Annotated in this window: 52 protein-coding genes, 1 other RNA gene and 2 riboswitches; of the genes, 37 read left to right on the top strand and 16 right to left on the bottom strand. The window is 49.0% G+C overall.

The annotated features are described in order from the left end of the window. Nucleotides 1–150: 150 nt before the first annotated feature. From QZQ46_RS06295 to rpmH, 10 genes are all read right to left on the bottom strand, one after another. Nucleotides 151–1,398 (bottom strand): OFA family MFS transporter, encoded by a 1,248-nt coding sequence (locus QZQ46_RS06295; RefSeq protein ID WP_296828030.1) that lies wholly within the window; start codon nt 1,396–1,398, stop codon nt 151–153. Nucleotides 1,399–1,483: 85 nt separating this feature from the next. Beyond that, a riboswitch (ZMP/ZTP riboswitch) is annotated at nt 1,484–1,569 on the bottom strand. A gap of 47 nt (nt 1,570–1,616) precedes the next feature. Beyond that, nucleotides 1,617–2,654 carry a D-alanyl-D-alanine carboxypeptidase family protein gene (locus QZQ46_RS06300; RefSeq protein WP_296828033.1) on the bottom strand — a complete coding sequence of 346 codons (1,038 nt, stop codon included), beginning with the start codon at nt 2,652–2,654 and terminating at the stop codon, nt 1,617–1,619. 19 nt (nt 2,655–2,673) lie between these two features. Continuing rightward, entirely contained in the window at nt 2,674–3,384 is a 711-nt protein-coding gene (rsmG, locus tag QZQ46_RS06305; protein ID WP_296828036.1) for a 16S rRNA (guanine(527)-N(7))-methyltransferase RsmG, read from the bottom strand. Nucleotide 3,385: 1 nt separating this feature from the next. Next, nucleotides 3,386–5,260, bottom strand: coding sequence for a tRNA uridine-5-carboxymethylaminomethyl(34) synthesis enzyme MnmG (mnmG, locus tag QZQ46_RS06310; protein WP_296828038.1), 1,875 nt, complete (start codon nt 5,258–5,260; stop codon nt 3,386–3,388). Nucleotides 5,261–5,272: 12 nt separating this feature from the next. After that, a complete protein-coding gene (gene mnmE / locus QZQ46_RS06315) occupies nt 5,273–6,649 on the bottom strand; it encodes a tRNA uridine-5-carboxymethylaminomethyl(34) synthesis GTPase MnmE (RefSeq protein WP_296828121.1) in 1,377 nt (458 codons plus the stop codon). Between the two features lie 73 nt (nt 6,650–6,722). After that, nucleotides 6,723–7,532 carry an RNA-binding cell elongation regulator Jag/EloR gene (gene jag, locus QZQ46_RS06320; RefSeq protein ID WP_296828040.1) on the bottom strand — a complete coding sequence of 270 codons (810 nt, stop codon included), beginning with the start codon at nt 7,530–7,532 and terminating at the stop codon, nt 6,723–6,725. After that, a complete protein-coding gene (locus QZQ46_RS06325; protein WP_296828042.1) occupies nt 7,529–8,158 on the bottom strand; it encodes a YidC/Oxa1 family membrane protein insertase in 630 nt (209 codons plus the stop codon). Before QZQ46_RS06325 ends, jag begins: the two co-directional genes overlap by 4 nt. A gap of 90 nt (nt 8,159–8,248) precedes the next feature. After that, nucleotides 8,249–8,458, bottom strand: a complete 210-nt coding sequence (yidD, locus tag QZQ46_RS06330; RefSeq protein WP_071822302.1) for a membrane protein insertion efficiency factor YidD — start codon at nt 8,456–8,458, stop codon at nt 8,249–8,251. A 6-nt stretch (nt 8,459–8,464) separates the two neighbouring features. Continuing rightward, nucleotides 8,465–8,818 carry a ribonuclease P protein component gene (rnpA, locus tag QZQ46_RS06335; RefSeq protein ID WP_044503417.1) on the bottom strand — a complete coding sequence of 118 codons (354 nt, stop codon included), beginning with the start codon at nt 8,816–8,818 and terminating at the stop codon, nt 8,465–8,467. Nucleotides 8,819–8,893: 75 nt separating this feature from the next. Then, nucleotides 8,894–9,028 carry a 50S ribosomal protein L34 gene (gene rpmH, locus QZQ46_RS06340; protein WP_071822304.1) on the bottom strand — a complete coding sequence of 45 codons (135 nt, stop codon included), beginning with the start codon at nt 9,026–9,028 and terminating at the stop codon, nt 8,894–8,896. 373 nt (nt 9,029–9,401) lie between these two features. Here rpmH and dnaA point away from each other — a divergent pair, with 373 nt between their 5' ends. The 10 genes from dnaA to QZQ46_RS06390 all read left to right on the top strand — a co-directional run bounded on the left by dnaA (nt 9,402) and on the right by QZQ46_RS06390 (nt 20,127). Beyond that, on the top strand, nt 9,402–10,919 hold the full coding sequence (dnaA, locus tag QZQ46_RS06345; RefSeq protein ID WP_296828044.1) for a chromosomal replication initiator protein DnaA: 1,518 nt from the start codon (nt 9,402–9,404) through the stop codon (nt 10,917–10,919). Between the two features lie 225 nt (nt 10,920–11,144). Then, the gene (dnaN, locus tag QZQ46_RS06350) at nt 11,145–12,260 is read left to right on the top strand and encodes a DNA polymerase III subunit beta (RefSeq protein WP_296828047.1); all 1,116 of its coding nucleotides are present in this window, start codon (nt 11,145–11,147) and stop codon (nt 12,258–12,260) included. Beyond that, nucleotides 12,260–12,475 carry an RNA-binding S4 domain-containing protein gene (locus QZQ46_RS06355; protein WP_296828049.1) on the top strand — a complete coding sequence of 72 codons (216 nt, stop codon included), beginning with the start codon at nt 12,260–12,262 and terminating at the stop codon, nt 12,473–12,475. The genes dnaN and QZQ46_RS06355 overlap by 1 nt, the downstream gene beginning before the upstream one ends. Before the next feature lie 2 nt (nt 12,476–12,477). Then, nucleotides 12,478–13,590 carry a DNA replication/repair protein RecF gene (gene recF, locus QZQ46_RS06360; protein ID WP_296828051.1) on the top strand — a complete coding sequence of 371 codons (1,113 nt, stop codon included), beginning with the start codon at nt 12,478–12,480 and terminating at the stop codon, nt 13,588–13,590. Then, entirely contained in the window at nt 13,571–14,476 is a 906-nt protein-coding gene (locus QZQ46_RS06365; RefSeq protein ID WP_296828053.1) for a DUF721 domain-containing protein, read from the top strand. Before recF ends, QZQ46_RS06365 begins: the two co-directional genes overlap by 20 nt. Continuing rightward, on the top strand, nt 14,454–14,714 hold the full coding sequence (locus tag QZQ46_RS06370) for a hypothetical protein (protein WP_296828055.1): 261 nt from the start codon (nt 14,454–14,456) through the stop codon (nt 14,712–14,714). The genes QZQ46_RS06365 and QZQ46_RS06370 overlap by 23 nt, the downstream gene beginning before the upstream one ends. Before the next feature lie 102 nt (nt 14,715–14,816). Continuing rightward, nucleotides 14,817–16,736 carry a DNA topoisomerase (ATP-hydrolyzing) subunit B gene (gyrB, locus tag QZQ46_RS06375; protein ID WP_296828057.1) on the top strand — a complete coding sequence of 640 codons (1,920 nt, stop codon included), beginning with the start codon at nt 14,817–14,819 and terminating at the stop codon, nt 16,734–16,736. A gap of 12 nt (nt 16,737–16,748) precedes the next feature. Further along, nucleotides 16,749–17,909: a pyridoxal phosphate-dependent aminotransferase gene (locus QZQ46_RS06380; RefSeq protein WP_296828059.1), complete on the top strand. Its 1,161-nt coding sequence runs from the start codon at nt 16,749–16,751 to the stop codon at nt 17,907–17,909. 35 nt (nt 17,910–17,944) lie between these two features. Continuing rightward, a complete protein-coding gene (locus QZQ46_RS06385; RefSeq protein ID WP_296828061.1) occupies nt 17,945–18,736 on the top strand; it encodes a hypothetical protein in 792 nt (263 codons plus the stop codon). A 23-nt stretch (nt 18,737–18,759) separates the two neighbouring features. Next, the gene (locus QZQ46_RS06390) at nt 18,760–20,127 is read left to right on the top strand and encodes a hemolysin family protein (protein WP_296828063.1); all 1,368 of its coding nucleotides are present in this window, start codon (nt 18,760–18,762) and stop codon (nt 20,125–20,127) included. A gap of 89 nt (nt 20,128–20,216) precedes the next feature. Here the strand turns inward: QZQ46_RS06390 and QZQ46_RS06395 are convergent, their stop codons facing one another. After that, nucleotides 20,217–21,176 carry an NAD(P)H-dependent glycerol-3-phosphate dehydrogenase gene (locus QZQ46_RS06395; protein ID WP_296828065.1) on the bottom strand — a complete coding sequence of 320 codons (960 nt, stop codon included), beginning with the start codon at nt 21,174–21,176 and terminating at the stop codon, nt 20,217–20,219. Between the two features lie 276 nt (nt 21,177–21,452). Here QZQ46_RS06395 and QZQ46_RS06400 point away from each other — a divergent pair, with 276 nt between their 5' ends. Further along, nucleotides 21,453–22,646 carry an anaerobic nitric oxide reductase flavorubredoxin gene (locus QZQ46_RS06400; RefSeq protein ID WP_296828067.1) on the top strand — a complete coding sequence of 398 codons (1,194 nt, stop codon included), beginning with the start codon at nt 21,453–21,455 and terminating at the stop codon, nt 22,644–22,646. Between the two features lie 80 nt (nt 22,647–22,726). On the opposite strand, the gene QZQ46_RS06405 is transcribed toward QZQ46_RS06400, so the two are convergent. Further along, entirely contained in the window at nt 22,727–23,728 is a 1,002-nt protein-coding gene (locus tag QZQ46_RS06405) for an isocitrate/isopropylmalate dehydrogenase family protein (protein ID WP_296828069.1), read from the bottom strand. A 3-nt stretch (nt 23,729–23,731) separates the two neighbouring features. Beyond that, a complete protein-coding gene (locus QZQ46_RS06410) occupies nt 23,732–25,075 on the bottom strand; it encodes a citrate synthase (protein ID WP_296828071.1) in 1,344 nt (447 codons plus the stop codon). 320 nt (nt 25,076–25,395) lie between these two features. On the opposite strand from QZQ46_RS06410, the gene QZQ46_RS06415 reads away from it, so the two are divergent. After that, the gene (locus tag QZQ46_RS06415; RefSeq protein WP_296828073.1) at nt 25,396–27,678 is read left to right on the top strand and encodes a hydratase; all 2,283 of its coding nucleotides are present in this window, start codon (nt 25,396–25,398) and stop codon (nt 27,676–27,678) included. Between the two features lie 3 nt (nt 27,679–27,681). On the opposite strand, the gene QZQ46_RS06420 is transcribed toward QZQ46_RS06415, so the two are convergent. Further along, nucleotides 27,682–28,524, bottom strand: a complete 843-nt coding sequence (locus QZQ46_RS06420) for an AraC family transcriptional regulator (protein ID WP_296828074.1) — start codon at nt 28,522–28,524, stop codon at nt 27,682–27,684. 199 nt (nt 28,525–28,723) lie between these two features. Here QZQ46_RS06420 and dapF point away from each other — a divergent pair, with 199 nt between their 5' ends. The 5 genes from dapF (at nt 28,724) to QZQ46_RS06445 (ending at nt 33,728) form a co-directional block, all read left to right on the top strand. Then, the gene (gene dapF, locus QZQ46_RS06425; RefSeq protein WP_296828076.1) at nt 28,724–29,563 is read left to right on the top strand and encodes a diaminopimelate epimerase; all 840 of its coding nucleotides are present in this window, start codon (nt 28,724–28,726) and stop codon (nt 29,561–29,563) included. Between the two features lie 73 nt (nt 29,564–29,636). Then, nucleotides 29,637–30,770: a DNA/RNA nuclease SfsA gene (sfsA, locus tag QZQ46_RS06430; protein WP_296828078.1), complete on the top strand. Its 1,134-nt coding sequence runs from the start codon at nt 29,637–29,639 to the stop codon at nt 30,768–30,770. Nucleotides 30,771–30,870: 100 nt separating this feature from the next. Further along, nucleotides 30,871–31,458 (top strand): hydrolase, encoded by a 588-nt coding sequence (locus QZQ46_RS06435; protein ID WP_296828080.1) that lies wholly within the window; start codon nt 30,871–30,873, stop codon nt 31,456–31,458. Between the two features lie 16 nt (nt 31,459–31,474). Then, nucleotides 31,475–31,897 carry an OmpH family outer membrane protein gene (locus tag QZQ46_RS06440; protein WP_296828082.1) on the top strand — a complete coding sequence of 141 codons (423 nt, stop codon included), beginning with the start codon at nt 31,475–31,477 and terminating at the stop codon, nt 31,895–31,897. Between the two features lie 433 nt (nt 31,898–32,330). Continuing rightward, nucleotides 32,331–33,728, top strand: coding sequence for a GntP family permease (locus QZQ46_RS06445; protein ID WP_296828084.1), 1,398 nt, complete (start codon nt 32,331–32,333; stop codon nt 33,726–33,728). Between the two features lie 50 nt (nt 33,729–33,778). Here the strand turns inward: QZQ46_RS06445 and QZQ46_RS06450 are convergent, their stop codons facing one another. Next, nucleotides 33,779–34,213, bottom strand: coding sequence for a MarR family winged helix-turn-helix transcriptional regulator (locus tag QZQ46_RS06450; RefSeq protein WP_296828085.1), 435 nt, complete (start codon nt 34,211–34,213; stop codon nt 33,779–33,781). 186 nt (nt 34,214–34,399) lie between these two features. Here QZQ46_RS06450 and QZQ46_RS06455 point away from each other — a divergent pair, with 186 nt between their 5' ends. The 17 genes from QZQ46_RS06455 (at nt 34,400) to QZQ46_RS06535 (ending at nt 51,167) form a co-directional block, all read left to right on the top strand. After that, entirely contained in the window at nt 34,400–34,849 is a 450-nt protein-coding gene (locus QZQ46_RS06455) for a GtrA family protein (protein WP_296828087.1), read from the top strand. A 14-nt stretch (nt 34,850–34,863) separates the two neighbouring features. Then, nucleotides 34,864–36,405, top strand: a complete 1,542-nt coding sequence (locus QZQ46_RS06460) for a M20/M25/M40 family metallo-hydrolase (RefSeq protein ID WP_296828089.1) — start codon at nt 34,864–34,866, stop codon at nt 36,403–36,405. A 137-nt stretch (nt 36,406–36,542) separates the two neighbouring features. Then, a complete protein-coding gene (locus QZQ46_RS06465) occupies nt 36,543–37,670 on the top strand; it encodes an OmpA family protein (protein WP_296828091.1) in 1,128 nt (375 codons plus the stop codon). Between the two features lie 92 nt (nt 37,671–37,762). After that, an RNA gene (gene ffs, locus QZQ46_RS06470) (signal recognition particle sRNA large type) lies at nt 37,763–38,006 on the top strand. Between the two features lie 41 nt (nt 38,007–38,047). Continuing rightward, on the top strand, nt 38,048–39,994 hold the full coding sequence (gene dnaX / locus QZQ46_RS06475) for a DNA polymerase III subunit gamma/tau (RefSeq protein WP_296828093.1): 1,947 nt from the start codon (nt 38,048–38,050) through the stop codon (nt 39,992–39,994). 26 nt (nt 39,995–40,020) lie between these two features. Then, a complete protein-coding gene (locus tag QZQ46_RS06480) occupies nt 40,021–40,338 on the top strand; it encodes a YbaB/EbfC family nucleoid-associated protein (protein ID WP_044503334.1) in 318 nt (105 codons plus the stop codon). Next, a complete protein-coding gene (recR, locus tag QZQ46_RS06485) occupies nt 40,338–40,928 on the top strand; it encodes a recombination mediator RecR (RefSeq protein ID WP_296828095.1) in 591 nt (196 codons plus the stop codon). Before QZQ46_RS06480 ends, recR begins: the two co-directional genes overlap by 1 nt. Nucleotides 40,929–40,935: 7 nt before the next feature. Beyond that, complete coding sequence (locus tag QZQ46_RS06490) at nt 40,936–41,181, top strand: pro-sigmaK processing inhibitor BofA family protein (protein ID WP_296828097.1); 246 nt, start codon at nt 40,936–40,938, stop codon at nt 41,179–41,181. Nucleotides 41,182–41,202: 21 nt separating this feature from the next. Next, on the top strand, nt 41,203–42,339 hold the full coding sequence (locus QZQ46_RS06495; RefSeq protein ID WP_296828099.1) for an efflux RND transporter periplasmic adaptor subunit: 1,137 nt from the start codon (nt 41,203–41,205) through the stop codon (nt 42,337–42,339). 21 nt (nt 42,340–42,360) lie between these two features. Beyond that, entirely contained in the window at nt 42,361–43,110 is a 750-nt protein-coding gene (locus QZQ46_RS06500) for an IclR family transcriptional regulator (RefSeq protein WP_296828101.1), read from the top strand. Next, nucleotides 43,107–43,715 carry a DNA-3-methyladenine glycosylase gene (locus QZQ46_RS06505; RefSeq protein ID WP_296828103.1) on the top strand — a complete coding sequence of 203 codons (609 nt, stop codon included), beginning with the start codon at nt 43,107–43,109 and terminating at the stop codon, nt 43,713–43,715. The genes QZQ46_RS06500 and QZQ46_RS06505 overlap by 4 nt, the downstream gene beginning before the upstream one ends. Before the next feature lie 64 nt (nt 43,716–43,779). After that, complete coding sequence (locus QZQ46_RS06510; RefSeq protein WP_366135292.1) at nt 43,780–44,646, top strand: phosphatidylglycerol lysyltransferase domain-containing protein; 867 nt, start codon at nt 43,780–43,782, stop codon at nt 44,644–44,646. A 12-nt stretch (nt 44,647–44,658) separates the two neighbouring features. After that, a complete protein-coding gene (eis, locus tag QZQ46_RS06515; RefSeq protein ID WP_296828107.1) occupies nt 44,659–45,819 on the top strand; it encodes an enhanced intracellular survival protein Eis in 1,161 nt (386 codons plus the stop codon). A 320-nt stretch (nt 45,820–46,139) separates the two neighbouring features. Continuing rightward, the gene (locus tag QZQ46_RS06520; RefSeq protein ID WP_296828109.1) at nt 46,140–47,426 is read left to right on the top strand and encodes a hypothetical protein; all 1,287 of its coding nucleotides are present in this window, start codon (nt 46,140–46,142) and stop codon (nt 47,424–47,426) included. A gap of 129 nt (nt 47,427–47,555) precedes the next feature. Further along, nucleotides 47,556–48,068, top strand: coding sequence for a ferritin (locus QZQ46_RS06525; protein ID WP_296828111.1), 513 nt, complete (start codon nt 47,556–47,558; stop codon nt 48,066–48,068). 31 nt (nt 48,069–48,099) lie between these two features. Continuing rightward, nucleotides 48,100–48,278: riboswitch (cobalamin riboswitch) on the top strand. Nucleotides 48,279–48,453: 175 nt separating this feature from the next. Next, the gene (locus QZQ46_RS06530; RefSeq protein ID WP_296828114.1) at nt 48,454–49,455 is read left to right on the top strand and encodes a sirohydrochlorin cobaltochelatase; all 1,002 of its coding nucleotides are present in this window, start codon (nt 48,454–48,456) and stop codon (nt 49,453–49,455) included. A gap of 128 nt (nt 49,456–49,583) precedes the next feature. After that, a complete protein-coding gene (locus QZQ46_RS06535; protein WP_296828116.1) occupies nt 49,584–51,167 on the top strand; it encodes an acyl CoA:acetate/3-ketoacid CoA transferase in 1,584 nt (527 codons plus the stop codon). A 68-nt stretch (nt 51,168–51,235) separates the two neighbouring features. Here the strand turns inward: QZQ46_RS06535 and QZQ46_RS06540 are convergent, their stop codons facing one another. Further along, nucleotides 51,236–52,696: a hypothetical protein gene (locus tag QZQ46_RS06540; protein ID WP_296828118.1), complete on the bottom strand. Its 1,461-nt coding sequence runs from the start codon at nt 52,694–52,696 to the stop codon at nt 51,236–51,238. A 316-nt stretch (nt 52,697–53,012) separates the two neighbouring features. Here QZQ46_RS06540 and QZQ46_RS06545 point away from each other — a divergent pair, with 316 nt between their 5' ends. The 3 genes from QZQ46_RS06545 to QZQ46_RS06555 all read left to right on the top strand — a co-directional run bounded on the left by QZQ46_RS06545 (nt 53,013) and on the right by QZQ46_RS06555 (nt 55,656). Next, a complete protein-coding gene (locus tag QZQ46_RS06545; protein ID WP_044503321.1) occupies nt 53,013–53,795 on the top strand; it encodes an enoyl-CoA hydratase-related protein in 783 nt (260 codons plus the stop codon). Nucleotides 53,796–53,893: 98 nt separating this feature from the next. Continuing rightward, entirely contained in the window at nt 53,894–55,042 is a 1,149-nt protein-coding gene (locus QZQ46_RS06550; RefSeq protein WP_292280408.1) for an acyl-CoA dehydrogenase, read from the top strand. A 263-nt stretch (nt 55,043–55,305) separates the two neighbouring features. After that, nucleotides 55,306–55,656 carry a desulfoferrodoxin family protein gene (locus QZQ46_RS06555; protein ID WP_044503319.1) on the top strand — a complete coding sequence of 117 codons (351 nt, stop codon included), beginning with the start codon at nt 55,306–55,308 and terminating at the stop codon, nt 55,654–55,656. Nucleotides 55,657–55,873 lie beyond the last annotated feature (217 nt).

Raw genomic sequence — 55,873 nt, forward strand, 5'->3', positions numbered from 1 at the left:
AAATTTACTTACCCCCAGTGTAACTGGGGGTTTTATCATGCCTATTCGGCGCCAAAAGAAAGAAGGGAACTGTCACTAAAGCGACAATTCCCTTCTACAAAAGGAGGACCTTTTAATCAAGGCAATCGATCATTTTTATTAAGAAAGTGCTTACACCCCGGTCGTCCGCGACGGCTGTACGGCCACTTCGATTCCATGACGGGTCTGATATTTCAAGAAACCCATGAGTGCCAAGGCGATGACGAAGGCGCCTACGAAGAAGTACAGGGTTGCGCTGTAGCTGTTAGTCGTTTCCTTGATAATCGATACCAAGAGCGGACCGGCAACGCCGGCAGCACCCCAAGCCGTCAATACACGGCCGTGAATGGCGCTGAGGTACTTCGTCCCAAAGAGGTCGCTGAGGTAGGCCGGCATGCAGGAAAAGCCGCCGCCGTAGCAGGTAATGATCAACAACAGGAGGATCTGGAAGCTGAAGGCACTGGTAACATTAGCCAACTGCCAGAAGGCCAGGATTTCAATAGCGAAGAACAAGACATACGTCGACGAACGGCCGATATAGTCCGAAACCGTAGCCCAGGCAATGCGGCCGGCACCGTTCAAAAGGCCGATGAGGCCGACCATGGAAGCAGCAGCCATAGGAGACATGCCGACGACGTCTTGGGCCATCGGCGAAGCGACGGCCAGAAGGGCGATGCCGCAGGTAATATTCGTAAAGAACAACCACCAGATTGCATAGAACTGCCACGTCTTCATAGCCCCTTTAACGGTAAACTGAGGCTGGGCATCGGCGTATTCGACAGTCGATTTTTTTTCAGCCGATTCGGCTTCCGTTTCTTCCGGCGGAGCCAAATAGAGAGAAGAGGCAGTCATGATGACCATGTAGACGATGCCGAGGATGATGAAGTTAGAAACGAGGCCGAAAGACTGAACCAAAATCTGCATAGCAGGACCGGCAATGAGGCTGGCAAAACCGAAGCCCATGATGGCCAGGCCCGTTGCAAAGCCGCGGTTTTCAGGGAACCATTTGACCAGCGTCGACACCGGCGTAATGTAGCCAGTACCGAGGCCGATGCCGCCGATGACGCCGTAGGATACATAGAGCAGGGGCAGGCTATGCAGCGAAAGAGCGGCTGCCGTGCCGAACATAGCTAAGACAAAGAAGGTCATCGATAAGAGGCCCGATTTGCGGGGGCCGATTTTTTGAACAAAACTTCCCAAGAAACCTGCCGATAAACCGAGGAATAAAATAGCTAACGAAAAAGTCCATGTCGTTTCCTGCAGGCTGAAGCCCATGGCTTCCATGATCGGCTTGGTCAAAACGCTCCAAGCATAGACACTGCCAATACAGATGTGGAGGCCGATAGCCGATAAGGCGATGAGCCAGCGATTTCTTTTCATGATCCATATCTCCTTCCAGGTTGGGAGCCTTGGGGTCTGAAAAAAAAATATACCGACCCCCGGGCCCAAGAATATGTTAGTAGCATACACTTGCCCAGACGGTCGGCATGAAATGACTTCGTACAGTTCACGTGGTTGCTCCACTTGAATCCGTCAGTCCTGTACGAATTTGCTGATGTTATTATACGAATATTGAGTCGTTTTGTCAATATCCCTTTTTAAGCAGCCGGAGAAAAGGGAACGTAATCTTTGCTTTCAGTCTGGGACTGATCGGCATTCTGCTGCGCCGTTCCTGCATTCGAATTTTTTTCCTGTTCCTGCTGAGCGGCCAATTCAGCAGCCTGCTGCTGTTTTTCCTGAATATCCGACAAGGTCTGGCCGGCCGGTGCGTGGCGCAGAATGTAGACGTTTTCTGCCGGTTCCGCATCCTTCAAAGCGGAAAAAGCATAGGTCATCAGTTTCTGTGCATCGCCATAGCGGTCACTGGAATTCATGATGGAAGCGATGACCGTCCGACCGTCGCGGGTTGCCGAAACGACTAGGCACGGTCCGCCGGCATTGGTCGTACCGGTCTTGATGCCGTTAGCACCGGCAAAGCCGCTGGTCAAAAATTCATTTGTCGACGTGCAGTGTTTGAATCCGCCATCCATATAGGGCATGTCGAATTCACTGCGGCTGACCATGGCCTGAAATTCAGGAATCTTCATACCGTAAGCAGCTATGACCGCCATATCGCGGGCCGTCGAATAGTGGTTCGTATCGGGAAGTCCGTGAGGGTTGGCAAAATGGGTATGCGCTGCTCCTAAAGCGGCTGCCTTTTCGTTCATCTTAGCGACAAAATCAGCTTCCGTCGGTGCTACTGTTTCGGCAACAGCCACAGCCGCATCACAGCCGGACACGAGCATCATGCCGGTCATGCCGTTGCTTAAGGTAATCTGATCGCCCGGCTTAATTCCCAGAACCGAAGCATCGCTTTCGATGTCATAAATATCATTGGTAATGTTAAGGGGCTTGTCCATCAGGTTTTGACCTTTCCCGAGCTCAATGCCGAGGATGGCCGTCATAATCTTGGTCGTACTGCCGGGATAAGCCAGATCATCGGCATTTTTCGCATAGAGTTCGTCCCCTGTATCGGCATCCATGACGTAGGCTGCATGAGCCTCGATGTCAGGTTTCTGCAGTTCATCGGCAAAGACAGGCGCTGCCAGGGTCATACAGGCAGCAGCGGCAAGACAGATCATTTTTTTTAAAGACATAATAATTGCACCTCTCCCTTTATAAAGGATTTTTTACAGCCATTTTCGGCTTTCGCGGATATTTTTTAGGACTGTCGCCGACCTTTTGAATGTAGATGACAGCCCGCACCTCATCGAGTCCCGGAAGGTGAACCGGTTTCACTTTCGATACGGCACCACCTAAAATTTTCAAAGCATTTTCAGCTTCCTTCAATTCTTCCTCGTACTGAGCGCCCTTTAAGGAAATGAAATATCCGTCCTGTTTGACATAGGGCAGGGACCATTCGGCCAGGACATTAAGCCTGGCTACGGCCCGGCTGGTCACGACGTCAAAGGCACTGCGATAAGCCGGCTGATGAGCAGCATCTTCAGCTCGCCCGTGGAGAAATTCTGCCGTAAGTCCCAGTTGACCGACCAGTTTCTGCAAAAACGTGAGCCGTTTCTGGAGGGAGTCAAAAAAGGTGACCTTCAAATCGGGCCGATAGATGAGCAGCGGCAGGCCCGGAAAGCCGGCACCGGTCCCTAAATCGAGGACCGATGCACCGACCTTAAAGCAGTCGGCATCATAACAGGAAAGACTGTCGGCCATGTGTTTGACCGCCACTTCTTTCGGCTCCGTAATGGCCGTCAAGTTCATGACTTTATTGGTTTCGATCAGTTCTTCATGAAAGATATCGAATTGGCGGAGCTGTTCTTCCGTAATGGAAAGGCCCATCGCCGTAAGTGCGGCTTTTAGTTCGCTGCCAAACATATCACTTATCCCCCCGGTTGTGTTGTTCCAAGACGATGAGCAGTGCCGTAATATCAGCCGGTGAGACGCCGGAAATACGGCTTGCCTGACCCAGGGACAGCGGCCGGATTTCATCGAGCTTCTGCCGTGCTTCGGCCGATAAGGTATCGATATCGGCATAGACGATATCCTTTGGCATCTTCTTTTTCTCCAAGCGATTCATCTTGTCGACCTGTTCCATCTGCCGGCTGATATAGCCTTCATACTTGATCATGATTTCGATTTCTTCCTCGACGTCTTCCTGTAAGTCCGGCAGGTCAAACACGGTCTGCAGGGATTCATAATTCACGTCGTCGCGGCGGAGGAGATCATAAGCAGTAAGGGCCGTGTGGATAGGCGCCGTACCGAGTGCTTCGAGTTTAGCCAAGTTTTCTTTAGACGGCGTAATCGAAACGGCCTTCAAAGCAGCGATTCCGTCTTCAATAGCCGATTTCTTGGCCGTAAAGGCTTCATATCGGGCATCGTCAACCAAGCCGAGATCGCGTCCCTTCTGAGTGAGACGTAAATCGGCATTATCCTGTCTCAAGATGAGGCGGTATTCACTGCGGCTGGTCATGATGCGGTAAGGTTCATTCGTCCCTTTGGTGACCAAATCGTCGATGAGTACGCCGATATAGGCTTCAGACCGGGTCAGGACAAAGGGATCTTTTTGCTGCACTTTCAAAGCGGCATTGATGCCGGCAATCAGGCCCTGAGCGGCTGCTTCTTCATAGCCGCTGGTACCGTTGGCCTGGCCTGCGGAAAAGAGGCCCGATATTTTTTTCGTTTCCAGCCACGGCGTGAGCTGCGTCGGATCGAGGCAGTCGTATTCAATGGCGTAGCCGGGACGCATGATCTTGACGTCCTGGAGGCCGGGAATCGTTCGCAGGAACGCATACTGAACGTCAGCAGGCATACTGGTGCTCATGCCCTGGACGTACATTTCTTCCGTCGATTCCCCTTCCGGTTCAACGAAAAGCTGATGGCGCTTCTTATCGGCAAAGCGGACGATTTTCGACTCGATGGACGGGCAGTACCGCGGACCGATGCCTTCGATAACGCCGTTGCACATCGGAGCCCGGTCGAGATTGTCGCGAATGATTTTATGCGTTTCTTCATTAGTAAAGGTCAGCCAGCAGCAAGCCTTATTGCGGTTCTTCCGTTCCGACAGGAAGGAAAAGGCGTGGCCGTCTTTATCGCCTTCCTGCTTGGTCATTTCATCGGTACGAAGGGTACGGCGGTCGACGCGGGCCGGCGTGCCGGTCTTAAAGCGCATGAGCTTTATCCCGGCCTGCAAGAGGGATGCCGACAGGTCTTCTGCCGAACGCTGGCCGATAGGGCCGCCGGAATAGGTGCAGTCGCCAATGATGATTTTCCCTTTTAAATAGGTCCCCGTCGCCAAGATGACGCACGGTGCCTGATAGACTTCATCAAGTTCCGTCCGGACACCGGAAACGGCGCCGTTCTCCAGCAACAGGTCGGTAATCATGAGCTGCTTGACATCGAGATTTTCCTGGTTTTCCAGGGTCTTGGTCATAGCCATCTGATACAGTTTTTTATCGGACTGGGCCCGGAGTGAATAAACAGCCGGCCCCTTTCCCGTATTGAGCATCCGCATCTGAATGCAGGTCTTATCAGTATTAATGCCCATTTCGCCGCCCAAGGCATCGATTTCCCGGACGAGATGACTCTTCCCGGGACCGCCGACAGCAGGATTGCAGGGCATGAGGGCAATATTATCTAAATTCAAAGTAGCCATCAGCGTCTTAGCACCTAAGCGGGCACTGGCAAGAGCTGCTTCACAGCCGGCATGGCCGGCGCCGATGACGATGACGTCGTATGTATCGACGATAAACATAGTTCCACCTCTTTATTTTCCCAAACAGAATCGACTGAAGATTTCTTCAACGATATCGTCGTGAACGGTATCTCCTGTAATAGAGCCTAACAGACTCCAGGCTTCCCGCAAATCGACGACGGCAAAGTCGACGGGCATGCCGTCTTCCATGGCCGTGAGAGCCCGTTCCAGAGATTCCCGGCTCTGGCGGACCAACTCGATATGGCGGGTATTGGTGAGCAGAGCGCTGCCGGAATGATTGGTGCGAGGCAAAGCCTCTTCCAACAGCCGTTCTTTTAAAGCCTCAAGGCCTTCACCGGTACTGGCCGAAATAGACAGGACCGGATGGTCATAAGAGGCCAGGTCCCCTTCACTCACGACGGCCGGGAGATCCAACTTATTGAGGACAATCAAGGCATTCTTATCCGCTGTGGACGCTAAGATGCTCTTGTCCTCTTCCGAAAGGGGCCGCGAGCGGTCGATGACGACGACAGTGATATCGGCCTTATCCATATAGGATTTAGCCTTGGTCACACCGATCTGTTCGACCCGGTCGTCAGTCTCCCGAATGCCCGCCGTATCGACCAGGCAGACGGGAACGCCTTTTAAAGAAATCCATTCTTCAAGAACATCCCGCGTCGTTCCCGGTACATCCGTAACGATAGCCCGGTCGCTTTGAAGGAGGCAGTTGAGAAGGCTTGATTTACCGGCATTCGGCGTGCCGGCAATAGCCGCCATGACGCCGTCTCGGATCATCCGGCCTTCCCGTGAAGCGGCCAACATGTCGTCGAGAGCTTCTATTTGAGTCCGAATAGAACCGGCTACGTCAGGGACGGTAATGTCTTCCAAGTCCTCTTCGGGATAATCAATCATGACTTCTAAGCGGGTAATAAAATCGGTCAATTCCTTGCGCATGGCACCGACAGCCTTCGACAGCCTTCCTTCGAGCTGGCTTACGGCACTGGTAAGTCCCTGATCGCTCTTGGCCTGGATGACGTCCATAACGGCTTCAGCCTGAGCTAAATCGATGCGGCCGTTTACAAAAGCCCGCTGCGTAAATTCACCGGGATTCGCCAAGCGGGCCCCGTGGGAAAGGAGCTGAGCCAAAATCTCTTCTAAAGCTTTATAGCCGCCGTGGCATTGGATTTCCAATACATCTTCGGCCGTATATGAATGGGGGCCCTTCATGATGAGCAGCAGCACTTCATCGATAGGCTGACCGTCATCGGACACGATCATGCCGTGCTGAATCGAACGGTCCCGCCGCTCCGCTAAAGGAACACCCGATGAACTCTCAAAAATGGCATCGCCTACAGCATACGCTTTGCTGCCGCTGATACGAATGACGCCGATGCCGCTTTCACCGAGAGGCGTTGCAATGGCCGCAATCGTATCGGCCGTATCATACATCATATAGTACTCCTTCCATAGTCTAAAAGGAGTTGTCAGCGACAACTCCTTTTTCATATCTTCTCTTTATACTCTATCCTTGATAATAAATGACGACGTGGCGATACGGATCTTTGCCTTCGCTTTCTGTCCGTACTTCCGAGTCATTTTGCAGTGTCAAGTGAATGATTTTTCGTTCATAACCGTTCATCGGCTCGAGGACGACGGGTTCACCGTTTTGTTTTACCCGGTTTGCCAGGCGATGAGCCAGCTGCTTCAGCGTTTCTTCACGGCGGTGACGATAATTTTCTACGTCGAGCATGATGAAGTACCGCGAATTTTCACCCTGATTTGTCGTCAAGTTGGTCAAATACTGGAGTGCATCCAGCGTCTGGCCGTGCTTGCCGATGAGAATGCCTAAATTTTTGCCGTGGAGATGAAGAATGATCTTATCGGACTTGATCATCTTTTCGATGACCACTTCGATGCCCATATTCTTCAAAACTTCCAGCAGGAAGGCCTTCCCCTTAGCGGCCGCTTCTTCAGCAGAGAAGGAGTCTTCTTCCGCCTCGCTGACTGTCGTTGCAGGAGCGATTTCTTCAGCAGAATCTTCTTCAACTTTAACGTCTGCCACTTCTTCAGCCGTTTCCGGTTCCTCCACAGGAGCGGCTTTTTCCAGCACTGCCTGAACGCCTTCAGTCTCAACGACTTCCTTCGGTACAGGCGTTACATCGTCCTTTTCGGTAATGCGGACTCGAGCCGGCTTGCTGCCGAAACCAAAGAAGCCGCTTTTCGGTTCTTCTAAAATCTCGATGTCTACTTCTTCCTTCATTCTGCCGAGGCGCACCAGACCGGAGCGAACGGCATCTTCGATCGTTTTTCCTGTTGCTTCGATAGTACTCATGCTTCTGCTCCTTTATTCTTGAGGTGAGCCATTACCATCTGCTGGCCCCACTGGAAGAGATTGGAGACAACCCAGTAGATAACCAGGCCGCTCGGGAAGTTAAGGCTGATCCAGCCGATGAACAGCGGCATGACGACTTTCATGATCTTCTGCTGTTTCGCTTGGGCCTCAGATGCAGCTACTTGTGCCCCGGACATCTGGTTCTGAATAAAGTACGTCGAAATAGCCGACAGGATCGGCATGACATAAATCGGATCGGGCTGACCGAGGCTGGGAAGCCATAAGAAACTTTCAAAAGCCGGGTCATAAGGATACTCTCTTAAAGCATAGAATATAGAAATAAGGAAAGGCATCTGAATGAGAATCGGCAGGCAGCCCGAAAGAGGGTTGACGCCCATTTCACGATACAGTTTCGTCATTTCTTCCTGCATCTTCTTCTGGTTTCCTTTATACTTCTTCTGTATTTCTTTAATCTTAGGCTGCAGAACCTGCATACCTTCCATGGAACGGATCTGTTTAGCCGTGAGCGGCGACAGAATCAATTTAATAATCAAGGTGAGCAAGATAATGGCAATGCCATAGCTCGGATAGCCCATGCTCTGGGTAAAAGCATAACAGTAATTCATAAATGTCGTCATAATACCACTGAGGACATCCATTATTCCACTGAAAAAGCCCAATGTGCTCAACTCCTGTTCAGTTGTAAAAATAAGGATTTACGGTACGGGATCGTATCCGCCTTTGTGAAAGGGATGGCATTTTAAAATGCGCCTTATTGCCAAGTAACTCCCTTTTAATGCACCGTATTTCTGCAATGCTTCAAGAGCATAGGCAGAACAAGTGGGATAAAACCGGCAGCATGGCCGGTGAAGCGGCGATATAAATAACTGGTAGCCCCTAATGAGGGCTATGAAACACCATTTCATGCATCATCACTTCTTTTTCAATACCCTGGCATGCCGGAATAACTGCAAAATAGACTGTTCAGCTTCTGCATATCCAGCATATTTCAGACTGCTGCGGCCGATGAGGACTAAATCGAAACCGTCCTTCAGGTCAAACTGATGGAGTCGGTACACTTCCTTCATCAAGCGGCGGCAGCGGTTGCGCTCAACGGCACAACCGATCTTCTTACCCGTGACAAAACCAATCCGGGTCGGTTGCTTTGGCGACCGCGGCAGGACGTATAAAACGACGCGGCGATTGACATATGACTTGCCGCGGCGATATACGAGTTGGTACTCGCGATTCTTACACAGCCGTTGTTCTTTCGTCAGTTCATACATACATAATTGTCCTAGTAATGCTAGAAAAACAGAAAAATTCCTCATGCCGGAACTTTTCTGTTTATCTCGTAATAATTAAGCAGAGAGTTTTTTTCTGCCTTTCATGCGTCTTCTTTTCAAAACCATGCGGCCGCCCTTAGTCTTCATTCTTTCACGAAAACCATGAGTTCTTTTTCTCCACAATGTATTCGGCTGATATGTCTGTTTCAAGCTAGACACCTCCTTTTCCATCATTGACAGTAAATGATTTACACCATAACAGGTTAATTATAGTAAGTGAATGTCAGCCTGTCAAGCCTTATTTCGAGGCCATTATTCTATTTAAGAATACCCGCTTGCATAAGTATTCCACCAAAAATTGCTTCCCATAATTAGGGTTTTGTTGTAGAATGTGGATAGATAAATACAGTTATCAACAATCCATCCACATTTTGTGGATAAGTGGAAAGATTCGGAAACTCGATGTATATCGGATTTCCGGCTTTTTTACATTTCATTTGTTCACGTTGTCCACAATGAAGTTGTACACATATGAACGCAGTACAAACCACTAAAATTTTTCGTACAGACAGGAAGGATTACTATGGATCTGCTCAGTTTATGGGAAAAAATGTTAGCTAATTTGAAACAAGTCTTGCCAAAAGAGATTTTTACCAATTGGTTTGAAGGCAACATCATTCCCTATTCGTACTCGGAAGAAGAAAATCTTCTCATCCTCGACACGATGACCAATTTTCTTCGCGACTATGTCAGTAAAAAATATACCGACGTCCTGGAAACCATAGCCGAAGAAGTCATTGGCCATAAAACAAAGGTTCAGCTCATTACCAGCCAGGAAAAGACGCCGGCCCACGACAATACCGAAGCCGTGGCCGAAACGATCACCCTGCCGCCCAAAAAGAGCACGCCGATCCCGGATGCCCCGGCAGCACCCAGCATCGTAAAACCTGCCCAGGGCGGGCAAACGGAGTGGGTTCAGCCTGAACTCCCGATCACCGATTCCATGCCGGCCATCAAGGATGCAGCCCCCTTGTCACTGACGACAGAATCCAATCCTTATAATAACAATTTAAATAAAGATTATACCTTTGACAACTTCATCGTCGGCAACAGCAACCGCGTGGCAACGGCCGTCGCCAAATCCATTGCTTCGGCACCGGCTCAAAAATGGAATCCTTTCTATATCTACGGCGACAGCGGCCTCGGCAAGACCCATTTGATGCACGCCATCGGCCATGAGCTCTTAAAAAACTTTCCCAACATGCGCCTCCTGTGCATTACCAGTGAAGACTTCGTCAATGAATTTATCCAGTGCATCCAGGATCAGAATACGGAAAGCTTCCGCCGCCGCTACCGCAACGTCGACGTCCTCTTCGTCGACGACATCCAGTTCCTCGGCCGCGGTGAAAAAGAAAGCTCGAAAGAAGAATTCTTCCACACCTTCAATAAGCTCTATCAGGATAAGAAACAGATGGTATTCACCAGCGACCGGCCGCCCCGCGACATAAAAAAGCTGGAAGAACGGCTGCGCTCGCGATTTGAAAACGGTATGGTCACTCAAATTGAACCGCCGGACCTGGAAACGCGGACGGCCATCCTCCGAACCTGGTCGGAAAAGGAAAATATCGTCTACGATTTAGATGCCTTAAATTATATTGCCGCTAATGTCAGCGAAAATATCCGAAAGCTGCACGGCGCCTTTATCCGCGTCCTCTTAGAAGCCCTGCAGACCAAGAGCAACGTCACCCTTCCCTTGGTCAAGCACGCCATCAGTTACATTACCGATGCTCAGGACGAAAAGAAGTATATTACCATCGACGAAATTACGACCTATATCTGCCAACACTATAATATCAACTATAAAGAATTAATGGGCAAGAAAAAAACCAAGGATATCGCCCTTCCCCGTCAGATTGCTATGTATATGTGCCGTGAACTGACCGGAAATACCTATCCTCATATCGGAACTGCTTTCAATGGCCGTGATCATACGACGGTCATGCATGCCTGCACCAAAATCATGGAAAAGGCAAAGGAAGACCGCCATTTCAAAGAACACATTGAAAAGATGATGAATGAAATCCGCGGTGTGGATAACTGAGTTGATAAAAATATTAATAGATTGTGGATAAGGCAAAAAGAGAAATCCACAGTGGAAATGTGGACAAAAAATTACTGCCTATCCACATTCTATCCACACCTGTGGATAGCTAAAAATAGCTCTTACAAATCACTTATCCACAAATTCACAGGCCCTACTACTAAGACTACTATTTTTTAACTCACATTCAATTAATTTACTCAGCGCAGAAAAGGGGATACTCCATTGAGACTTAAACTAAAAAAAGAAGATCTGAACAAAGGCTTACAGGCTGTCCAAAAAGTAGCTCAGAACAAAAACAACAACATGTCTTCTGAAAACGGCCTGCTCATCAAAGCCCTTCACGGTATTATCGAATTTCAGGCTAACGACTATGACATGGGCATCAAAATCATCGTTCCCGGTATCATCGAAGAAAAAGGAGAAGCCTTCATTGCCAATCCGTATTTAATGGATTTGACCCGACGGATTCCCAGCGATGAAATTGAAATCATCAAAGCCGATACGGATACGCAGCTCCTCATTAAAGGCGACAAACTGAAATTTGAATGCCTGACCATTAATCCCGATGACTTCAATGAAGTTGAAATCGTCGAAAATGGCTATGCCAGCTTCAAAACGACGAGTGTCGTCTTAAAAGATTTAATCGATAATACGTCTTATGCCTGCGCAACGGACGTAGCCCGCCCGATTTTTATGGGGACCTTCCTCGACGTCCAAGGCGATCAGATGACCATGGTTGCAACCGATACCCATCGCTTGGCCTTGAAAAAGACGACTCTTGACGAACCGGTGGATAATCCGCTCCAGGCTGTTATCCCCAGCCGGCTGCTGTCTGAAATTTCCCGTCAGCTTCCGACGGATATTCCGGAAACCGTCGAAATTACGGCTGTCCGCAATTACTTAGCTGTCCAGTTCGGCAACGTCTACATTCGCACCCGCCTCATTGAAGGCGATTTCCCGAATTATCGCCGCGTCATTCCGACCGATTTCAAATGCATTGCCCACGTCAACCGCTCTGAATTTATGGGCGCCGTCGAACGCGCTTCTATTGTCGCTAAGGATGCTCAGTACAACGTCATCAATTTCCTCATCGAGGATGGCCAGATCAAATTGATGAGTCAGCATCCCGATTACGGTACCGTCGAAGACTATGTCTCCTGCCAAATGGACGGCGAGGGACTGGACATCTCCTTCAACGGAAAATTCATTATCGACATCTTGAAACACTGCCAGAGCAGCGACGTCGTTTTAAAATCCAAAGAAAACAGCCCGATGCTCGTCCAAGACAAGGATGACGATTCTTGCGTATTTGTTGTAACCCCTATGAGGACAAAATAATGGAAACGATTAAAATTGAAACGCCGATGATTCAACTGGATCAATTTCTAAAATGGGCCAGTATTTTACAGAGCGGCGGAGAAATCCGCTTTTTACTGGACGAAGATAAAATTTTAGTAAATGGAATTTTATGCAAAGCTAAGCGAAAAAAGTTATATCCCGGCGATACGGTAGAAATTAAAGACGTCGGTACATATATGATTAAAGGTGAATAATTATGATGATTGAATCGGTTCGACTGCACCGGTTCCGAAATTATGAGGATCAAAAAATTTCCTTTCCCAAGGCGACGATTCTCTTATATGGTCAAAACGGACAAGGAAAAACGAATCTCCTCGAGTCGTTGTATTTAGGCGGAATCGGCAAATCCTATCGGGGTATTGCCGATACTGACCTCATTTCTTGGAATCAGGACCAGGCCAGCGTCATCATCGATTTTAAGCGAAATGATACGGCCCAGCAGATAAAAGTCATCTTATCGAAGCTTGAAAAAAAGGAATTATGGGTCAATGAGACGAAGGTTTCTCAGAAAGAATTGATCGGTACCTTGAATGAAGTCCTTTTTTCTCCTGACGACCTTCAGCTCATCAAGGGCAGTCCGTCCCTGCGCCGCCGTTTTATCGACATGGAAATTTCTCAGGTCAGCCGTTCTTATTACCGCGACTTGCTGCAGTATAATCGGGCCGTATCACAGCGAAATCTCTTATTGAAGAAAATGAAATACAGCGGTACCCGGTCTTTGGAAGAATGGGATCGTCAGATTGCCGGCTTTGCAGCGTCCATCGTGTCTAAGCGGTTGGAAGCCCTTCAGAAGCTGTCGTTTTTGGCCGGCGTCCTTCACAAACGATTGAGCCGGGGAAAAGAAATGCTGCAACTGACCTATATCCAGCCTTACGGAACGGGGGCCGGAAAGCATCAAACCGATCCCCGATGGTATTATGAAAAGCTTCAGCAGCATCTCGAGGAAGATATCCGCCGTCAGGCCACATCTGTCGGGCCTCACCGCGACGACCTCTTATTTTCCGTCGGTCAGGGCGATTTAAAAAAATACGGTTCTCAAGGACAGCAGCGGACGGCGGTCCTGGCGCTAAAACTGTCAGAGCTTGAATTTATTAAATCGGAGACTGGTGAGTACCCCGTACTGCTGCTCGATGACGTCATGAGTGAACTCGACCAGAGCCGCCGCCAGGCCCTCCTGGATTTTGTCCGCAACCGTATTCAGACTTTTATTACGACGACCGAACCGGAGATTTTTGACGGAATGGACGGCTGTCATCCCGTCTGCATCGAACAAGGGAGGGTGGTTTCTGATGGAGAAGCGAAATCTTAAATTAGAAAAAGCCGGGCTGGCCATCCCGGAGGTCTTGGCTAAACACAGCCTGCTTTTACCTTACCGGATGTATCAGGCCAAGCGGGACTGGAATAAAATCGTAGGCGAGCAAATTGCTAAGTATTCATATATATTAGATTTTAAGAATAATCTTCTCGTCGTTGCCGTCATGAATCCCGTATACATGAATTATTTGTTTATGTATAAAAATAAAATAATAGAGGAATTTAATTCCTATATCGGGCATCAGGCTATTGCCGATGTCCGTTTTGTCAAAAAGGGGAAAAAGCCGATTCGGACGGTCTATGAAACCTTGGACGGCGAAAAAAACGATGTCTTTCCTGAAGGGACTATCCGTCAGGTCATCCTTGATGATTCGACGGTGGAAAAGATTCGCCGTGATACGGCATACCTTCCGGACGGTTTGCGGGAAAAGGTCGTACAGCTGCGATTTGCTCAGGCTAAGAGGGCTAAAGCCTACAGCCTTAGCGGTTTTATTCCCTGCCCGTCCTGCGGCCGCTGGATGGTTCGCGGCGAAAAGTTGTGCCTCTTTTGCCGGAGTGCAGCTCGTCATGCCCTCAATATGAAGGTCCGCGCCGTGTTGGAAGATATGCCTTGGATGACCTGGGAGAAAATGGCCGAGGCCCTGACCGTTCCGACAACGGATAAAGCAGGCGAACAGGCTTATAATGACGTCAGGCGCAGCCTTATTTATGCATATATTGAAAAGGTGTATTATGAATACGACACGGCTGCCGACGACCTCGTTTTGGCCATCCTCATTACGCGCCGCGTACCCGGCGATATACCGCCTAAATTCATTGAGAACCTCATTGCAAAATATCGGAGGAAAAAAGAAGATCATGTATCTCCATCTGAGTCCTGACACGATGATTCCCATCAAGGATATCGTCGCTGTCTTAAACTATCCGAAACAAAGGGGCGATGCCCTTTTAGCGTCCTTCAGCCTTCCCGTGCGGCCTGTCGGTTCTTCTTCAGAAGAAGAATGGCGGTCACTGGTTATTACCGGTGATGCGGTCTATGCCCTGTCCTTAACAGGGGATACCATGCTTCGCCGTTACCGGAAGTGCCTGCGTATTTTGGACGAGGTCCAAGGGGGTTAACTGAGGGACGTATTTAAAAAATGTTGATTTTACGGTATAATAAAGTGTTAGATTGCCTAGATAATCATTAAAAATTGCAGGAAACAGGAGTTGAGTATTTCTATGTCGAAAGACAAAGCGCGATATGGTGCCGAACAGATTCAAGTATTGGAAGGCCTGGAAGCCGTTCGTAAACGGCCGGGGATGTACATCGGCAGTACGTCTGAACGCGGGCTTCACCATCTGGTCTATGAAGTCGTCGACAACAGTATCGACGAAGCCTTGGCTGGGTACTGCACGCACATTGAAGTAACGATTGAAGAAGATAACAGTATCACTGTCGTCGATAATGGCCGGGGCATTCCGGTAGCCATGCATAAAATCGGCAAGCCAGCTGTTGAAGTCGTCTTGACCGTCCTCCATGCAGGCGGTAAATTCGGCGGTGACGGCTATCCCATTTCCGGCGGCCTCCATGGCGTCGGTATCTCCGTCGTCAATGCTTTGAGTGCCTGGACTAAGGTCGAAGTAAAACGCGACGGCTATCTGTGGGATATTTCCTTTGCCCGCGGCCTGACCGAGGCTCCGCTGAAAAAAGTCCGTCCCCTCGAAGCCGGTGAAGAAACGGGAACGAAAGTCTCGTTCAAACCGGACCACGAAATCTTCCCCGATACGGTATATGACTTCAATACCTTGAAGACCCGTCTGCGGGAACTTGCGTTTTTGAATAAAGGGCTGAATATTACCCTTACGGATAAACGAGGTGAAGGAAAACAGGAAGTATACTGCTATGAAGGCGGCCTCGTTTCCTTTGTATCCTTCTTGAATGAAAAACATCAGGCTGTCAATCCGACGGTCGTCAGCATTGACGGTGAAAAAAATCAGGTTATCGTCGACATCGCCATGCAGTATAATGATGGCTACAGCGAAAATATCCTGACCTTCGTCAACGATATCTTCACCGAAGAAGGGGGCACTCATTTGAGCGGCTTCCGCTCGGGCCTGACCCGTACCATCAATGATTACGGACGCAGTGCCGGCATTCTCAAGGACAATGAAGACAACCTGTCCGGCGAAGACGTCCGTGAAGGTTTAACGGCTGTCATCAGTGTTAAAGTTCGCGAGCCCCAGTTCGAAGGGCAGACCAAGACTAAGCTTGGCAACGGCGAAGTAAAAGGTATCGTCGACAACATCATTTCCGACGGGTTAAAAGAATTCTTTGAAGAACATCCGTCAGAAGCTAAAGCCGTCATCAATAAGACGATTTCGGCTTCCCGTGCCCGTCAGGCAGCCCGTCGTGCCCGTGAATTGACGCGTCGGAAAAATGCTTTGGAAATCAGCAGCCTGCCCGGCAAATTGGCAGACTGCTCGGAAAAAAATCCCGATCAGACGGAAATCTACTTAGTCGAAGGTGACTCGGCAGGCGGCAGCGCCAAACAGGGCCGAGACCGGAGATTCCAGGCGATTCTTCCTTTGCGCGGCAAGATCATCAACGTCGAAAAAGCCCGCCTCGACAAGATTTTAGCCAACGAAGAAATTCGCTCGATGATTACCGCTTTCGGGACCGGCATCGGACAGGAATTCGACATCAGCAAGCGCCGTTACGATAAGATCATCATCATGACCGATGCCGACGTCGACGGCGCCCATATCCGCACGCTGCTCTTGACCTTCTTCTACCGCTTTATGAAGCCCCTCATTACAGAAGGCCACGTATTTATCGCCCAGCCGCCCCTGTATCAGGTTCGTAAGGGAAAACAGGTATGGTATTTCTATACCGATGAATCGATGCAGAGCAAGCTCGATGAATTAGGGCGTGACAACAATTCCGTCGTCGTCCAGCGATATAAAGGTCTGGGTGAAATGAATCCGGAACAGCTGTGGGAAACGACCATGGATCCCGAAAACCGGACCATGCTCCAAGTTCACTTGGAAGATGCTGTGGAAGCCGACCGTATTTTCTCGGTCCTCATGGGCGATAAGGTCGAACCGCGGCGCAAATTCATTGAAGACAATGCCAAGAAGGTCCGCAACCTCGACTTATAATCAGGAGAACCTATGCCGACAATTTCTCAAAAGATAAATTTATTTACCGATTCGGCCATTGCCCGCATGTCAAAAATTGCCGAAGCCTGCGGAGCCGTTAACTTATCGGAAGGTTTCCCGGACTTTCCGCCGCCTCAGGCCATGCTCGACCGCTTGGCTGAAGTGGCGAAAGAGGGCCCTCATCAGTACAGCCTCGATAATGGCGCCTTTAATCTGCGTCAGGCCCTGGCCGACTATCGAAATCTGTTTACCGGAGTGCGGCCTGATCCGGAGACGGAAGTCGTCGTTACCTGCGGCGGTACGGAAGCCCTGATGACGGCCATGATGGCCATCGTCGATCCCGGCGATAAGGTCATCCTCTTCTCGCCTTTTTATGAAGCCTATGCGACGGATGCCCTGCTCTGCGGGGCCGAGCCGATCTATGTGTCCCTCAAAGGCGATGATTACACCTTTGACGGCGATGAATTGGAAGCGGCCTTTAAGGAAGGGCCGAAGGCCATTTTTATTTGCAATCCGTCCAATCCCTGCGGCAAGGTTTTTTCGAGAGAAGAACTGCTGACCATTGCCGCCCTTGCCGAAAAGTATGACGCCTTTGCCGTCATCGACGAAGTCTATGAACACATCGTCTATGAGCCTACGGAGTATACTTACTTTTCGACCCTTCCCGGCATGTATGAGCGGACGATTTGCTGCGGTTCTTTATCGAAGACCTATTCGATTACCGGGTGGCGTTTAGGCTATATCTTTGCGCCTCCGGCAGTCACCGATGCGATAAAGAAGCTGCACGTTTATTTAACGATCAGCGCTCCCAGTCCGCTCCAGGAAGCGGCCGTGACCGGCCTGCACTTTGGCCTTGAGTACTACCGGGGCCTTCGGGAGCTCTATCGGAAAAAGAGAGACTTCGTCATCCATCGTCTCGATGAAATCGGCATCGGCCATAATATCCCCCAAGGAGCCTTCTACATGCTCCTTGAGATTGGAGACTACGGCTATGACGATGATGAAGCCTTTTGCAGGGACTTAGCTGAAAAAATCGGCGTCGCCCTTGTTCCGGCCTCGACCTTTTTTAAAGAAACGGTTCATCATTTGGCGCGGCTGCAGTTTGCTGTCCGAGATGAAACCTTGGCGGAAGCCATGCACCGCCTGGAAAACATTTCAGCCTTGAAAAAATAATCTCTTTCATTACCTTATCAAAGGAGGGAGTCTATATGAAAAAATGGCAAATACTGCTGAGCACCCTTTGCCTGAGCGTTTCCTGCCTGACGGCGCTTGCCGACGGCGTACCTGAAGGAAGTCCGTCGGAAAAATTGGCGGCCGTAGTTCTCACCGACCCGACGGTCAATACCAAGAATTTGGATAATTTTTATATCATGCAGGGACGTACCTACGATAAGGTAACGGGCTTATTGACGGCTTTGCCGCCGCAGACGACGGGGCTTACGGGCTCTTACTATTTCCGCGTCGACAAACAGGTCGTCGGTGACTATTTCTATCACGTTAAAGCCTACGATACGGAGTCTCATGTCTTAATGGGCAACTACTTTGTCGCCAAAGATGAGAGCAGCGCCTGGCGGCTTCAGAATGACCAAAAGGCTGCCCTTATCTACGGCAGCGCAGAAAAGATGATGGATAAGGTTGAAGTCGTCGTCTATCCGCAAAAAATTCCCCTCGGCAGCTACGGTATCATCCGCGTCCATGTACCGGGCATGATTCCTTATGAAATCAAGGCGACGAGCCTTAATACGAAGATTGCCGATATTACGGAAAGCATGAATATCCATCCCCTGCAGGCCGGGAAAGTAGACCTCGTCGTCGATGTAAAAGTCGGTGATGCCGTCCGTACCGTGACCAAAGAAATCACCGTCGTCGACGAAGCGGACAGCCGCACAAGCGAAAAATCCCGCAATAATCCCAGTGTCGGTGTCGGCATCGGTATCGGCTGGGGCAGCGGCGGATACCATGGCGGCGGAATTGGCATCGGTGTCGGACCTTGGTGGTAATCTAAAAGGAGAGTGTATCTACTGTGGAGTTTTCCCTAGGAAAACAGTTACTGGTCATCATTTTACTTATCTTTGGCAACGGCATCTTCTCTTTATTGGAAATGGCTATCGTAAGCAGCCATCAATCACGGCTGGAAGCGATTGCCGATGAAGGAAGCAAGTCGGCAGCTATCGTCCTAAAACTGCGTGAAAATCCGAATAAGATGTTTTCTACCGTTCAGTTCGGCATCACCCTGATCAGCCTCTTGACCGGGGTCTATGGCGGTACGGAAATGGCCGGCCCTTTATCGGTCTATGTGGCGAAGATTCCCGGCCTTGAACCGTATGCCTATACGATCAGCCTGACCGGCATCGTCGCTTTGATTACCTATTTGACCATCATCCTCGGTGAAATCGTTCCTAAACGGATTGCCATCGACAATCCGGAAAAAGTTGCCTGTCTATTGGCCCGTCCGATGCTGTATTTTTCGGCCGTCTGCACGCCCGTTGTCTGGATTCTGTCATGGTCTACGACGGCTGTTACCAAGCTGATGGGGGTCAAGAAGCCGGAAGTACTGCCGGTTACGGAAGACGAAATAAAACTGCTCTTAGAGCAGGGCGTTGAACTCGGAGCCTTTGAAAAAGAAGAACCGGAATTGGTAACGCGTGTCTTTCGCTTGGCCGATATGGACGTCGGTGACATCATGACCAACCGAACCCAGGTAGACTGGCTTGACGTCGAAGACCCGGAAGCGACGATGATGAAGGAACTGGTGGCCTTCAACCACAATAATCTTCCCGTCGGACGGGGTTCCTTAGATGATTTTATCGGCATGGTTTCAGTCAGTGAAATCTTTCAAAAATACTATGAAAACATTCGCACTCAAAAACCGGCATCCCTGCCGGCTATCGTAGAAGAATGTGTTCATAAGCCTATCTATATCCCGGAATCGATGGATATCATGAAAGTCGTCCACGTCTTCCGCGAACACAGCGTTCATGAAGTAGCCGTCCTCGATGAATACGGCAACTTCAGCGGTATCCTGACACTCCACGACATCCTTGAAGAGTTGGTGGGCATCATGCCGGCTGGCGAAGAAGAAAAGAAGGAAGAAGCCAACCGTATTATCCAGCGGGGGCCTAATGATTGGCTTATCGAAGGGTTGCTTCCCATTGAAGATTTTAAAGATTTCTTCGGTATCGAAGACGATCTTCCTGATGAAGAACAATACCTGTATAAGACCTTGGCCGGCCTGATTACTTATGGCGTCGGCCGCATTCCCCGAGAAACGGATACCTACGTGTGGAAGGACTTTACCTTTGAAGTCGTCGATATGGATAATCTCCGCGTCGACAAAATCCTCGTCACCCGTGATCCGGATTACTCCGAAGAGAATGAAGACGACAAATAAGTCGCTTCATCAATTAAATAAATTGTAACTAAAAAGGGACGGTAAACGAATGTAAACACCATTCGTTTACCGTCCCTTTTCTATGGAGACTATTCACTTTTTGTCGAGCGGAGAAAGAGATTTTTTAAGACTTCATGGGGATTTTTCTTTTCTTGAATGATAGAATGGACGGCAGCCGTAATGGGAAGTTCTACGCCGTAGCGATTCGATAAGTCTAATAAGGCTTCCGTCGTGCTGACACCTTCTGCCAATTTAGAAAAGGGATTTCCTTCTATGAAATCCTGACCGAAGCGGCGGTTGTTGCTGTGCAGGGAAAAGAGGGTCGCTTCGTAGTCGCCTAAGTGGCTGAGCCCGTAGACGGTCATAGCCTGGCCGCCCATAGCGGCTACTAAGACCGACAGCTCGTGAGCTCCGCGGGCCATGAGCGCCCCTTTGAGCGCCGTCATATGGGCGCCGTCGAGCATGCCGGCAGCGATGCCGACGACATTTTTGGCAGCCGCTCCGATTTCAATGCCCAGGAGGTCCTGGCCGTAATAGAATCGTATCAAGGGACTGGTAAAGGTATCGACTAAGAAATGGGTCAGTTCATTATCGGCTGAAGCGATGACCATGCAGTTGGGCATGCCGCTGAGAAAGTCCTGAACATGTCCGGGACCGACCCAGACCGCCGTTCGTACGGATTTTCCCAGCTCTTCTTCCATAACCGTCGTCAGCCTTTTGCCGCTGCCGGCTTCCAGCCCTTTCATGGCCAGGATGAAGGGGACGTTTTCATCAAAGCCGGCTTCTCTCAAGTTTTTCGTAAACGAGCGAAGCTGTTGGGCGCTGATGGAAATGATGCAGATATCGGCATCGGCCAGCGCTCCCTTCAGATCATCGGTCAAATCAATCGATTCCGGCAAGGTAAGATAGTCGTTTTTTCGCGTATTTTTCAGCCTGTTAAGGTTTTGGGAACCCGGTCGGCCCCATAAGGTCACGTCATGACCGATATGGTCGGCATACCAGGCGTGGAAACTGCCCCAGCGGCCGCAGCCTAAGACGGTGATTTTCATGGCATCTTCTCCCCTCAAAAAAATAAATACTGGTTCTTCAATTATAGCATGAATCGGGAAGTTCAGACAGGCGATGTAATTTCTTTCCTGATGGCTCGGTCAGGATTATGGTAGTATACTTTTTCGTTTTGATGATTTTTGTTGGAATTACAATGGATATTTGTCCTTTCCTTTCGTATAATGAACGAAGAAAGGCCGACAAGAGGCCCGATGATTCGGCTTTAGTCTTTGGCAGTCGTCTTTAGGGAGATGGCTGCAGCGAAAGGAGTATGTGCTATGGGAAAGAAGATTACAGAAAAAGTTACTTGGGTTGGCAAAATCGATTGGGAATTGAATACATTCCACGGCAATGAATATTCTACGGAAAAGGGTTCGTCCTATAATTCTTATTTAGTCCGCGACAAGAAAGTAGCTTTGATCGATACGGTGTGGAAGCCCTTCGATGAAGAGTTTGTCGACTATTTGAAACAGGAAATCGACTTGAAGAGCATCGATTACATCGTCATGAACCATAATGAAAATGACCACAGCGGCGCCCTTCCGGCTTTGATGAGAGAAATCCCTGACGTCCCCATTTACTGCACGCAAAAAGGGGAAGCCATCCTCCGCGGCCTCTATCATCAGGATTGGAACTACGTCAATGTTAAAACGGGCGATACCTTGGACCTCGGTGACAGTAAACTGGTCTTCATTGAAGCGGCCATGCTCCACTGGCCTGATACGATGTTTACGTACATGACCGGCGAAAACATCCTCTTCAGTAATGACGGCTTCGGCCAGCATTTTGCCAGTGAATGGATGTATAATGACTGCGTCGATCAGGCAGAACTCTATCATGAAGCCATGAAATACTATGCCAATATTTTAAACCTCTACAGCCCCATGGTTACCCGCAAAATCGATGAAATCTTGAAGATGAACGTCCCGGTCAATATGATCTGCCCCAGCCACGGCGTCATCTGGCGAGATAACCCCCTGCAGATTGTCGAAACGTATCAGAAATGGGCTAAGGAATATCAGGAAAATCAAGTTACCATCATCTATGATACGATGTGGAATGCCACGCGGCGCATGGCTGAATGCATTGCCCAGGGCCTGCGCGACGCTGACCCGTCGCTGACAGTTAAATTGTATAACTCTGCTGTCGACGATAAAAATGACATCGTTACCGAAGTCTTTAAGTCCAAGGCTATTCTGGTCGGTTCACCGACGATCAACTACGGCTTCCTCTACTCCATCGGAGGCATCATGGAAATGATCCGCGGCCTGAAGTTTAAAAATAAGAAAGCAGCCGCCTTTGGCAGCTATGGCTGGAGCGGCGAATCGGTTAAACAGATAACGGGCCTCTTAAAAGAAGCCGGTTTTGAACTGGTAAACGACGGCCTGCGCTGCCAGTGGAACCCTGATATGGAAACGCAGAATAACTGCCGCCAGTTTGGCCAGGAATTTGCTGAGTCGCTGGCAAAATAAAGGCATCTTTCCCATAAAAAAAATCGGATCTCTCTTGAGAGGTCCGATTTTTGTGTTAGCATGAATAGGTGAATTCCTTATCAGCCTTGTAAATGGGCAATGACGGCGTCGCGGTAAGCTTCTGTCGTCGCCTGTCCGCCGAGATCCGGTGTGAGTGCTTTCTTTTCAGCAAGGACAGCATCGACTGCCTTGTGGATATTGGCAGCAATGGCTGTTTCGCCGATATATTCGAGGAGCATGCAGGCCGACCAAAGAAGGGCTGTCGGATTGGCAATGTGTTTTCCGGCAATATCGGGAGCGCTGCCGTGAACGGCTTCGAACATGGCATAATCGTCACCGATATTCATGGAAGGCAGGAGGCCCAGGCCGCCGATGAGGCCGCTCGTAAGGTCGGAAATGATATCGCCGTAGAGGTTGGGCATGACGATGACGTCGAATTGTTCCGGCCGCATGACCAGCTGCATACAGGTATTGTCGACGATTTTATCGTCGCTTTCGATTTGCGGATAGTCGGCAGCGACGGTACGGAAGGTATCGAGGAACAAGCCGTCGCTCATCTTTAAGATGTTGGCCTTATGGACGCAGGTTACTTTTTTGCGGCCATGGGAGACGGCATATTCAAAGGCCGAGCGGATGATGCGTTCACTGGCTTTTTTTGTGATGAGTTTGATGGCATGAACCGTATCTTCATTCATCTTATATTCGACGCCGATGTATAGATCTTCTGTGTTTTCACGGAAGGTGACGACGTCGACGTTGGGAAACGGCGTCTTGACGGCCGTGTTCGATTTGGCCGGACGGATGTTGGCGTAGAGGTCGTATTTATTGCGCAGGGTAACGTTTAAAGAACGGAATCCCTTGCCGATGGGCGTCGTAATGGGCGACTTTAAGAGGACGCGGGTCTTTTCAAAAGAGGCAAAAGCGTCATCGGGAATGAGGGCCCCGTTCTTTTCATATTCTGCGGCGCCGACATTGAAGATTTCATACGTAAGCGGTGCTTTGGCTGCGTCGAGGATGGCCAGGACGGCGTCGGTGATTTCCGGGCCGATACCGTCGCCTTTAAATACAGTGATTGTCTTCATCGTTTATCTGTCCTTTCTGGGAATATAATCCATGAGGTCGCCGACGTATTTTGCGGCCGGACGGACGATGCGGTTGTCGTAGAGTTTGTGTTCGATGTTGTGGGCCAGCCAGCCGACCATACGGCTGATGACGAACAACGGCGTATACAAATCGCGGGGAATGCCCAGCATATTGTAAGCAAAGCCGCTGTAGAAATCGACGTTGCTGCACATGGTGACGCCTTTTTCCTTGGTCAGGGTATCCATGGCCAGTCTTTCAAAGCGGTTGTAGAAGCGGAATACGTCGTTCATGCCCTTTTCTTTGGCCAAGATGCCGCAGTAATGGCGCATGATTTCGGCACGCGGGTCGGACAGTGTGTAGACGGCATGACCGAAGCCGTAGACCAGGCCTTTATCGCTGCCTTTGAAGGTTTTATTGAGAATCTGATGGATGACATCGATGATTTGGTCGTCCGTTGCTTTGATGCCGATGGCGTCGATAATCTGTTCCATCATCAGGGATACGCGGATATTGGCACCGCCGTGACGAGGCCCTTTGAGGGCGCCGACGGAACTTGCCATGCTTGAGTAAATATCCGTATCCGTCGAAGAGACGACGATATTGGTAAAGGTCGAGTTGGTACCGCCGCCGTGATCGGCATGGAGGAAGAGCAAGAGGTCGAGAAGCTGGGCTTCTTTCGGCGTAAATTTGCTGTCTGGACGAAGCATGGATAAAATGTTTTCGGCTGTCGAGTAGTCTTTGCGGGGATAGTGGATGACCAGACTCTTACGGTTGTAATAGTGAATCTTGGACATGTAGGCATAGACGGCAATAGACGGCAGCTTGCTCATGATATTCAGCCCTTTGCGCAGGGTCTGATAGACGTCGGTATTGTCCGGATCGGGGTCGTAATTGTACAGGGTCAGTAAGGCGTGCTGCAGTTTATTCATCAAGTTTTTGCCCGGCAGACGGAGCAGGTTCATTTCCAAAAAGTCATCGGGCAAATCGTAGCCGTTTTGCAGTACCTTACAGAAAGCCTTTAATTCATCTTCTGTCGGCAAATAGCCGAAGAGGAGGAGAAAACTCGCTTCTTCGTATAAATAACCGTTATAATTGGTTTCTTTAACCAATTCACGAATATCTATGCCGCGGTAGTACAAAATGCCGTCACAGTCAACCTTTTGATCCTGTTCGTCACGGCGGTAACCGACGACATCAGCGATGCGGGTCAAACCGACGAGGACGCCTGTGTGATCTTCGTTACGCAAGCCACGCTTTACACCGTACTTGGAAAACCATTCGCGGGGAATCTGCGTGTAGTTTTGTGACTTGCCGTAAAATTGGGCTAAATAAATATTTTTATCCAATTTGATTCCTCTCTTTCCTGCAAGTATGAATATAGAGGAATAACTTATAAATTATCGGTTATTCAGGAATATTCATAAATTTTATCTGGGGAATATTTTTTAGAATATTCCTGCAAAGTATAAGTTATTATAGCATAATAATGGACAAAGTAAAATAAAAATCATGCAAATCGGATAACGTTTAAAGGGTAGTCACAGCCTTTTTGTGTATGATATAATATTTACTGAAATGGAATAAATTTTATATTGTGAAAGTTATTTTAGTAAATTTCATAATTTGAAAAGCCGTCGCTTCGGCGATGACAAAGGAGGGGTTAATTATGATTCAGTTATATGACGGCGGTGCCTATTTAGTCAACGGTAAGGACATCGTACCGGAAAATGACGGGGCTAAGCTTCAGCAGCTGACGGGAAAGACTGTTTCGAAGGAAGAAGCTCGCAAGGGAACGATTGCTTATTCAATTTTAAAAAATCATAATACAGCAGCGTCGATGGATAATTTAAAAATTAAATTCGATTCCATGGCGTCTCACGACATTACCTATGTCGGCATTATTCAGACGGCAAAGGCCTCGGGGATGGACCATTTCCCCCTGCCCTACGTGCTGACCAACTGTCATAATTCACTCTGTGCCGTCGGCGGTACGATCAATGAAGATGACCACGTCTTCGGTCTTTCGGCTGCCAAAAAATACGGAGGCATCTTTGTTCCGCCTCACGTTGCCGTCATCCATCAGTATATGCGTGAAAAAATGGCCGGCTGCGGCAAGATGATCATCGGTTCCGACAGCCATACCCGCTATGGTGCTCTGGGAACGATGGCTGTCGGCGAAGGCGGCGGCGAATTGGTAAAACAGCTCCTTGGAGATACTTATGACATCGCTTATCCCGGCGTCGTCGGCGTTTACTTGACAGGGAAACCAAACCCTGCCGTCGGTCCTCAGGATATTGCCATTGCCCTCGTAGGAGCCGTCTTTAAAAACGGCTATGTCAAAAATAAAGTCATGGAATTTGTCGGCCCCGGCGTGGCTTCCATGTCGACGGACTACCGTAACAGCGTCGACGTCATGACGACGGAAACGACGTGTCTGTCGTCGGTTTGGCGGACGGACGAAGATACCAAGGCCTATCTCACCCAGCATGGCCGCGGCGATGCCTATAAAGAACTGAATCCGGCTGACGTGGCCTATTACGACGGCTTCATCTATATTGACCTCAGCACGATAAAACCGATGATTGCCATGCCCATGCATCCGAGCAATGCCTTTACCATCGACGAGCTCAATGCCAATCTGGAAGACATCCTTCATGAAACGGAAGAAGCCATCAACAGCCGCATGAGCAATAAAGATTTGAAATACACCCTTACCGATAAAATTAAAGACGGTAAACTCATGGTACAACAGGGCATCATTGCCGGCTGCTCCGGCGGTAATTACAGCAACGTCGTGGCCGCTGCCCATGTTTTAAAACAGGGCTCCAGCAATAGTCATGACTTCTCCTTGGATGTATACCCCTCGTCCCAGCCGGTTTACCTGGATCTCGTCCGCAACGGCACTGTTTCGACCTTATTGGAAGCGGGTGCCATCTTTAAGACCGCTTTCTGCGGTCCCTGCTTCGGCGCCGGAGATACACCGGCCAACAATGCCTTCAGTATCCGCCATACGACGCGAAACTTCCCGAATCGCGAAGGTTCCAAGCCGGGCAAAGGCCAATTTGCCTCAGTAGCCTTGATGGATGCTCGCTCTATTGCTGCGACGGCCATTAACGGCGGTGTCCTGACGTCGGCTGACGGCTATATGGATGACTATGTAGAAACCCCCTATGAATACGACGATAAGCCTTATGCAACCTTGGTTTATCAGGGATTTAGACAAGGTGAAGATGAAGATTCTTTGGTCTATGGACCGAATATTAAAGACTGGCCCGATATGGAACCTTTGGCCGACTCGATTCTGCTGAAAGTATGCTCTAAAATCATGGATCCGGTTACGACGACGGATGAATTGATTCCTTCCGGGGAAACGTCTTCGTATCGTTCCAATCCCTTGGGACTGGCTGAATTTACCTTGTCTCGCCGTGATCCGGAATACGTCGGACGGGCTAAAGCCGTAAACAAAGTCGAACAGGCTCGATTGGCAGGAGACTGCCCGGCCGGTGTCGATCCTGACTTAAAAGCTGTCTTTGAAGCCTTGAATAAGCATTTTGACGGCGTTTCCATGAAAGACGTTGAAATCGGCAGTATGATTTACTGCGTAAAACCCGGCGACGGTTCGGCTCGTGAACAGGCAGCCAGCTGCCAGCGAGTCCTCGGCGGTCTGGCCAATATCTGCAGCGAGTATGCGACCAAGCGCTATCGCTCCAATGTCATCAACTGGGGCATGCTGCCCTTCCAAATGGAAGGAGAACCGGATTTTGAAATCGGCGACTATATTTACGTTCCCGACGTCAAAAAGGCCCTCGACGGCGACATGAAGGACATTAAAGCCTATGTCGTCACCAAGGGCATGAAGGAACTGTCTCTCTACATTGCGCCTATGACGGACGATGAAAAGAAAATTGTCAAAGCCGGCAGCCTGATCAACTACAACCGCAATCGCTGATCCTCATTCATCGAAGCGATCGTCTTTTTCAATGAGTCCTTCCTTCGGTGAGGAATGGTATCGGTTTTTCCAGGCCCGATAGAAAGTTGAATAATTGGTAAATCCGCATTCGTAGCAGATTTCCGTCAAAGCCCGTCCCTCCTGCATGAGGCGGCGGGCTTTTTGCAGCCTTTTTGCTGTAATATAACTGCCGGCGGTCATACCTGTCTCACTTTTGAAGAGGTGCATTAAGTAGTCCGGGCTCATATAGAACCGCTTGGCTAAGGCTGGAATCGACAGGTCATCGGTAAGATTATTTTCGATGTAGTCGACGATATGGGTGATTTTTTTGTGCTGTTGTTTTTTCTTTACGAAGCCGATTTTCTGTGTTTTCATATCCATCCAAAGATGGATGAGAAATTCCGAAAAGAGGGTCTCCTGCAGGAGTTTTCCCTCTGGTCCCGTATAAGACCATGCCCGCCGCAGGCGGCAGGAGACGTTGTACAGGCTGTCCGCTTCCTGGGGCTGGCGGAGGATGGGCGAAGCGGAGTCGGAAAAAATCTGGCCGACGGGACAGCCGCGCTGTTCATATGTCTTAAGGTAAGCCGGCGAAATATAGGCGATAATCCGCTCATAAGGGGAGTCGCCGATTACGGTCGGACGGTGAATTTTCCCGGAGGGAATGACGACGATGTCAAAGGGCTTTAAATCGTAGGCCGTTCCCTCGACGTCGTAGGAAACATGTCCCTGGAAAAAGAGGGTGATCTTGTCAAAGTCATGATAATGGTAGGGACAGGTCCACTGCCTCTTATCGACTAAGTGGAACAGTTTTAGATTACCTGATAAATAGCCTGTTTTTTGTGCCATAGAATGTTCCTTCTCTCTTTGATAGACTTTTCTTCAAAAGGAAGTTCGATTATCTTGAAATAGCATAATTTGCAATGTAAATAACATTATTTTCATATACTTTTCACTTTCCGTTATTGTATAATAGATGCTGTAAGGATTCAAGACAGTTACTTATCAATCATTATGAGTATATAATTTTTAATGGAGGGTATAAGATATGAAATTTGTCAAAATGCACGGTTTAGGCAATGATTTCGTCTTTTTTGAAGATAAGCAGGGCGCTGACAAGGATTTCTCCCAATTGGCCGTCAAGCTGTGTGCGCCTCATACTGGCGTAGGTGCTGACGGTATCATCGTCATCGTTCCCAGTGATAAAGCCGACGTCCGCATGCGCATCATCAATGCTGACGGCAGCGAAGCTGAAATGTGCGGCAACGGCATCCGCTGCTTTGCAAAATACGTTTACGATCATAAAATCATCGATAAAAAAGAATTTACCGTCGAAACCTTGGCCGGTATCATGAAGCCGAAGGTTATCGTCGGCGATGACGGTAAGGTAAGTTTAGTTACCATCAACATGGGTAAACCCTTTACGGACCGCTCTCAGATTCCTATGGAAGGTCCTGAAGGCCCTGTCGTCGATGAACCCCTTGAAGTGGACGGCAAGACTTATAAGATTACCAGCCTCCTCATGGGCGTACCCCATACGATGATTTACGTCAAAGATGTCGACGCCGTTCCTCTCCATGACTTAGGTCCTAAATTTGAAACCCATAAGGCATTCCCGCGTAAGACGAATATGAACTTCGTCCAAGTCATTGACGACCATACGATCAAGGTCCACACCTGGGAACGCGGTGCCGGCGCTACCCTGGCCTGCGGAACCGGTTCCTGCGCCTGCGCTGTCGGCTCCTTCATGAATGGCTTTACGGGACGCAGTGTCGATGTTCAGCTGTACTTAGGCACCCTTCACATCGAATACGATGAAAAAGACGGCAACGTCTACATGACCGGTCCGGCTGCCGTTACCTTTACGGGCGAATGGCTGGAAGATTAATTGATAACTGTATATAATTAAAAGAGGCTGTCATCGTGGCAGCCTCTTTTTACCATACATGAGAGGTATTTTTATGGAGATGCAACAGATTCAAAAAGGAAAATTCATCGATCGTCCCAACCGCTTCATTTCCCATGTCGACCTTGGCGGTCAGATCGTTACCTGCCATATGCCGAATCCGGGCCGGATGTGGGAACTCCTCTTTCCGGGAACAACGGTCTATGTGCGGCCTGCAGCCAATCCCAATCGCAAGACACCCTACGACGTCGTCGGCATTGAACGGGACGGGGCTCCGATTTTACTCGATACACAGTATAATAACGATACGGCGGCTTGGCTCGTCGAGAATCACCTCATCCCCGGCTGGGAAAGTTGGGATCTCATCCGCCGGGAAGTGACTGTCGGCGACAGCCGTTTCGACCTCCTGTTGGGAAAGGGGGAGGAGCGCTTCTTTGTCGAAGTAAAGTCCTGCACCCTTTTCAGCCGTAATGGGGCCATGTTTCCCGATGCTGTCACCGAACGGGGAAGAAAGCATATTTTAGAACTGGCTTCCATGAGTGCACAGGGCATCCATACCGGGGTCTTATTCCTGGTTCATTGGGATAGGGCTCAGTGGTTCCTTCCCGATTACCATACCGATCCAAATTTTGCCGAGGCTTTTTATGAAGCGGCACCGCACCTCGACTGGAAGGCCTTGGCCCTGCGCTGGGATGCGTCTTTTAGAAGACCCGAACCGGTCCGGCTGCTGCAGTATCCCGAAGCCCTTTTGACGACAGAAAATCACGACAGTGGCGACTATCTCTTTGTCATACGTCTTGCGGAAGATGCGGATATTGTCGTGGGGTCTCAAGGGACCATGCATTTTCCGCAAGGATATTACGTCTATACCGGTTCGGCGAAGAAAAATTTAGCAGCCCGACTGGCCCGCCACAGCCGCAGGCGGAAAAATCTTCATTGGCATATCGACTATCTCCGGCAGAAAGCCGACGTCGTCGCCGCCCTTCCCATTCGGACATCCGCTGATTTAGAACACGACCTGGCCAAGGCTGTCCAAGGGGTTTCCGATTGGCAGATCGACGGCTTCGGCTGCACGGACTGCCATTGTTCGTCTCATCTGTTTGGCTTTGATGCCAATCCCATTCACTATCGCCCCTTCATTCAAATTGTCGAAGATTTTCGCATGAATCGCCTTCAAACCATGATGTAAATGTAAATTGTATGGGGGAAAACGATGAACTCCCTGTTTTTTATGGGGTTTTATGTTATAATGTGAGATAAATCAAGGAATCAGAGGGGAGCGATGCGGTATGGAACGCTCACAGGCATTAGCTTTACTGCAAAAATATAATAAAGAACCTTTTCACATCATGCATGCTTTGACTGTTGAAGGCGTCATTCGCTGGTATGCTCAGGAACTGGGATATGGTGATGACGTCGATTTCTGGGGCCTCGTCGGTCTGCTTCACGACGTCGACTTTGAGCAGTACCCCGACGAACACTGCAAAAAAGCACCGGAACTCCTCGCGGAAATCGGTGCTGATGATAAATTTATCCATGCTGTCGTCTGTCACGGCTATGGCATCTGCGTCGATATCGCACCGGAACATATGATGGAAAAGGTCCTCTATGCTGCTGACGAATTGACCGGCCTCATCTGGGCCGCCGCTAAGATGCGTCCGTCAAAGAGCACGAAAGACATGGAAGTAAAGAGTTTAAAGAAAAAGTTCAAGGACAAACGGTTCGCTGCCGGCTGTTCCCGTGACGTTATCCAAAACGGCGCTGAATTGTTAGGCTGGGACTTGGCGGAACTGTTTGAAAAAACTATTTTGGCTATGCGCTCCTGTGAAGACGGCGTTCGCAAAGAATGCCTTGAACTGACAGGAGTGGATGAATAATAAGGAGGAATCTATTATGAAATTACGCAAAATGATTATGGCAGCTATGGCTGCGGCTGTGTTTACTGTCGGTGCTGCCGGTGCTTCTTTCGCAGCCGGTTTAGGTACGATCGATGCTGCTGCTCTCTTGCAGAACCATCCGAAGTATGCTAAGACCATGGCTACGTGGCAGGCAGACGTAAAAAATGCACAAGATGACTTCCAGAGAGATTTGAAGAAAACCAGCGATCAGAAAGCTCAGCAGGCACTGGTCGAAAAGTACAATAATAAATTGAACCAGCAGCGTATCGCTTTATTCCAGCCGCTGGAAAAGGATATCTTTGAAAAAACACAGGCCGTACAGAAAGAAAAAGGCTTGGATTACGTCGTATTGAGCGGTTCCGTCGTTATCGGCCAGAGCCAGGATATCACTCAGGACGTCGCTGCCCGCTTGAAATAAGGTCAGCATCTACAGCCTAAGGTAATATCCACCATTGAATATGTAAAGGCGCAGCTTGATTGAGCTGCGTCTTTTTTTTGTCAGAAATTGTCTATATGTCTCTGAGATTGTAGAGGACAGGCTTCATAACACTGATATTTTTTGAAAACCTACGGACTGCCGAAGGATAGGTAAAGAGTCGGAAAAGTATTTTTCTGACTTTTGACGTCATATTTGATTCATCTAGAATTTATAGTGAATAAAAGAACGTGTAATTATTGGTAGGAAATGGAAAAATAATGATTATGTTGTTGAGGGAATTCATGGAATTTCCAATTTGGGCAAAAAACGCAAAGGCTGTCTTAAGCGGTTGTCTTTTATTCTCATCGTCCTTCCCGTATGATTAGAGTACGAAATAAGTCATTCGGAAACAGAAGAAAAGGAGAATAAGTATATGGAAATCATTGCTATTGTATTGAGTTTGTTCTTATTAGTTACATTTGCTTACCGCGGATTTTCGGTTATTTTATTTGCACCGATCTTTGCCCTGTTTGCAGCGAGTTTTTCAGGCCTGCCTATTTTACCGGGGTATACTGAACTGTTTATGGCTAAAGCCGTTACCTACATCAAGTCCTTCTTCCCGGTATTCCTCCTCGGCGCCGTCTTCGGCAAGATTATGGAAGAAACGGGGATGGCCCGCAGCATCGCTTTGGAAACGATTCGCCTCATTGGCAAGGACAAGGCTATTTTCGCCGTCGTCTTCGCCTGCATGATCCTCTGCTACGGCGGTATTTCCATGTTTGTCTGCGCCTTTGCCGTCTATCCCTTTGCAGCCGCTTTATTCCGCGAAGCCGATATTCCCAAGCGATTGATTCCTGCCTGCTTTGTGGCCGGCGTCTTTACGGCTACGATGGACTGCTATCCCGGCTCCCCTCAGATTCAGAATATCATCCCGACGATTTACTTGGGAACGACGACCTTCGCAGCACCGATCTTAGGGTTAATCTGCGGGACCTTGCTGATTATCCTCTGCTTTATTTATCTTGAATTCCGTCGTAAACAACTGGCTCGTTCCGGCGAAGGCTACGGCAACCATACCCTTAACGAAACGGTCATCGATCCGGAAGCCAAACTTCCGCCTTGGCAGTTGTCGATTATTCCCCTTATCGTCGTCTTAGTATTGAACTTCTATTTCTCCATGATCTTCCAGTGGGACGAATCTTTATTGAGCCCCTTCCGTTCCATGAACGTACCCCTTTTGGCTAAAGGCGTCCACAACGTCGTTGCTATTTGGGCTCTGGTCATTGGCCTTTTGGCTGCCATCATTATCGCCAGTGCGACGGGACGTAAATTCATGTCGAAAAACACGAGCATTAAAGCGGCTCTCAACGCCGGTGCTTTAGGTTCTCTCCTGGCTATTATGAATACGGCGTCCGAAGTCGGTTACGGCAATGTTATCGCTTCTCTGCCGGGCTTCATGGAAATTGCCGATTCCCTTTTAGGTATCGGTCAGGGCATGCCGCTGTTCAACGTCGCCTTGATGGTCAATATCTTGGCAGGTATTACCGGTTCTGCTTCGGGCGGCCTCAGCATTGCCCTCGACATCTTCGGTCAGCATTTCTTAGCTGAAACGGCGGCTGCCGGCATTCCTGCTGAAGTTGTTCACCGTATTGCTGCCATGGCTTCCGGCGGCATGGACAGTCTGCCTCACAATGGCGCCGTCATTACGACCTTGGCCATTTGCGGTCTGACTCATCGCGAGGCTTATAAAGACATGTTTGCCATTACGATCTTAAAAGTCATCATCGCTTTCTTCGGCGTATTCTTCTACATGATCACGGGCATTGTATAAAAAGTTAGTGAAAAAAGGTACTGACGCAGGTGCGGCAGTACCTTTTTTGGTTATTCCTTCAGGTCTGTTGAACAGACTCTTCCGATTCTCGTCAAGATGTTCAAGGCATCTTCTCTTTCTTTCGGCGTAAAATCTTTGAAGACCAGATCGTTCAATTCTTCGATTTTCTGTTGTACCGGCTCTCTGATGGCCATTCCGGCTTCAGTCGGTCGGACGCGGATGCTGCGGCGATTTTTAGGGTCTAGGATACGGTCGATGAGGCCGCGCTTCTGCATTCTGTCGAGGACGCCGGAAATGGTGGAATTTTCGACTCGCAGGATGGTTGCGATTTCCTTCGGCGTCAAGGTTTCATTCTTCCACAGACAGGCAAGTACGCCGTATTGGCCGGGCGTAATGCCAAATTCAGCCAAGTGTTCGGAAAAGATTAAAAAAACTTCATGCTGTGAAATGGTTAGTAAAAAGTTAATACATCTCGTGTAATCCACAGGATATCTTCCTTCTTTCTGAAAATATTTCGTATTACTAATTACTATATATTTTATCATATTTCATTATATATAGCTATTGAATTTTTTAAATAAAAGAAAAGTACTCAGTATATAGCAATTCTCTATATCCTGCCGTATAATGAGACTGATACATGAAAAAAGGAAGGATACTGGGGGAAACCAATGAAACAAAAGAAAATATTCGGATTTGATTATACCAATAATGAGTACATGAAGATCTTCATGTACCTCTTAGTCGGCGGCTCGGCTGCCTTATTGGAATGGTCCCTGTTTTATATTTTTTTCAGGCTGCTGTCGGCGGCCCTTGTTTTTTCCGTACAGACGCAGACTGTCTTGACGGCTACGACCATGGCTTTTGCCCTGTCTACGCTGTACCATTATATTCTTTGTAATCGCTTCGTTTTTGACAGCGGAAGCCGTTATCAGCGCGGCAAAGAAGTCTCCCTGGTATTCGTTGTCAGTGCCATGGGGCTTGGCTGGAATCTGCTTCTCATGTGGCTCTTTACGTCATCGTCATTTTTGGGCTTAAATCCAATGATTTCCAAAATCATAGCCAGCGCTATCGTTACCGTCTGGAATTACGTATCGCGCAAAAAGTGGATTTTTAAATAGAAGGGGGTGTCTTTATGGCACAGGCAGCAAGAATCATGGAAATTTTGCAGGAAATGATTCATATCGACAGTGAAACGAATACGCCGAAAGAACGGCAAATGGAACAGTATTTACAGCAGTTCTTTTCAAAAATGGACGTTATCGGCGGTCTTATTCACGTACCGAATGACCGTTGTGAACGATCCGTCGTTTACGGACTCGTTCAGGGGAAGACCAGCCGCACCGTTATTTTCATGAATCATCACGACGTCGTCGATATTGAAGTTTATGGTAACTTGAGGGATCAGGCCTTTGATCCGGACGAGCTGCAAAAAGCCTTGTCCCATAAGGACACGAGCGAAGACGTTCGCCGTGACCTTGAAAGCGGTGAATGGCTCTTTGGCCGCGGCTCCTGTGATATGAAAGGCGGGGCTGCTGCCCAGTTGGCTGTTTTTGAAGACTATGCCAAACATCCGGGGGATGCCAGTTTACTTTACCTCTCCCTTCCTGACGAAGAAACATATTCGGCCGGGATGCGGACGGCCATTACCCTGCTCAATGAACTGCGCAATTCCTATCACTTAACCTACGATATCCTCATCGACAGTGAACCGAACCGTAAAGTAAAGGGCGAACTCATTTCGTTTACCGGCACGGTTGGTAAGATACAGCCCGTCGTTTTTGTTCAAGGTAAACCCGTTCACATCGGCTTGTATGACACGGGCATCAATCCGACAGGCGTTTTAGCCCAGCTCATTGCCAATACCGAAGGCAATAAGGATTTGACTGACGCCTGCGACGGTGAACAGACGCCGCCGCCTGCCTGGGTCTACCTCCGCGATCGAAAGGAACGGTACGATGTTACCCTGCCCCAGCGCGTCGCGGCGGCATTGAACCTCCTTACGTATCAGAAGACACCGGACGACGTCATGTATGTCTTATTGGAAGAAACGCGGCGGGCCGTTCACGATTTGTCCCGAAACATGGGGCGAGATCTTAAGATGGAGGTTCTCAGTGCCGATGAGCTCATGCAGCAGGCTATGGCTTATCCCGGATTTGATGTCTTTTACCAGTCGGCTAAACAGGCATCCTTCGTATCCCTTCAGGACGGCAAGAGTACCTATGTAGAAGAAACGATCCGCCTGTTAGAGCAGATCCTTGACTTCACCGGTATTACGACGCCGATGGCTGTCGTCGCCTTTGCTCCGCCCTACTATCCGGCTGCCGACAGCCTGGCTGTCCCAAATTCAGAATTTACGGGCTTGTTGGAAAAGTTGTCGTCTATGGAAGACATTCAGTTTAACCGCTACTTTAACGGCGTTTCCGACTGCAGTTACTGCTGTGTCGATCCTGATTTCAATGAAAAGATGATTGAAAAGAACCTGCTCTTGTGGGGCAAAGCTTATCCCTTCGACTTAAACAGCTTGAAGAAACTTCAAATCCCCTTCATGCTCTTAGGACCTTGGGGCAAAGACCTTCATGAGAGGACGGAACGGGTCAATATCGAAAGTGTATCGAAAAAACTTCCTGCCGTCTTGGATGCAATTATTTCATACATAGGAAAGAATCATTCGTAAATAATATCAAAATTCTTATTTAATGATGAAAATGCATTGCAAAATGTAACTATATTGTAAAAATGATATGTTATACTAAGCAATAATAATGTCGTAGGCGACAATATTAAATTCAAATAAGAAAGCAGGGATTGATAATGAACAAAAAATCTTTAGTCTTGGCTGCTGTTATGGCAGCATGCTCTGCATCCTTAGCTTTTGCTGCGCCGCAGACGCAGTGGGAACAGGGACAGTGGCAGGTTGATTTGGGTGCTTGGAATACCAAGGCTTCCGTTGATGGTGATAAAGTCGCTGGTGAAGGTGGCGACATCAGTACCGATACGAACTGGAACTTCCAGGGCGGCGTTACCTATGGCCTTACGGATAAATGGGGTCTGCAGTATAATTACTACGGCCTCAAATCCGACGGCAATAGCGAAACTCTCGGCATTGGCACCGATGGTTCTCAGCAGGAAGTAAACGCTGTTTACTCCATCAATAAGAACTTCGCAGCTTACGCCGGCTGGAGCCGCATCGAAAACAAATTGAGCGGCGGCGGTTATTCGGCATCCGATACCAACAACATCGCTCAGATCGGCTTGATTGCCAAAGCTCCCTTGGCTGATAAACTCGACGTTTATGCAAAAGGCGCTTTGGGCACGAAGAATACGACCATGTGGGAAGCCGGTCTCGGTTACCACGTAACGCCGGATCTCGATATCAATGCCGGTTACCGTTATTTAAATACGAAGCTTGGCGATAAAGACTCCAGTCCGTTTTATACGAATGATGATTCTAACATCTCTTACAAGGGCTTCATCGCTGGCGTTTCCTATCGTTTTGGCGGCGGTCCTAAGGAAGAAGCTCCTGAACCGGCACCGGCACCTGTTTACACCCCGGCTCCGGCAGCTCCGGCTCCGGTTTACACCCCGGCCCCGACTCCGGCTAACGACTACTACCTTGAAAGCGTTCACTTCGGATTTGACGAAGACCAGCCCCTTGCTTCTGAAAAAGCCAAGATGGATCACTTCGTCCAGGTTGCCAAAGCAAACCCGAACGATACCTTTAAACTCGTCGGCAATACCGATGCTAAGGGCAGCAACGCTTACAACGATGACCTTTCGAAACGCCGCGTAGACAACGTAGCTGCTTATGCAGAAAGCCAGGGCGTTCCGGCATCGCAGATGGTACTCGATTATAAAGGTAAGACCGATCCGGCCAGCACCAATGACACCGAAGAAGGTCGTGCCGATAATCGCCGCGTCGATATTTGGCATCACTACTAAGAATCAGCATAACTTCTCTGAAGTCGTATATAAAACTCGCATGGCATCGGGCCGTGCGAGTTTTTATATACGGTAAATGAAGGGCCTTTGAGCGGCTTTGAAAAAAATTCTTGATTTTTTTAGAAATTTTCTTGCCAAAATCGATTTTTCACGATATAATAATGTAGCTAACTTAATAAGAGTACTGGTGCGTGGTAATTCGCCGGGGCTTGTGCAATGGGAACCTATGAACCTTGTCAGGTCCGAGAGGAAGCAGCAATAAGTAGATCTTTCCATGTGCCACGAGGAAACCTGGCGGGTTACCATACACGAGTACTTTTCAGTTGGTAAAAGCAGCGGTTAGCTGCTTTTTTTCATATGCGGAAGGATTTGAATCGATGGCATACATTGCACTATACCGTAAGTGGCGGCCGAAAAGCTTTGAAGACGTTGTCGGTCAGTCACATATTACGGAAACCCTGCAAAAAGCGATAGAGACGGACAAGGTGGCCCATGCATACCTGTTTTCGGGTCCCCGCGGAACGGGTAAAACCAGTACGGCCAAGATTTTTGCCCGGGCCATGAACTGCGTCAACGGACCGACGGCCCATCCCTGTAATGCCTGTGAAGCCTGTCTCCATATCATGAGCGGCGAATCCTTGGATGTCGTCGAAATCGATGCCGCCTCCAACCGCAGTATTGAAGATATCCGCACCTTGCGGGAAACGATAAAATTTATGCCTGTCGAAGGGCATAAGAAAATTTATATCATCGACGAAGTCCATATGCTGACAACAGAAGCCTTTAATGCCCTGCTGAAGACCTTGGAAGAACCTCCGGCTCACGTCATCTTTATTTTGGCAACTACCGAACCGGAACGGATTCCGCTGACTATTCTGTCCCGCTGTCAGCGGTATGAATTTCGCCGTATTACCAGCCAGGATATTGCCAATCGCCTGCTCTATGTGGCTGAACAGGAGCAGATTGAATTGACGAAAGGTGCTGCCCATATCTTAGCGGTCCAAGCTGACGGCGGCATGCGCGACGCCCTCAGTATGTTTGACCAATGTGTCAGCAATGCATCCGGGGCCGTCGATGAAAAAATGGTTCGCGACTTATTGGGACTCATCGGTAAGGACTGGCTCTTTTCCTTGTCTCAGGCCTTATTTGACGGCCGCAGCGACGTCATCATCAAGGGCGTCGATGACATCATCCAACTGGGAAAAGAGCCGCGGGTCATTTTGACCGAGGTCTTAGCTCATTTACGGGCGCTCATGCTTTTTCAGGCTGCGCCTAAATCGGATTCTCTGTCAGCCTACAGCGACAGCCTCAGTGAACTCCGTAAACAAGCCGAGGCTGTGTCGCCGGAAGCCATTTTTAGGATTGTAGACGTTTTACAACAGGCGTTACTGACGGCCAAGACCTCGCCGGTCCCGCGGATTGCCGTTGAAATGGGTCTCCTCATGGCGTCACGGAAGTTTACACAGCCTGTAAACACCGTGGACGTAAACGCGGCAGCTGCCCGGCCGTCACCTAAAAAGCAGCATCACGAAGCGATTCCCGTACCGGAAGAAGACGATTATGAGACCTACCATGCTCCGGAAGAAACAGTTCCTTTTCCGGAAGATGATTTCGTCCCGTCGAAGCCGGTACCTTCTCCTGCTGAATCGGTGGTTCAACAGCAAATTGTTCCGGCAGAAGAAAGACCGGTACCGCCGCCTGCTTCTGATAACAGGCCTGAAGCTGATGCCGCGCCTCAGCCATCGGCTACGCCTTCGGATACAGCTCCCATCGTATCGGCTGATTACCAGGCCGTTTGGGATAAGATGTGTGCCGTCCTCGATAAAGAAAAGAAAAAGGCCGTCTTGTCCTGTATTCGCAATGGACGCGTCGTTTACATCGGCGAAGGACAGGTCATCGTCGCCTTTAAGACGCCCTTTATGGTTAAACGAGCCAATCGGGAAGATTACTTTAAACTTACCGATGCTGCTCTGGAATCGGTCCTCGGCAGTCCTCATCATATGCAGGGATTCCTGGAAGGGGACGCGGAACTGACCGTTTACGAAAAAAAAAAGGATAAAACCCTAGCGGCATCCCCTGTGGCTCCGGCCGTTCCTGACGTCGTTCAGACGACAGAACCGGATCCGGTACAGCCGCCGGCCCCGCCGGAAATCAATATTCCAGCTCCTGCTGAACCGACTGAGACGGATGAACCGCCTGAACAGGATGAACCGCCGTGGCAGCCGGCATCGATGGAAGACATGAGTGACGCCGAACGGGCGGCTCTCGGGCCATTGATTAAAACGGTAGGAGATTGTAATATATATATAGAAAACAAAAAATAAGCTTGAAAGAAACAGGAGGAAATCAAATGTTTGGTGGAAATATGCAAGGCATGATGAAAAAAGTACAAAAAATGCAGAAGGAAATGAAGAAACTGCAGGAAGATTTGAAAAAACGCACCGTAGAAGCAACGGTTGGCGGCGGTGTTCTGACCATTGTCATGAACGGTGAAAAAAATGTAGAAAGCGTTCACATCGACCCGAGCATCATCGACCCGGAAGATGCCGAAATGCTGGAAGATCTCATGGTAGCGGCTGTCAACGAAGCCAATAAAAAGGTTGACGATATGATGGCTCAGGAAATGAGCAAGATCACAGGCGGGATGAACCTGCCGGGAATGTTCTAATGGATACGCCTTTAGACAAGCTTACCGAGCAGTTCCGATGCCTGCCGGGAATCGGGGTTAAAACGGCTCGTAAGCTGGCCTATTATATCGTTCAGCAGCCGGCGAGCCGGGTCGATGAATTTATCAATGCCGTCCGCGATGCTAAGGCAAATATGCATTTTTGCTCGGTTTGCTTCAACCTGTCTTCTCAGGATCCCTGCCCCATCTGCAGTGATACCAGCCGCGACCGCTCGACGATCTGCGTCGTAGAAACGCCGCAAGATGTCCAGGCTATTGAGCGAAGCGGTGATTACCATGGCTTATACCACGTCCTTCACGGGGCTCTGTCCCCCTTGGACGGGGTCAACGTCGAGGATCTTCGTATTCGCGAGCTTTTACAACGCCTGGGAAATACTGATGTAAAAGAAGTCATTCTGGCAACAGATCCTGACGTCGAGGGCGAGGCCACTGCTTTATATCTGTCCCGCCTGATCAAGACGGCCGGAATCCGCGTAACGCGTATTGCCCGCGGACTTCCTATGGGCGGCGACATTGAATATGCCGATGAAGCTACCTTGGCCGGTGCCGTTGCCAATCGGCAGGAAATGTGAGGGTTTTATGGAGTATCTGTCGATAGCCGTCGGAATCGCCATCTTATACCTTGTGCATAAGGTGATTTTGACCCCGATGCGCCACCTCGTGGTCAATGTCATCATTGGCCTTATCGTGCTGTATGGCGTCAATCATTTCGGCTATCTTTTTGGTTTTCAGCACGTTCCGATTACCTTGGCGACAGGCTTGATCATCGGCCTGTTTGGCCTTCCGGGCGTCGTGCTGGTTACGTTGTATTATACATTTTTCTAACGTATGCGAAGAAGGGATATCGTGAAATTAAAGAAATGGGCTGTTCTGGCCTGTACTGCCGTTTTAGCAGTTTCTATCCTTACAGGCTGCGGCAACAGCGTGTCTACGGAAACGGAGACGGTCTCCAAATCGAATCACCCCGTAGCGCTGACTTTGGATGCCAATATTACAGCTTTGAATGTGACCAACATCGTTCCCAAAATCTCGGGCAAGCTCGTATCAACTCCGTTGGCCGTAGGCCAGCAGGTAAAAGCAGGTGACGTCGTCGCCCAAGTCGATTCTACACCGTATCAGCAGAGCGTCAGCCAGGCTGAAGCCGAATTGGTAGCAGCTTCGGCAGCAGCGGCTCCAACCTATCGGACCGTTACCGTTCCCGACAACGGCGGCAGCGACAACAGCGGCCGTCGGGCGGAATTGAAGGCTTGGTACAACATGGGGGCCTTGTCCAAGGTCGAATACAATCAGATGATGTCTGACTCCGGCGGCGGTTCCCAGACCGTTCAGGTGCCGGAATCGACACCAGTCAATCAGGAACGGATTGCTCAGCTCCAGCAGGCTATCCAGACGGCCCGCGACATGTTGGGAAATGCGACGATTTACTCCCCTATTGAAGGGCGGGTAACGGCCGTATCCGACAATCCCTCCATTGCCGTTGCCGGAGGCGTCTTGGCCACGATTCAGCAGATGTCCCCGTTAGTTGCGACCTTTGCCGTACCGGAAATGTATATCAACGCCTTGTCCGATGCTAAGAAGGGCGGCAGTTTACAGATTTCCATCATCGCTCCTTCAGGAGAAACGGAAACGGGCGAACTGACGTACTTGGCGACGGAAAAAGATCCGTCAACCGGTTCTTATATGGCAAAAGTCACCTTTAATAATGCCAAGAACCTCTTTGTTCCCGGTGAATTTTACCACGTTCGCATTGCAACGCCTCAAGAAGTTTCACAGATTACCGTGCCTAAGACGGCTGTCCGCACTAAAGACAGCGGCGACTTCGTTTACATCGTCAACAGCAGCGGATTGGCTGATGCCCGTTCCGTCCTGACCGGCGATGAATCCGACGGCCGCGTCGTTATCCTGGACGGCCTTCAAGAAGGCGATATAGTTGTTTCTAATCCTCCTGATTCATTGGAAATCGGGATGAGTGTAAAGTCGTAATTTAAAGGGAGGGAGAGGCCAATGGGTAAAGACGAACATCAGAGCAGCTTATTGAAATCGTTAGAAAAAAGCCTTGATGTCCTCGACTTGTTCGTCGAGTGCAATACGGGGATGACCTTGAAGGAAATTTCCGAACAGACTCGCCTGAACACGTCGACGGCATTCCGCATTGTAAACACCTTGGAACGCCGGCAGTACCTGACCCGCAATGATGCATCGAAGAAATATCGCCTGGGACCTAAGGCGCTGGCTCTCGGATACTCATCGCACTGGACTGAAAATGTAGTTACCCTGGCTAAACCTTATTTACGGCGTTTACAACAGTTGTTTAATGAAACGGTCAGTATTTACATTGCTGAAGGCGAATTTCGCATCTGTTTAGACCATGTAGAAAGTACCCATTCACTTCGAAGGGTCATTCCCATCGGTGAATCCCTGCCCCTTTATAAAGGGGCAGCCGGCAGGGTTCTCCTGGCTTGGGCTCATGATGACGAACGTCAGAGTTATATCAATAAGTACGGCAATATGTCTGAAGATGAGTTTGCTTCCATCCGCCACAACGGCTATGCCATTACCCAGGATGAAAGCGAGCACGGACTGTTTGCCCTAGCCGTTCCCATTTTTAACTTTGAAGGACAGGTGATTGCTTCCTTGACCATCGCCGGTCCGTCCATGCGTTTTTATGACTCCATTCGTCAGAAAATGTTGTTTACAGCCAGTCAATATGCCTATGAAATTTCACATTCCTTAGGGTATCGGAAAAAATCATGATAGGCTCTCGTTGGACGCCTGATGAATTTTTGTCCGATGCCGTGGATATAGCGCCCAAACTCTTGGGACAGTACCTCGTCCACGATACCCCGGAAGGCCGTTGTGCCGGACGGATTGTTGAAACGGAGGCTTACGGCTGCCGATATAAAGGCGCCGTTGATGACGGGTCGCACAGCTTCAAAGGAATGACCCGGCGGACGGCACCGATGTTTCATGTCGGCGGCATCAGTTATGTTTATTTTATTTATGGGATGTATTCCTGTTTTAATGTCGTTACCGGTCCGGCCGGACAGGGACAAGCCGTCCTCATTCGCGCCGTCGAGCCGGTTATTGGCCTGGAGTTAATGGCCGGTCGCCGAAAGGCAAAGATACTTGGCAGAAACCTGACAAACGGTCCGGGGAAGCTCTGTCAGGCTTTCGGAATTACAAGAGAACAGAACGAGCTCGATTTGACGGCATCCGGCCTTTATCTGGCTCACAGTGAGAATGAGTCTGCTTTTGATATTGTGCAGACGACGCGCATTAATATTGACTACGCCACGTATGGAAAGCATTTTCCCTGGCGTTTTTATATTAATGACAATCCTTATGTATCTAAGGTGTGATAAGTTTTAGGGGGAGATTACTATTATTCAATTCAGAGAATTTCGATTAGAAGATAAACCGCTCATCGATGCCTATTTTCAGGAAAAACGATATGAACAGGCTGATGCGACTTTTATGACCTTGTTTGCCTGGCAAAAGCCGTATGAAATTCAGTGGGCCGAAGAAGACAACGTACTCTATGTCCGCTCGGGCCGCGGTAAAAAGCAGTTTTGGATTCCGCCTTTTGCCCGCAAAGACGGAAGCTTCGTCAAAGGCGTCCTGCGCATGCATGAGTGGTTTGAAGAACACGGCTACCCTTTCCTTATGAAAGGCGTTACGCCGGCAGCTGTCGAACGAATCAAGGCCCTTTGTGAAGACTGTTATGACTTCACGCCGGACCGGGATAACTATGAATACGTCTATTTGACCCAGAGTTTGATTAATTTATCCGGTAAGAAATTCCGCCAGAAGAAAAATAATCTCAATCACTTCCGCAACCAATATATCGGTAACTGGGAATATGTACCCATTACAGAAGATATCTTTGATGAATGTCTGGAAGCCGAAAAGACTTGGTATAATCAGCATGAAGACGGCGATGACGATGATGAGCTCTTAGGTGAACGTCACGCTATCGAAACGGTATTCAATAACTGGTCGGCCCTGAAGCCGACAGGCGGTGCCATTCGCATGTATAATAAAATCGTCGCCTTTTCTATCGGCGAAATGCTCAATGACGATACGGCCATCATCCACTTTGAAAAGAGTGATCCTACGATTCGCGGCCTGTATCAGGCGATTAACCATGAATTTGTCGTCCACGCCTGGGCCCATACGACCTACATCAATCGTGAAGAAGACATGGGGATTCCCGGCCTGCGCCATTCCAAGGAATCGTACAATCCCGACCATTTCGTAGAAAAATACGACGTTACACTGCGTAAAAAATAAGGGGGCTTTTTTATGGATTTCCGCTTGGCTTCTAAAGAAGACCGGGGCCTCGTTGAAAGCCTTTGGGACTACTGTTTTGAACATCGGGAAGATCCGTTCTTCCAGTGGTACTTCAACAACTTCTATCAGCCGGAAAACGTTCTCATCGGCTTTCAAGACGATGAGATGGCCTGCCTGACTCACCTCAATCTCTATACCCTGTCTCTGCGGGGCAAGGCAATCGACACGTCGTATATCGTCGGTTTGGCGACTCATCCGGCAGCCCGGCGCGGCGGCATTGGCGGCAAACTGTTGACAGCGTCCCTGGCAGAAATGAAAAGACGGGGCCATTACGTCAATATCCTCATGCCCAGCAAGGCCGGTTTTTATCAACCCTATGGCTATGAACTCTACTGTCACCAGTGGAAGGAAACCTTACCCCTTGAGGCCCTGCGTCCCCTGACTGATCGGACTGTACGCTACGCTTTCGTCAACAGCAGTGATCAGTGGCCCTACTTGGCTGCCGTTTACGAGGGCTACACCAAAGGTCTTTCGGGGTATGCCTTGCGTGATGAAAAGAGTTGGCGCAGTCATATCGACGCTCAGTTAAAGGAAGGCAATATCGCTGTCTGCTTCGATGGTGATACCCCTATCGGCTATGCCTTTTATCAACTGGGACAGCCGACGATTGTCAGCGGTGAATTCGTCTATACCTGCCGCAAGGGCAAGAGGGGTCTCCTCGGCTATATGTACAACCATCGCTCCCAGGGCGAGGCTTTTCAGTGGAACGAAGGCATTCACGACCAGTCCTATCGCTTCTACCCCGATGGAAAATCGGGTCACGAAACGATGCCCTTCATGACCGGCCGTATTGTCGATGTCAAAGGTGCTTTAGAACAGCTCCCTTATCGAAATGACGGCACCGTTACCTTCCATACGGAAGATCCCTTGGCCGATTGGAACTGCGGGACTTTTACCCTAACCGTAACTGACGGACGCGGCACGGTCGTGAAAGAAACGGAAAAAGACGCTGACGTCACCATGCCCATCGGAACCCTGGCCTTATTGGTCTTTGGCGCCATGGATATAAGTGACTTAGCCTTCAACGAAAAACTTAAAGGTCCAGACGAGGCCTTATCGACTTTGCAGGCTTTGTTCCCGACAGAAAAAAACTGGATCAACGAATGGTATTAAAAGACTTTTATAAAATGCTGTCTCTTCGGGGGCAGCATTTTTAGCAGCCAGCCTGTTTCATAAAGGCCGATGTCCCATGATAATGTTTTCCTGTCAAGAATTGTTGTGAAACGAATTTACATTAGTTTATGGTGCGGATAATTAGGTAAATACGCGAATTATAAAATTAAAAACAGCCTTTGTTTACGAAATAAGTAAACTTGTAAATGACTGCCGGATTATAAATGTGATCCATCTTCTTATCAATATGAGAAAGAGAATTGGAGTGTGTCGTGAGAAATTGGGTTCGTCGTCATAAGAAAAAAATCATAAGAGTCTTCATGGTCCTTCTTGTCATCGCTGCTGCTCTTTATGGCCTTTGTTTTTACATGAGCTATAAGGCTGCCGATATTTTTAACAAGACCGTTGCCGAGCGCCAGCTATTTCTGGGGACGGTTACCGTAGAGCGATTGACGGCGACACCCGGCGGAACCGTGTCCTTTGAAAACCTGCTGTGGGTCGATTCTGACGGCAAAAAGTTGGCAGAGATACCGGAGGGGCAGTTTACCGTTAAGATACGGGATATCGTCACCGGTCATATCGGGACGCAGACCATCGAGACGGTGACCTTGAATGATGCCTACCTCCATTTGATTTTTAACGACAAGATGGAGCTGCAGCACATCAAGTCCAATCAGGATGGCGACACGAAAAAAGAGAAGAAGGCTGTCGAACTCACGGGGCCAAAGGGCAACCGTCCCTTTAACTGTCGTGTCGTACTGCACCACAGCGTTATAGAAGCAGAATCGCCGGACCGTCACTTTACCATGGAAGACGTCGATTTAGACGCGGATATCCATACCAAAGGCAAGACAAACCTTAACTTACAGACAGGTCCTTTTTCAGGAACCGTTGCTGCGAAATCCCTGCGAATCCGGGGCAGCATCGACTTTAGGCCCGATACGCCTCAATATGATTTATTCCTTCTCCTGACGGACTGCAATCCCAAGTCCCTCGGTGCCGGCCTCGATATCACGGATCCGGCGACGATTTCCGCCGATATAAGAGGTCCTTTGAATAAGCCCGTTATCGATGGCATTTTAACGATGGATAAGCTCGATATTACGACCTTAGTATTTACTGACGTCAAAGGTCAGGTTCACTATGAAGGCGGGAAACTCGATATCAACGATGTGACCGCCGGTGTATTCGGCGGCTCCATGAAGGGAACGGGACAGGTCAACTTAGATGAAAAATCATACACGGCAGACATCGTCGGAACCAAGCTTCAGGGCAGTATTGCCGCTCATGACTTATTTTTGCGCTGCGATGTAGACCTCAACCTTCATATGGAAGAAAACCGTACAGCCGGTACCAAGGCCGTTTACGGTGATTTTCGCTCCGGTCCCGGCCGTTACCACGGCCTGCCCTTCCGCGGTATTTCCGGTTCTTTTGCTCAGGACGGGAAGGATCTTCACTTCCAAGATGTCATCATATCCATGTTCTTTGGCGACGTTTCGACCGATGCTTTGTCGATTGTCGACGGCAAGGTGCACATGGAAACCATCCATGTCAACTACAAGGATGGCAGCCACAGTCACCATAAAGGTCCAGGTTTTGATAATTAATATTGATTTTCTTTAGAAAACAGATAAAAATAGGTTTCAGAACCTGCAAAATGTGTTATAATAAAGTTGCTTAAATAAAAAAAGCCCGTTTTGTGCGAGTTTTGAGAAAGGACTCAAGGAGGTATTACTATGCTTGATGCAAAAGTAAAAGAATTAATTAATGCTCAGATTAATGAAGAATTTTTCTCTGAATATTTGTATTTGTCCTTTGCCAACTACTTCTATGACAACGGCCTCGACGGCTTTGCCAACTGGTATGACATTCAGGCTCAGGAAGAACATGACCACGCCCTGTTGATGCGGACTTACCTGCACAACAACGGTGAACGAGTTCTCTTTGATGCCGTTAAAAAGCCGCAGAACGATTTTGCAAGTGCTGAAGCCGTCCTCAAAGAAGGCTTGGCTCATGAACAGTATGTAACTTCCTTAATCAATAAAATCTATCATGCTGCCGACAGTGTCCATGACTACCGCACCATGCAGTGCTTCGACTGGTTCGTCAAAGAACAGGGCGAAGAAGAAAAGAACGCTGACGACCTGCTCAAGAAATTTGAACTCTTTGGTAAAGATCCGAAAGGCCTGTATTCTCTCAATCAGGAATTGTTGGCTCGTACCTATGTAGCTCCGACCCTGGTTTTATAAGGTAAGGGATAGGGTTTACTTCTTCAGTACAAATACATAGCGTATATCAGGTGCGTAAGCTCAATAGAGAAGTCCGGTGAAAGACCGGCGCGGTCCCGCCGCTGTAAGGAGGAGCCCGGCTGCACGATGCCACTGTACGGATTCGTATGGGAAGGCGCAGCAAGGCTGTGAATCCGAGCCAGAAGAACTGCCTGGTTAAAAATCACCGATTGACCTGCGAGCGATAGGGATGGCGATTGATAGTCAGAACGCACGACGATATAGACTAGGAGAGTCTCGCATAATGTCATTGGACATCTATGCGGGGCTCTTTTTTTATGAGGATCATCGATGGTGAACGCTTAATGTATATATCTTAAATTTTTTATTTAAAGGAGAGATTGTTATGCTTCGCAAAAAAATGAAAACCGCCTTGATTCTGTCCCTGGCTATTACGTCCTTTGGTGCTTTTGGTGCCACGTCCTTTGCTGCCGGCTATACCCTCAACCCGGAAGTCAAAGATGCGACGCCGGCTTTAAAGCAGGCTGCTGAAATCGGTGTCCGCACGTACAACAACCCGGCTATGCAGAACGTCGCCAACAAAGACGCCATCTTGGTCCTCAGCTTTGGTACGACCTATAAAGACAGCCGTCAGAAGACCATTGATAAGACCGTAGCCGACATTCAGGCTGCTCATCCGAATCAGAAAGTCGTCGTCGCCTTCACGTCGCATATCATCGTCGACCGCATTAAAGCCAAAGAAGGCCTCGATATTCCGACGCCGGAAAAAGCTATGGAACAGTTGAAAGAAGAAGGCTATACCCGCGTTGCCATCACGTCTCTCGACGTCATTCCAGGCATGGAATACGCCTATGACTCGGCTATTTTTGACCTCTACAAGAATGATTTCAAGAAAATGACCCTCGGCACGCCGATTCTCTACTGGATGGGTCAGGAAGATCAGCGCGATGACGTTGAAGAATTTGTCCAAGCCTTTTCGACGCAGTTCCCTAAAATCGGCGAAAAAGAAGCCGTTTTAGTTATGGCTCACGGCACGCCCCATCCGGCTAACGCCTACTACTCCGTCGTTCAGAACCGCCTCGACTCGGCAAACCTCGGCAACGTTTACATCTATTCCGTTGAAGGCTGGCCTCATTTGGATACGGTCATCCCCCTGCTCAAAGCGAAAGGGATTAAACACGTCACCCTCATGCCGATGATGATGGTTGCCGGTGACCACGCCAACAATGACATGGCCGGTGCCGAAGAAGATTCCCATAAGAGCATCCTCGAAAAAGAAGGCATTACCGTTACTCCCTATATCCACGGCCTCGGTGAAAATGACGCCATCCGTCATATGTTCGTCGAACGGGCCGACGAAGCCTGGAATGCTTTAGAAGCTGAATAATTTGACTTCATGGAATTTTTTGATACCAAATTAGTCCATCCTTTTCATGTATTATTCCACTCCCGCCTCTTGTATACTTGAATCACGAAGAACACGTAGTAAAACGTGAGATATAGGAGATGGAAGACATGAAACAAGTGAAAATAATTACAGCTCAAGAAGCGGCGATGCTGGTAAAAGACGGCGACGTCGTAACGACAAACGGATTCGTCGGTTCCGGTCAGCCCGAAGCCTTGACCAGCGCCTTGGAAGAACGGTTCTTAGAAAGCGGTGCACCTAAGGATTTGACCCTCATCTACGCTGCCTCTCAGGGGAACACGGACGGCCGCGGCGGCGATCATTTTGCTCACGAAGGCATGTTGAAAAAAGCTATCTTGGGTCACTGGAATGCCGTTACCGCCCTTCAGGCTCTTGTAAACGACAATAAAATCCAGGCTTATAATCTGCCTCAAGGCACATTGTCTCAATATTTCCGCGACGTTGCAGCCCATCGCCTGGGCACGATCACTCACGTCGGTCTCGATACCTTTGCCGACCCCCGCATCAGTGGCGGCCGCCTCAACGATGTTACTAAAGAAGATTTCGTCAAAGTCGTCGAAATCGACGGCCATGAACAACTCTTCTATCCGCGCATGGATATGAACGTCGGCTTTATTCGCGGCACCTATGCCGATGAATGGGGCAACGTCGTCATGAGCAAGGAAGTTTCTCCTTTCGATGCCACTCCCTTGGCTCAGGCCGTTCATAACAGCGGCGGCACCGTCGTCGTCCAGGTCGAAAAAATCGTCAAAGGCGGAACCTTGGACCCGAAATTGGTCAAAGTACCGGGCATCTACGTCGACTACCTCGTTCAAGTAGATGATGAAGCTAAGCGCCAGCAGTCCTTCGACTGTGAATACGATCCGTCCTTGACCGGCGAAACGACGATTCCTGTCAAAGCCCTCGATCCGGCTCCGCTCAATGCTAAAAAAGTCATTGCCCGCCGGGCTGCCCTCCTGCTCCTCAACATGAGCAGTGAAGCGGTCATTAACTTGGGTATCGGCATTCCGGAACTCGTTTCCTCCGTTGCCAATGAAGAAGGCATCGGCGACAGCCTGACCATGACTGTCGAAGCAGGGGCCATTGGCGGCATTCCTCTCGGCGGCGTTCGTTTTGGGGCCTCAGTCAATGCCGAAGCCTATATGGACCAGGCTACCCAGTTCGACTTCTACGATGGCGGCGGCTTGGATTTGACCTGCCTCGGTCTGGCCGAATGCGATAAAGAAGGCAACATCAACGTTTCTAAATTCGGTACGCGCATTGCCGGCTGCGGCGGCTTCGTCAACATTACCCAGAATACGAAGAACGTCGTCTTCTGCGGTACCTTTACGACGGGCAAACTGCGTGAAGAAATCAAAGACGGAGAACTCCACATCCTCCAGGAAGGGAAAGTCAAGAAATTCGTTCCTGAAGTCGGCCACATCACCTTCAGCGGCAACTATGCCCGTAAGCATAAACAGCATGTCCTGTACATCACCGAACGCGCTGTCTTTGAAATGAAAGAAGACGGCGTCCACCTTACAGAAATCGCACCGGGCATCGACCTGCAGAAAGATGTCCTCGATCAGATGGGTTTCACGCCGATCATCGACGATGTCAAGATTATGCCGGCCTTCCTGTTCAAAGACCAGCCAATGGGCTTGAAACAAATGAAAGAAGACCTGAAAAAATAAGCTCCGTAAATATACGAAAACCGCTCCACGATATCATGGAGCGGTTTTTTTAGTATATAGAATTTTTATTATTGTGACAAAGACAGGGTCCGTTCGATGAGGGGCTTGTACGTTTCATACTTCTTCTTCAAGGCCTCATGGTCGTATTGGCGGTACGACGGCTGATTCTTCATATTTTGGAAGGCATTTAGCAGCAGTGAATGGAGTCGGTTGCTGCTGATGATGTAGAATGAATCGGCATTGTTATGAATGTTCCGCTTGTTCTTTTTCAAGAATCCCGTCTTGTAGTTGGAATAGAAGGACAGGTCTTTTCCCATATAGGCATCGTCACCGACGGACGGTAAGAGGACGCCCATGGTAAGTTTGGGATTTTTTTCCATGCCGTCCAAGACGCTTTGAATATGGTCCTGTCGTTCCGACGCCGTAAGATGGTATTCGATATCGGTCAAATAGATATAGCCCGATTCGACGTAGCGCAGGAGGGATGTCGTCGGCATCATAAAGGTGATTTCCGAGGCATTGAGGACTTCTTCCCAGGTTACGCACAGGCGCTGGATGGAAAAGGCCTGTTCCGGCGAGGCGTTTTGGCTGATGCTGTCGAAGACTTCGTGGGGCAGGAGAAATTCAAAGCCGATGGTCAAGTAGAAAAAGAAGCGCGACGTTGCATAGAAAGCCGTGCGGTAGCCTAATTCATCAAGTCCGAGGGAACTGGCCGTCGACATGATGGCCTTCTGTTCAGAGCCGGTGAAGCTGAATTTTTCATAAATATCCCAAACCATGGACTCGTCGAAGATATAGGTGCACATCTTAAAGCGCATCTGCGTATCCAAGGCGTATTGGACGACAAAGGCCCCTTTCAGGATGATGAGGTTGGCATTGGCCGATTCCTTTATATCGTAAAAGACGAAGTCGATATCGAGGTATTCGTCTAAGGTGCGGTATAAGTCGGTTAAAGCCTCCGGATCGGATTCCAGTTTATCGAGGTCAAGGCCGACGCGGACGACGAGCTTGTTTTTGAGCTGAATTCCGTCAAAGTATTTCCAAAAGCCGGAACTGCAGATGGTGGAGAACTCACCGAGTACCAGTAATTCTCCGTCTTCTTCCAGATTTTGAATGCTTTTTTGCAGCAGGTCCGATAAGAAGGCCGACGTATCGTGATGGCCTGTAATGACCTGGATAGACGGGCGATTTTCCTTATTTTTCGGGGCTCTGTTTTGATGCAGTGTCGTCCGGTATGCGGAGCAGAGATACTGGCCGATCTCAAAGCCCAGATCCTCTGTATTTTCAGAAATGGGGAAAGCCTTAAAGAACTTGGCCTCCTTCTTCTGTTTTTGGATTAACTCAGCAAAATACTGGCCCATCTCCTCGTTTATCCGCTCTACATAGCGGGAAGACGGCAGTTTTGTGCCGTTGCTCCACTTGTTGACATAAGACACGTCATAGCCGACGACGTCAGCCAGGGAAATGAATTTAGCCTGTGTAAAGGCGATGAGCTTTTTAAGCGTTGAAGCATATCCATCGGAAATCATGGCAGAGCCTCCTTATAATAGATTTTTATATTGCCTGAAAGGGAGGGTATCACTTTCAATTTGTTATGAAGATTATTCATTATCTGTATAAATTAAGTTCAACAAACATGTACATTTTATCACATGGAATGGTGAATCACAACGGATTTTGACAAAAAAATTCACAAGGACTTAATTCTATGCAAAAAAGGGCAAGCCTTTCCTGTTTTGTTCCAAGTCGGTCATTTGTATACTGTAGTCACAAGGTTGGTTCAAGACGAACCGACAAATAGCACATAGTTAGTTACGATTAGAACTATATTAGGAGGCTTTCATTATGGATTACAAAAACATTAAATTCGTCAACGAAGAAGGTATCGGTATTTTAACAATCAGCCGTCCCAAGGCACTCAACGCCTTAAATACAGAAACTGTTACTGAATTGAACGACTGCGTCGGTAAAATCGAAAACGATGAATCGGTCAAAGTTGTCATCATTACGGGCGACGGCGCTAAATCCTTCGTAGCCGGTGCCGACATTGTAGAAATGTCGACGAAGAACCCTGTTGAAGGCCGTAAATTTGGTAAAATTTCCCAGGATACGTTTACTCGCATCGAAAACCTTCCGCAGCCGGTCATCGCTGCTGTCAACGGTTTCGCTCTCGGCGGCGGCTGCGAACTCGCCTGCGCCTGCGACTTCCGTTATGCTTCGGACAATGCAAAATTCGGCCAGCCTGAAGTTGGTCTCGGCATTACCCCGGGCTTCGGCGGTACTCAGCGCCTTCCCCGTGTCGTTGGCCGTGGCTATGGCAAAGAATTGATCTTCCGTGCCAACATGATCGATGCTAACGAAGCTTATCGCATCGGCTTGGTCAACAAAGTTGTACCCCAGGCTGAATTGATGGATGTCTGCAAACAGACGGCTAAAGAAATCATGGCCAACGCTCCTATCGCTGTACAGCTCGCTAAGACGGCTATCAACCGCGGTATCAACTGCGACGTCATCACCGGTATTGCTTACGAAGACGAAGTATTTGCACTGTGCTTCTCCACAGCCGACCAGAAGGAAGGCATGGACGCATTCGTAAACAAACGCGCTAAAAACTTCCAGGGCAAATAATTGTCATAAGTCAGCATAAATTAGGACGCCGTTTGGCGGCGTCCTTTTTTATAAATATTAGTATGCAATAAGAACTATTTTTAGGAGGAACACCTACCATGGATTTTAAACTTACTGAAATGCAGCAAGATATCGCAAATCTCGCCAGAGATTTTGCTGAAAAAAAATTAGCTCCCACCGTAAAAGACCGCGACGAACAAGAAGTTTTTGACCGCGCTATCCTCGATGAAATGGGTACCCTCGGCCTTCTCGGGATTCCCTGGGAAGAAGAAAACGGCGGCGTCGGCGCTGACTTCCTCAGCTTGGCTGTTGCCTGCGAAGAAATCGCAAAAGTCGACCCCTCTATCGCTCTCAGCTTCGAAGTTCATACGATGCTCTGCTCCTGGCCGATCTGGAAATTCGGCACGGCTGAACAGAAAGCCAAATACCTCCAGCCCTTGGCAGAAGGCACAAAACTCGGCGCCTTTGGTCTTACCGAACCGAATGCCGGCACCGATGCTTTGAACGGCTCCACTGTTGCTGTTAAAAACGAAGACGGCAGCTACACCTTGACCGGCTCCAAAGTCTTCAACACCAATGGCGGTGAAGCAGACGTTACCGTCGTCTTCGCTTCGACGGATAAATCCCTCGGTGCAAAGGGCATGAGCGCTTTCATCGTTGAAAAAGGCATGGAAGGCTTCACTTACGGTAAAAAGGAAGTTAAAATGGGTATCCGCGCTTCCGTACAGCGTGAACTCGTATTCCAGAACGTTAGAATCCCGGCTGAAAACCTCCTCGGCAAAGAAGGCGAAGGCTTCAAAATCGCTATGATGACCCTCGACGGCGGCCGCGTCGGTGTTGGTGCTCAGGCACTCGGCATTGCAGAAGGCGCCTACAACGCAGCCCTCCAGTATGCGAAAGAACGTACCCAGTTCGGCAAGCAGATTGCAAAATTCCAGGCTGTCAGCTTCATGTTGGCTGATATGAAACTCAAAATCGAAACAGCTCGCCTGGCCGTTTACAAAGCTGCTTGGAAGATGTCCCAGCCCGACGTTAAATCCTATTCCGTCGACGCTGCTATCGCCAAGAAATACGCTTCTGACGTAGCTATGCAGGTTACCACCGACGCTGTACAGGTCTTCGGCGGCTACGGCTTCACCCGTGAATATCCGGTTGAACGCTACATGCGCGATGCTAAGATTACCCAGATTTACGAAGGTACCAACCAGGTACAGCAGATGGTCATCTCTGGTGCCATCCTCCGCTAAGTTGTAAACCTTACTTTCTCCTCAACAAATAATGATATAGAATAGTGTATATAACCGCTTACATAAAGGCCCTGACACAACCTCCGTCAGGGCCGTTATTTTCGCTGCTCAATGATAAGTATGCTCATTACGCATGAATCGGTTGACAAGGATGACTTCATAAGGTAGAATAAAACAAAAATAAAGCTTTGTTGCTAAATACCTAACTATGTTTACCCTATTATTCATCATATATTTGAACCATTCACAGAGGAGGAGTTAACATGAAAGACGTAAAATTCTATCAGCTTGAAGGTAAAAATGTAGTGGCTTTGCTTAGCGGTATCGTAGAAGGCGCAACGCCGATCGCTGTCGGCTCCGTCGACGCAGCCAAAGAAAAACACATCCCTGACGTAAAACGCGTTGGAGATACCATCGAAGTTACCGTTGGTTCCGTAGAACATCCGATGCTCGAAGAACATTACATCGAATGGATTGCCTTGGCAACGGACGACAAACTGGAAGTTAAATTCCTGAAACCGGGCGAAGCTCCGAAAGCCGTTTTCGCAGCTGTTGATTCCGGTGTCGTATATGAATCCTGTAATCTCCACGGAATTTGGAAAGCCGAATTCTAATCCATAACGCATCTTGTAAGACCCGTCTCGTTGAGACGGGTCTTTTTTTTGTATATCTTTTCTACATATAGTCTTGACAATTCCTTTACACGGGAGTATACTGAATAAGCTGTCAGGGGGAAGCCCCGAACGGCCGGCTGAGACAACAGCCGCAAGCGAAGTTTTTGAAAGTTCTTTCAAAAACGTGCTTGACAAGCTCCTTCGAGTTTGGTAAGAT

It is taken from the genome of uncultured Megasphaera sp., from assembly GCF_900539295.1.
Classification (GTDB): Bacteria; Bacillota; Negativicutes; order Veillonellales; family Megasphaeraceae; genus Megasphaera.

What these genes read in the sequence shown, in the direction of transcription:
- QZQ46_RS06415 (WP_296828073.1), top strand. Translation starts at nt 25,396, where the DNA reads ATGATTCAGTTATATGACGGCGGTGCCTATTTAGTCAACGGTAAGGAC.
- sfsA (WP_296828078.1), top strand. Translation starts at nt 29,637, where the DNA reads ATGGAGATGCAACAGATTCAAAAAGGAAAATTCATCGATCGTCCCAAC.
- QZQ46_RS06400 (WP_296828067.1), top strand. Translation starts at nt 21,453, where the DNA reads ATGGGAAAGAAGATTACAGAAAAAGTTACTTGGGTTGGCAAAATCGAT.
- QZQ46_RS06300 (WP_296828033.1), bottom strand. Translation starts at nt 2,654, where the DNA reads ATGTCTTTAAAAAAAATGATCTGTCTTGCCGCTGCTGCCTGTATGACC.
- QZQ46_RS06445 (WP_296828084.1), top strand. Translation starts at nt 32,331, where the DNA reads ATGGAAATCATTGCTATTGTATTGAGTTTGTTCTTATTAGTTACATTT.
- mnmE (WP_296828121.1), bottom strand. Translation starts at nt 6,649, where the DNA reads ATGTATGATACGGCCGATACGATTGCGGCCATTGCAACGCCTCTCGGT.
- QZQ46_RS06545 (WP_044503321.1), top strand. Translation starts at nt 53,013, where the DNA reads ATGGATTACAAAAACATTAAATTCGTCAACGAAGAAGGTATCGGTATT.
- dnaX (WP_296828093.1), top strand. Translation starts at nt 38,048, where the DNA reads ATGGCATACATTGCACTATACCGTAAGTGGCGGCCGAAAAGCTTTGAA.
- QZQ46_RS06380 (WP_296828059.1), top strand. Translation starts at nt 16,749, where the DNA reads ATGCCGACAATTTCTCAAAAGATAAATTTATTTACCGATTCGGCCATT.
- QZQ46_RS06385 (WP_296828061.1), top strand. Translation starts at nt 17,945, where the DNA reads ATGAAAAAATGGCAAATACTGCTGAGCACCCTTTGCCTGAGCGTTTCC.
- QZQ46_RS06365 (WP_296828053.1), top strand. Translation starts at nt 13,571, where the DNA reads ATGGAGAAGCGAAATCTTAAATTAGAAAAAGCCGGGCTGGCCATCCCG.
- QZQ46_RS06480 (WP_044503334.1), top strand. Translation starts at nt 40,021, where the DNA reads ATGTTTGGTGGAAATATGCAAGGCATGATGAAAAAAGTACAAAAAATG.
- QZQ46_RS06325 (WP_296828042.1), bottom strand. Translation starts at nt 8,158, where the DNA reads ATGAATTACTGTTATGCTTTTACCCAGAGCATGGGCTATCCGAGCTAT.
- recF (WP_296828051.1), top strand. Translation starts at nt 12,478, where the DNA reads ATGATGATTGAATCGGTTCGACTGCACCGGTTCCGAAATTATGAGGAT.
- QZQ46_RS06440 (WP_296828082.1), top strand. Translation starts at nt 31,475, where the DNA reads ATGAAATTACGCAAAATGATTATGGCAGCTATGGCTGCGGCTGTGTTT.
- QZQ46_RS06435 (WP_296828080.1), top strand. Translation starts at nt 30,871, where the DNA reads ATGGAACGCTCACAGGCATTAGCTTTACTGCAAAAATATAATAAAGAA.
- QZQ46_RS06550 (WP_292280408.1), top strand. Translation starts at nt 53,894, where the DNA reads ATGGATTTTAAACTTACTGAAATGCAGCAAGATATCGCAAATCTCGCC.
- QZQ46_RS06295 (WP_296828030.1), bottom strand. Translation starts at nt 1,398, where the DNA reads ATGAAAAGAAATCGCTGGCTCATCGCCTTATCGGCTATCGGCCTCCAC.
- QZQ46_RS06370 (WP_296828055.1), top strand. Translation starts at nt 14,454, where the DNA reads ATGTATCTCCATCTGAGTCCTGACACGATGATTCCCATCAAGGATATC.
- mnmG (WP_296828038.1), bottom strand. Translation starts at nt 5,260, where the DNA reads ATGTTTATCGTCGATACATACGACGTCATCGTCATCGGCGCCGGCCAT.
- yidD (WP_071822302.1), bottom strand. Translation starts at nt 8,458, where the DNA reads ATGAAATGGTGTTTCATAGCCCTCATTAGGGGCTACCAGTTATTTATA.
- QZQ46_RS06540 (WP_296828118.1), bottom strand. Translation starts at nt 52,696, where the DNA reads ATGATTTCCGATGGATATGCTTCAACGCTTAAAAAGCTCATCGCCTTT.
- recR (WP_296828095.1), top strand. Translation starts at nt 40,338, where the DNA reads ATGGATACGCCTTTAGACAAGCTTACCGAGCAGTTCCGATGCCTGCCG.
- QZQ46_RS06395 (WP_296828065.1), bottom strand. Translation starts at nt 21,176, where the DNA reads ATGAAAATCACCGTCTTAGGCTGCGGCCGCTGGGGCAGTTTCCACGCC.
- QZQ46_RS06405 (WP_296828069.1), bottom strand. Translation starts at nt 23,728, where the DNA reads ATGAAGACAATCACTGTATTTAAAGGCGACGGTATCGGCCCGGAAATC.
- QZQ46_RS06500 (WP_296828101.1), top strand. Translation starts at nt 42,361, where the DNA reads ATGGGTAAAGACGAACATCAGAGCAGCTTATTGAAATCGTTAGAAAAA.
- gyrB (WP_296828057.1), top strand. Translation starts at nt 14,817, where the DNA reads ATGTCGAAAGACAAAGCGCGATATGGTGCCGAACAGATTCAAGTATTG.
- QZQ46_RS06505 (WP_296828103.1), top strand. Translation starts at nt 43,107, where the DNA reads ATGATAGGCTCTCGTTGGACGCCTGATGAATTTTTGTCCGATGCCGTG.
- QZQ46_RS06355 (WP_296828049.1), top strand. Translation starts at nt 12,260, where the DNA reads ATGGAAACGATTAAAATTGAAACGCCGATGATTCAACTGGATCAATTT.
- QZQ46_RS06530 (WP_296828114.1), top strand. Translation starts at nt 48,454, where the DNA reads ATGCTTCGCAAAAAAATGAAAACCGCCTTGATTCTGTCCCTGGCTATT.
- QZQ46_RS06420 (WP_296828074.1), bottom strand. Translation starts at nt 28,524, where the DNA reads ATGGCACAAAAAACAGGCTATTTATCAGGTAATCTAAAACTGTTCCAC.
- QZQ46_RS06460 (WP_296828089.1), top strand. Translation starts at nt 34,864, where the DNA reads ATGGCACAGGCAGCAAGAATCATGGAAATTTTGCAGGAAATGATTCAT.
- jag (WP_296828040.1), bottom strand. Translation starts at nt 7,532, where the DNA reads ATGAGTACTATCGAAGCAACAGGAAAAACGATCGAAGATGCCGTTCGC.
- dnaA (WP_296828044.1), top strand. Translation starts at nt 9,402, where the DNA reads ATGGATCTGCTCAGTTTATGGGAAAAAATGTTAGCTAATTTGAAACAA.
- QZQ46_RS06525 (WP_296828111.1), top strand. Translation starts at nt 47,556, where the DNA reads ATGCTTGATGCAAAAGTAAAAGAATTAATTAATGCTCAGATTAATGAA.
- QZQ46_RS06520 (WP_296828109.1), top strand. Translation starts at nt 46,140, where the DNA reads ATGGTCCTTCTTGTCATCGCTGCTGCTCTTTATGGCCTTTGTTTTTAC.
- QZQ46_RS06535 (WP_296828116.1), top strand. Translation starts at nt 49,584, where the DNA reads ATGAAACAAGTGAAAATAATTACAGCTCAAGAAGCGGCGATGCTGGTA.
- QZQ46_RS06455 (WP_296828087.1), top strand. Translation starts at nt 34,400, where the DNA reads ATGAAACAAAAGAAAATATTCGGATTTGATTATACCAATAATGAGTAC.
- eis (WP_296828107.1), top strand. Translation starts at nt 44,659, where the DNA reads ATGGATTTCCGCTTGGCTTCTAAAGAAGACCGGGGCCTCGTTGAAAGC.
- rnpA (WP_044503417.1), bottom strand. Translation starts at nt 8,818, where the DNA reads ATGTATGAACTGACGAAAGAACAACGGCTGTGTAAGAATCGCGAGTAC.
- dapF (WP_296828076.1), top strand. Translation starts at nt 28,724, where the DNA reads ATGAAATTTGTCAAAATGCACGGTTTAGGCAATGATTTCGTCTTTTTT.
- rsmG (WP_296828036.1), bottom strand. Translation starts at nt 3,384, where the DNA reads ATGTTTGGCAGCGAACTAAAAGCCGCACTTACGGCGATGGGCCTTTCC.
- QZQ46_RS06465 (WP_296828091.1), top strand. Translation starts at nt 36,543, where the DNA reads ATGAACAAAAAATCTTTAGTCTTGGCTGCTGTTATGGCAGCATGCTCT.
- QZQ46_RS06555 (WP_044503319.1), top strand. Translation starts at nt 55,306, where the DNA reads ATGAAAGACGTAAAATTCTATCAGCTTGAAGGTAAAAATGTAGTGGCT.
- QZQ46_RS06490 (WP_296828097.1), top strand. Translation starts at nt 40,936, where the DNA reads ATGGAGTATCTGTCGATAGCCGTCGGAATCGCCATCTTATACCTTGTG.